36 protein-coding genes and 1 pseudogene (2 of these 37 cut by a window edge) are annotated in these 57671 nt (G+C 59.8%); 14 read left to right on the plus strand and 23 right to left on the minus strand.

Annotated features, from left to right (window positions below; translation table 11 throughout):
• Positions 1-45, minus strand: the 5' end (the start) of a protein-coding gene (locus HY011_27485; GenBank protein ID MBI3426689.1) for a tetratricopeptide repeat protein. It extends 1152 nt beyond the left edge of the window; only the first 45 of its 1197 coding nucleotides appear in the window; its start codon is at positions 43-45; the stop codon falls past the left edge of the window.
• Positions 46-513: 468 nt separating this feature from the next.
• Here HY011_27485 and nagA point away from each other — a divergent pair, with 468 nt between their 5' ends.
• Positions 514-1707, plus strand: a complete 1194-nt coding sequence (nagA, locus tag HY011_27490) for an N-acetylglucosamine-6-phosphate deacetylase (GenBank protein ID MBI3426690.1) — start codon at positions 514-516, stop codon at positions 1705-1707.
• A 236-nt stretch (positions 1708-1943) separates the two neighbouring features.
• On the plus strand, positions 1944-2507 hold the full coding sequence (locus HY011_27495) for a lipid-binding SYLF domain-containing protein (protein ID MBI3426691.1): 564 nt from the start codon (positions 1944-1946) through the stop codon (positions 2505-2507).
• 211 nt (positions 2508-2718) lie between these two features.
• Here HY011_27495 and HY011_27500 read toward each other — a convergent pair whose 3' ends face one another.
• Positions 2719-3714: a hypothetical protein gene (locus HY011_27500; protein ID MBI3426692.1), complete on the minus strand. Its 996-nt coding sequence runs from the start codon at positions 3712-3714 to the stop codon at positions 2719-2721.
• Here HY011_27500 and HY011_27505 point away from each other — a divergent pair.
• Positions 3704-5119: a hypothetical protein gene (locus tag HY011_27505; protein MBI3426693.1), complete on the plus strand. Its 1416-nt coding sequence runs from the start codon at positions 3704-3706 to the stop codon at positions 5117-5119. The two genes, HY011_27500 and HY011_27505, sit on opposite strands and share 11 nt — an antisense overlap.
• A 194-nt stretch (positions 5120-5313) precedes the next feature.
• Here the strand turns inward: HY011_27505 and vanZ are convergent, their stop codons facing one another.
• From vanZ to HY011_27570, 13 genes and pseudogenes are all read right to left on the minus strand, one after another.
• Complete coding sequence (gene vanZ, locus HY011_27510; protein MBI3426694.1) at positions 5314-5796, minus strand: VanZ family protein; 483 nt, start codon at positions 5794-5796, stop codon at positions 5314-5316.
• Positions 5797-5883: 87 nt separating this feature from the next.
• Positions 5884-6768 (minus strand): ATP synthase F1 subunit gamma, encoded by an 885-nt coding sequence (gene atpG / locus HY011_27515; GenBank protein MBI3426695.1) that lies wholly within the window; start codon positions 6766-6768, stop codon positions 5884-5886.
• A gap of 108 nt (positions 6769-6876) precedes the next feature.
• A complete protein-coding gene (locus HY011_27520) occupies positions 6877-8412 on the minus strand; it encodes a F0F1 ATP synthase subunit alpha (GenBank protein MBI3426696.1) in 1536 nt (511 codons plus the stop codon).
• Between the two features lie 84 nt (positions 8413-8496).
• Positions 8497-9036 (minus strand): ATP synthase F1 subunit delta, encoded by a 540-nt coding sequence (gene atpH / locus HY011_27525; protein ID MBI3426697.1) that lies wholly within the window; start codon positions 9034-9036, stop codon positions 8497-8499.
• A gap of 52 nt (positions 9037-9088) precedes the next feature.
• Positions 9089-9640, minus strand: a complete 552-nt coding sequence (locus HY011_27530; protein ID MBI3426698.1) for an ATP synthase F0 subunit B — start codon at positions 9638-9640, stop codon at positions 9089-9091.
• Positions 9641-9675: 35 nt separating this feature from the next.
• Positions 9676-10140: an ATP synthase F0 subunit B gene (locus HY011_27535; protein ID MBI3426699.1), complete on the minus strand. Its 465-nt coding sequence runs from the start codon at positions 10138-10140 to the stop codon at positions 9676-9678.
• Positions 10141-10376: 236 nt separating this feature from the next.
• A complete protein-coding gene (locus HY011_27540; protein ID MBI3426700.1) occupies positions 10377-12803 on the minus strand; it encodes an Ig-like domain repeat protein in 2427 nt (808 codons plus the stop codon).
• Positions 12804-13341: 538 nt separating this feature from the next.
• Positions 13342-17325 carry a VCBS repeat-containing protein gene (locus HY011_27545; GenBank protein ID MBI3426701.1) on the minus strand — a complete coding sequence of 1328 codons (3984 nt, stop codon included), beginning with the start codon at positions 17323-17325 and terminating at the stop codon, positions 13342-13344.
• Positions 17326-17810: 485 nt separating this feature from the next.
• Complete coding sequence (locus HY011_27550) at positions 17811-18407, minus strand: putative Ig domain-containing protein (GenBank protein MBI3426702.1); 597 nt, start codon at positions 18405-18407, stop codon at positions 17811-17813.
• Positions 18408-18414: 7 nt separating this feature from the next.
• A complete protein-coding gene (locus HY011_27555; GenBank protein ID MBI3426703.1) occupies positions 18415-18666 on the minus strand; it encodes a hypothetical protein in 252 nt (83 codons plus the stop codon).
• Positions 18667-18687: 21 nt separating this feature from the next.
• The gene (locus HY011_27560) at positions 18688-19695 is read right to left on the minus strand and encodes an FG-GAP repeat protein (protein MBI3426704.1); all 1008 of its coding nucleotides are present in this window, start codon (positions 19693-19695) and stop codon (positions 18688-18690) included.
• A 551-nt stretch (positions 19696-20246) separates the two neighbouring features.
• Entirely contained in the window at positions 20247-22058 is a 1812-nt protein-coding gene (locus tag HY011_27565) for a hypothetical protein (GenBank protein MBI3426705.1), read from the minus strand.
• 900 nt (positions 22059-22958) lie between these two features.
• Positions 22959-23225, minus strand: a pseudogene (locus tag HY011_27570) (type II secretion system protein).
• Positions 23226-23455: 230 nt separating this feature from the next.
• Here HY011_27570 and HY011_27575 point away from each other — a divergent pair.
• From HY011_27575 to HY011_27585, 3 genes are all read left to right on the plus strand, one after another.
• On the plus strand, positions 23456-24046 hold the full coding sequence (locus tag HY011_27575; protein MBI3426706.1) for an RNA polymerase sigma factor: 591 nt from the start codon (positions 23456-23458) through the stop codon (positions 24044-24046).
• Entirely contained in the window at positions 24033-24959 is a 927-nt protein-coding gene (locus tag HY011_27580) for a hypothetical protein (GenBank protein ID MBI3426707.1), read from the plus strand. Before HY011_27575 ends, HY011_27580 begins: the two co-directional genes overlap by 14 nt.
• Positions 24960-25315: 356 nt before the next feature.
• Positions 25316-28591: a CHAT domain-containing protein gene (locus HY011_27585; protein MBI3426708.1), complete on the plus strand. Its 3276-nt coding sequence runs from the start codon at positions 25316-25318 to the stop codon at positions 28589-28591.
• Between the two features lie 294 nt (positions 28592-28885).
• Here the strand turns inward: HY011_27585 and HY011_27590 are convergent, their stop codons facing one another.
• From HY011_27590 to HY011_27605, 4 genes are all read right to left on the minus strand, one after another.
• Positions 28886-30742: a PQQ-dependent sugar dehydrogenase gene (locus tag HY011_27590; protein ID MBI3426709.1), complete on the minus strand. Its 1857-nt coding sequence runs from the start codon at positions 30740-30742 to the stop codon at positions 28886-28888.
• A 210-nt stretch (positions 30743-30952) separates the two neighbouring features.
• A complete protein-coding gene (locus HY011_27595; protein MBI3426710.1) occupies positions 30953-34771 on the minus strand; it encodes a putative Ig domain-containing protein in 3819 nt (1272 codons plus the stop codon).
• A gap of 236 nt (positions 34772-35007) precedes the next feature.
• Entirely contained in the window at positions 35008-36939 is a 1932-nt protein-coding gene (selB, locus tag HY011_27600; GenBank protein ID MBI3426711.1) for a selenocysteine-specific translation elongation factor, read from the minus strand.
• Positions 36940-36953: 14 nt separating this feature from the next.
• Positions 36954-37361, minus strand: a complete 408-nt coding sequence (locus tag HY011_27605; protein ID MBI3426712.1) for a hypothetical protein — start codon at positions 37359-37361, stop codon at positions 36954-36956.
• 390 nt (positions 37362-37751) lie between these two features.
• Here HY011_27605 and HY011_27610 point away from each other — a divergent pair, with 390 nt between their 5' ends.
• The 7 genes from HY011_27610 (at position 37752) to HY011_27640 (ending at position 47849) form a co-directional block, all read left to right on the plus strand.
• On the plus strand, positions 37752-44441 hold the full coding sequence (locus HY011_27610; GenBank protein MBI3426713.1) for a translocation/assembly module TamB domain-containing protein: 6690 nt from the start codon (positions 37752-37754) through the stop codon (positions 44439-44441).
• 38 nt (positions 44442-44479) lie between these two features.
• Entirely contained in the window at positions 44480-44830 is a 351-nt protein-coding gene (locus tag HY011_27615; GenBank protein ID MBI3426714.1) for a hypothetical protein, read from the plus strand.
• Entirely contained in the window at positions 44830-45267 is a 438-nt protein-coding gene (locus tag HY011_27620; protein ID MBI3426715.1) for a PIN domain-containing protein, read from the plus strand. The genes HY011_27615 and HY011_27620 overlap by 1 nt, the downstream gene beginning before the upstream one ends.
• A 59-nt stretch (positions 45268-45326) precedes the next feature.
• On the plus strand, positions 45327-45917 hold the full coding sequence (locus HY011_27625; protein MBI3426716.1) for a zinc-ribbon domain-containing protein: 591 nt from the start codon (positions 45327-45329) through the stop codon (positions 45915-45917).
• Between the two features lie 32 nt (positions 45918-45949).
• Entirely contained in the window at positions 45950-46444 is a 495-nt protein-coding gene (locus HY011_27630) for a hypothetical protein (GenBank protein MBI3426717.1), read from the plus strand.
• A gap of 149 nt (positions 46445-46593) precedes the next feature.
• Positions 46594-47562 carry a magnesium/cobalt transporter CorA gene (corA, locus tag HY011_27635; GenBank protein MBI3426718.1) on the plus strand — a complete coding sequence of 323 codons (969 nt, stop codon included), beginning with the start codon at positions 46594-46596 and terminating at the stop codon, positions 47560-47562.
• Positions 47553-47849, plus strand: a complete 297-nt coding sequence (locus HY011_27640; protein ID MBI3426719.1) for a hypothetical protein — start codon at positions 47553-47555, stop codon at positions 47847-47849. The genes corA and HY011_27640 overlap by 10 nt, the downstream gene beginning before the upstream one ends.
• A 338-nt stretch (positions 47850-48187) precedes the next feature.
• Here HY011_27640 and HY011_27645 read toward each other — a convergent pair whose 3' ends face one another.
• The 3 genes from HY011_27645 to HY011_27655 all read right to left on the minus strand — a co-directional run bounded on the left by HY011_27645 (position 48188) and on the right by HY011_27655 (position 54928).
• Positions 48188-50446: a PD40 domain-containing protein gene (locus HY011_27645; GenBank protein ID MBI3426720.1), complete on the minus strand. Its 2259-nt coding sequence runs from the start codon at positions 50444-50446 to the stop codon at positions 48188-48190.
• A gap of 346 nt (positions 50447-50792) precedes the next feature.
• Positions 50793-53612, minus strand: a complete 2820-nt coding sequence (locus HY011_27650; GenBank protein MBI3426721.1) for a hypothetical protein — start codon at positions 53610-53612, stop codon at positions 50793-50795.
• Between the two features lie 131 nt (positions 53613-53743).
• On the minus strand, positions 53744-54928 hold the full coding sequence (locus HY011_27655; GenBank protein MBI3426722.1) for a toll/interleukin-1 receptor domain-containing protein: 1185 nt from the start codon (positions 54926-54928) through the stop codon (positions 53744-53746).
• A 553-nt stretch (positions 54929-55481) separates the two neighbouring features.
• Between HY011_27655 and HY011_27660 the strand changes: the two genes are divergently transcribed.
• The gene (locus HY011_27660) at positions 55482-56783 is read left to right on the plus strand and encodes a Gfo/Idh/MocA family oxidoreductase (GenBank protein ID MBI3426723.1); all 1302 of its coding nucleotides are present in this window, start codon (positions 55482-55484) and stop codon (positions 56781-56783) included.
• A 343-nt stretch (positions 56784-57126) separates the two neighbouring features.
• On the opposite strand, the gene HY011_27665 is transcribed toward HY011_27660, so the two are convergent.
• A protein-coding gene (locus tag HY011_27665) for a sugar transferase (GenBank protein ID MBI3426724.1) crosses the window boundary here: on the minus strand, positions 57127-57671 show its end. Its footprint extends 1054 nt past the window's final position; the window shows 545 of its 1599 coding nt (coding positions 1055-1599); the start codon falls outside the window, past its right edge; it ends in the stop codon at positions 57127-57129.

The following is a 57671-nucleotide window of genomic DNA, read 5'->3' on the forward strand; positions in this document are numbered from 1 at the left end:
GGATAGCGCTAAGACAATGAAGAGTGACAAACGAATCGTAGGCATCGTTGAACTCCGCGTAGAGGTTGAAGCGATGGTGGATTGGCGCAACTTAGCACGGTCGTTTTTGGCTGTAAACGCACGCTCTCTTGACACAAAACTTTGACGGCTACCCTCTCTACTCTCCGTTCGACGAAGCTGGTCAGTTTCTGCGGCGGATTTATTGCAGTAGAATGCCCGCGTTTTCCGCGAATAATTCAGCACCACGCATTGCGGTGAGTGTAGAACTTTCCTGAGTAGTGGCTCAAGCAGGGGAGACAAACAAGCAGGGGAGACAAAAGAAAGATGGTAGTGGCTCAAAGAGGGGAGGTCTTGCCGCAGATGAACGCTGAAAAACGCAGAGTAAGCTGGTTAGCCAATGGAATTGATCTGCGTTGGTCGGCGTTGATCTGCGGCTTGGCTCTCTCCCCATTGATCCACTACTCTTTCCTGTAACCCAAAAACTAACGACTCAGATTCGCCCTCTCAACACCTATGAATAACCGTCTCGCCATCGTCAACGGCAGCGTCGTCACGCCGCAAGCTGTCATCAACCCTGGCCTTGTGCTTTGCGAAGCCGGGCGTATTCGTTACGTCGGCCCGGCACACGACGCCGAACCCGATGAAGGCTCGCGGCTCATTGACGCCAGCGGCTGTTACGTGCTGCCCGGCTTGATTGACACGCACTTTCACGGCAGCGGCGGCGATGACGTGATGGCCAACGGCGCGGCGGGTATTGGACGCATTGCGCGGACGCTCTTGCGCTACGGCACGACCGGCTTTCTGGCCACGACGATTGCTGCGCGGCACAGCGAATTGCTGCGCGCCGTCGCGGACACAATTGAAGCCGAAGCCGCGCCGGCAGAACCTGCGGCAGCCATCCTCGGCTTGCACATCGAAGGGCCATACATCAATTTGAAATTCAAAGGCGCCCAGCCTGAATGGGGCATCCGTGATCCCAACTTTGACGAATGTCGCGAGTTGCTCGCCGCCGCCGCTGGCCGCATCAAGATCATGACCCTTGCGCCCGAATTGCCGGGCGGACTGGAATTGATTCGCTGGCTCACGGCACACAATGTCATCGCCTCAGTCGGCCATTCCGACGCCGATTACGACACGGCGCTCGCCGCCATTGAGGCCGGGGCCAGGCGCGCGACGCACCTCTTCAATGCCATGTCCGGCGTGCATCATCGCCAACCGGGTTTGGCGGCGGCGGCGCTGAACGAGCCAGGCCTGTGCGCCGAATTGATCTGCGACGGGGTGCACGTGCATCCGCAAATGGCGCGGCTGGCCTGGCAGATGAAGGGACGCGCGGGTTTGGCCTTGGTGACAGACGCCACAGCGGCGCAGGGCGTCGGTGATGGCGTCTTCAGGCTGGGCGATTTTCAGATTCAAGTGCGCGACAATCTCTGCACGCTGCTCGACGGCGTGACAATTGCCGGTTCGGTGCTGACGATGAATGGCGCGGCCCGCAACGCACTGCAATTCACCGGCATGGATTTAATAGACCTGGCGCACACCGCCGCGCTGCTGCCCGCCCAAGCCTGTGGCGTGGCTGACCGCAAAGGCTCGCTCGCAGTTGGCAAGGATGCGGACATCGCTATCTTTCAGCCGGATTTCACGACGGCTTATACAATCTGCGCGGGGCAAGTGGCTTATCAAAAGGCAGCGGGCGAAATGGGCAGCTAATGGAGGTGTCTCTACCTTGCTTCATTCAACCAGCCTCTGCCAAAATGCGCGTGCAGTAGATTCCACCATCACGCATCATCAACAATTAACGGAGGAGATTTATGAATCGTCGAGCAGTTCCCCTATTTGTGTCCCTATGTCTGCTCAGTCTGACCGCCTTTGCGCAAGGCAGGCTTAGCGCGAATAGCGACACGGTCAAGCAAGCCAACAAGGCCGCGACCGTCTTCAAAGAAATCATGGATATTCCCGACAAGGCCATCCCTGAAACCATTCTCGAAAAGGCCAAGTGCGTCGCCGTCTTTCCCCAAGTCATCAAGGCCGGGTTCGTCATCGGCGGACGCGGCGGACGCGGCGTGGCGACCTGCCGCATCGCGAACGGTTGGAGCGCGCCCGCTTACTTCGACATGAAAGGCGGCAGCTTCGGCTTGCAGATCGGCGCGCAGGCGACCGATTTCGTGCTGATTTTTATGAACGAAAAAGGCTTGAGCAGTCTGTTGAAGAATAAATTCGAGGTGGGCGGCGATGCTTCGGTGGCCGCCGGGCCGGTGGGCCGTCAGGCGGGCGCTTCGACTGACTTGGCGCTGAATGCCGAGATTCTCTCTTACTCGCGCAGCAAAGGCTTGTTTGCGGGCCTCGAGCTCAAAGGCACCGTCATTTCAGTGGACAAAGATGATATGAATCAGGCTTATGGCGACGAGAACGCCGCCAGTGCTGTGTTGAAAGGGCAGAAACCCGCGGCGGAACTAACCAAAATCTTCCCCGACACGGTCGGAAAGTATGCGAAGGGTTCAGGCAAATAGAAATCGTTTGCTGACACTGCTTTTATGATGAAGAGGGCGGCAGAACATGTTCTGCCGCCCTCTTCATCATACATACCAGCCTGCAAGCCGCTGTTTCAACGTCCCAAAGTCATCACCGGCCGGTCACTACTTTGGCCCTGCGCCTTGATCAACGTCGTTTCGGTGGCCGAACATTTGACGTACCAACTTTGTTCCGCGCTCCGCCACACCGTCACATCCGCCTGGCCATCACCGTCGTAATCGCCCGCACCCGTTTGATCGCCCACGGTGCCCCATTGCACGAGGCGGTAATCATTCGTCGCGCTTTGCCAGAGGTACCACGTGCCATTGGTGCCGCGCCAAACCGCCAAGTCCGTCTTACCCTCGCCGTCGTGCCCGCCGTCATCGCTTGGTTGCTGTAACTGAGCAAGGGTGGCGTGTTTGTTGGTACGGTGACGGTCAGTGTGCCTGTGCCGGTCGTGGTTTGATTGTCCGTCACGACGAAGACGAAGGTGAACGGCGCATTCGGCGCCGCGCAGGTTGTCGCGATCTGCGCCGTGACTGCGCCCGCAGGTGTAATCGTAACGCCGCTGACGGTGACGCCGTTGCTGCTTGCGGTGGTTGGGTTGCCGTTGATGGTGATGCCCAAAGTATTGACCGATTGATCGGGATCAAGCGCCGTGGCGCTGGTGAAGCTAGCCGCATTGCCGCCCGCTTTGACCACGAGTGTATTGCTGCTAATAGTCGGCGGCGTATTGGTCAGCAGTGTCGCCGTCGCCGTATTGCCCGCGCCGCTATTGGCCGCCATCACGTTACCGCTGACGTTGTTGAAAGGCCCTGGCGCAACCGGCGTGACATTCACCCTGACGGTGCATGGCGCGCCGATAGCGACCGTTGCACCGCTCAGCCTGATGCCCGGAGCGCCTGCAACTAACAGGTCATTGCTGTCGTTGGTGAGCGCCGCGCCGCCACCACAATTCATGATGACGGGATTGGGCGGATTCGCTACCACCAGATTCAGCGCGTTTGGGAAAGTATCGGTAAATCCGACGCCCGTCAGCGCCACCGGGTTCGTCGCCGGATTGGTGATCGTGAAGGTCAGCGTCGTCATGCCGTTGACTGGTGTGGTGGACGGCGCGAAGACTTTGCCGATGACCGCTGGCAGGTTGCCGGTGGCAGGGATCAGGTGCTCAAGGCGCGCGCGCGCTGCCACCGAATTGCGCGGCAAACTGGGCGAGAGCCTGAGTTCGATTCAGAAATTCGACGTGCAATTTGAACGTACCACCTCTTCGCTCGAGGCGCTCCGGGAATATGCTCTGGGCCGAGCCGAAGTCAGCAAAGGGCAGTTCCGCCAAGCCATTGAGCACCAGTGGCGGGCCGTTGAAATAGACCCGAACTTCGCCTCGGCCTGGACAGCCTTGGCCACTATGTACAACGACACGAACGAGCCGGGGCTGGCGGCGGAGTGCGCGGCCAAAGCCTTCGCGTTGCGCGACCGTGTGAGCGAATACGAAAAGGCGCGCATCACCGTGTTCTATTACCTGTATGTCACTGGCGAGCTTGAGCAGATGATCGAGGCGCAGCAGGCGTTCATTCAAAACTACCCGCGCGATTATACCGGGCCGGGCAATCTCGCCGATTTCTATCACCGGACGGGTCAATTCAAACCGGCCGTCACCGCCGCGCGTGAAGCGCTACGCTTGAATCCGAACTCGGCGAACTTACACAAAAATCCGGCTGAATTTTTGCTGAATTTCAATCGCTTCGCGGAGGCCAAAGAAGTCTGCGCGGGGGCGCTGAGCCAGAACTTGGACAGTTTCGATATACGCGGCCTTCTCTATACCTTCGCCTTCGTCAGCGGCGACACGGCGGCGCAGCAAGAGCAACTCACGTGGGCCGGCGGCAAACCGGATGAATATCAGGCCGTGTACTGGCAAGCGCAGCAGGCAACCTTCTTAGGCGCGTGGCGCGAATCGCAGGAACTGGCGCGCCGCGCCACCGCACTGGCCGTCCGTCACGACGCGCCAGAGGCCGGGGCGCAGTACTTGGCAGATGCCGCTTTGCACGCGGCAGTGCTCGGACAAGCCGTGCAGGTCGCTGGCCTGGCGGACGCCGCGCTGAGACTCGTCCGCAACAAGTACGTGCTGGTGCGCGCCGCCTTGGCCCTCGCGCTCGCAGGCCAAGCAGTGCAGGCACAACTACTGGTGCGCGAACTGGAGCAGCAATACCCCAAAGACACATTCGTCACCCAGCTCTGGCTGCCGACGATCAACGCCACGTTCGCTTTGCAGAAAGGCGAAACGCAGACGGCCATTCAACTGTTGGCAGCGGCGCAACGTTATGAACTCGCCGGAGAATTCTGGCCGCAAACGATGCGCGCGCAGGCGTACCTGAAGCTCAAGCAAGGCGCGCAAGCCGCTGCCGCCTACCAACAGATACTCGACCAGCGCGGGCAGGCGCCGCTGTCGGCCCTCTATCCGCGCGCCACCCTCGGACTGGCGCGGGCAGCAGCGTTGCAAGGCGCTGCGGCAAAGAGTCGCCGGGCGTATCAGGATTTCCTGACACTGTGGAAAGAGGCGGATGCGGCTTTGCCCGTGCTGATTGAAGCGCAGCGAGAATTGGCGCAACGTTGAGCCAAGTGTTGGGGGTTAGATCGGTTTTCACTTCGGTGTATGGCAAAAGCCGCGTAAGCGGGACAGTACCGCGCGCGTGAGCAAGCGGCGCTTCGGCGTTGCGCCAGTCCAGCCGTGCTTGACGCGCCGCTTGCTCACGCGCGCGGTACTGTCCCGGCGCGGCGCGCCTACCGTACACGCAAATGAAAACCGATCTAGGTGTGCACACGTGGACGCCGCCACAGCCCCAGCGCGAGCAACGCCGTCAAGCCGCCGCTCATATCCAATAAACTGTCGTAAAGCGAACCTGTCCGATGGGCGGTGAAGGTCTGATGCCATTCGTCCAGCAATGCCCAGACCGCGATGATGACGAATGCCTGTGCGGCCCAGCGCCATTGCCACTTGAGAGGCGAACCCGCCCAAAAAGCCCGAAACCACAAGAGCGCGAGAAAGCCGTATTCAGTGAAATGCGCTGTCTTGCGCACGAGAAAATGAACCGTCTCGTATTGGCTGTCGGTAATGGCAGGGAAGACCAGGTGCAGCAACCAGGCGAGCCGCGAACCCGTGTTGTCAGCAGAGAAGGCGTCGGTCGAAAACCCGAACATCGCGGCCATCCAGAGCAGGGGCGGGAGCCAGTAAACGCTGGTGGCTGGGGGCTGGTGGCTGGGGGCTGCTGCTTTGGACTGTAGTTGGTTCATCGGTCGGTCTAAAAGGCGATTGCGGAATTTCACGAGCACTTAGGGTGCTGCAAAATTCCGCAATCCGCAATCCACAATCCGCAATCGTTACAGCGCTTCAGCGCCGCTGACCACTTCAATGATTTCGCGCGTGATGGCGGCCTGGCGCACGCGGTTCATGTTCAGCGTGAGCCGGTCAATCACTTCGCTGGCGTTCTTGGATGCCGAATCCATCGCGGTCATGCGCGAACCCATTTCAGAGGCTACTGATTCGAGCAACGCTTGGTAAATGCGATTCTCGATCAGTTTGGGCAGAAGCACTTCAAAAATCTCCGCCGGTTTCTGTTCGTAAAGGTAATCGCCACCGGCTTCCGTCGGTTCATTTTCTGGCAGTTGGCCGATGGGCAGTAACTGGACGAGTGAGGGTTTTTGCACGAGCGCCGATTTGAATTCGCCGAAGAGTAGATAAATTTTGTCTACCGGCTGCGCTTCGTTGGTGAAATCGGCGATGAGTTGCTGGCCGATGTTGATGGCGTCCGTCGCCGTGACTTTGCCGGAGCCGGTGATGCCGATGTGTGAGCGGCGAATCGTGACGTTGCGGCGATGGAAAAAATCATTGCCCTTGCGTCCGATCAAAACCAGTTCAACCTGATCGTGCGTATGCTGCCGCAGAAATTCGCTGGCCGCTTTGATGAGGTTGGTGTTGAAGCCGCCGCACAACCCTTTGTCCGCCGTCACCAACGCCAGAATGATGCGCTCGCTGGCGGGCGTCTCAGCATCGGGGTTGGCCAGCAACGGGTGCTTGAAATCGGAAGCGCGCCGGGCTAGATCACCCAGAATCTGCGTCATCTTCCTGGTGTAGGGGCGCGCCGCTTGCACGCGCTCCTGGGCGCGGCGCAAACGGGCCGCCGCGACCATCTTCATCGCCTTGGTGATCTGTTGGGTGCTTTTGACGGCGCGCAACCGGCGCCGCAGGTCTTGTATGCTAGGCATAGATTCAATTGATAGTTGACAGTTGATAATTGATAGTTGGTAACAAGTCACTGCACTCAATGCCAGCGCTTAACTGTCAACTGTCAATTATCAACTATCAATTAGGTTTCAGGCTTTCGCGCTTTTCGCTTGCGCGTTGAAGCGTTCTTTGAATTCTTTCAGCGCGGCGTTGAGTTGGCCTTTGAGGCTGTCGTCAATCGCTTTCTTGTCACGCAGTTCCTGCAAGAGCGAGCCTTTGCTGTTCTCGATGAACTTGATCAGCTCGGACTCGAACTTGCGGATGTCTTCGACCGCGACATCGTCAGCGTAGTTGTTCGAGGCCGCCCAAATCCCGATGACCTGCTTCTCTACGTCCATCGGCACGTATTGATCTTGCTTGAGCAATTCGGTCAAACGCTGGCCGCGCGCCAACTGTTTGCGCGAAGCTTCGTCAAGATCGGAGGCGAACATGGCGAACGCCGCGAGCGCGCGGTACTGCGCCAAATCCAGCCGCAGCGTGCCGGCGACGCTTTTCATCGCCTTGACCTGCGCGTTGCCACCCACGCGGCTCACCGAGTTGCCGACGTTGATCGCCGGACGAATGCCCGCGTTGAACAAGTCGGATTCGAGGAAGATTTGCCCGTCGGTGATCGAGATCACGTTGGTCGGGATGTAGGCCGAAATGTCGCCCGCTTGCGTTTCGATGACGGGCAGCGCCGTGATCGAGCCGCCGCCTTTGGCATCGCTGTACTTGGCCGCGCGTTCCAACAAGCGCGAGTGTAGGTAAAACACGTCGCCCGGATAGGCTTCGCGGCCCGGCGGACGGCGCAAGAGCAGGGAAATCTCGCGATAGGCCGCCGCGTGCTTCGACAAATCGTCGTAGACGCAAAGCACAGCCTTGCCACGATCCATAAAGTATTCGCCGATGGCGCAACCGGAGTAAGGCGCGATGTATTGCATGGCCGCCGGTTCCGATGCCGAAGCGACCACGATGATCGTGTAGCTCATCGCGTCATGCTTTTCGAGCGTGGCTTGCACCTGCGCGATGGTCGAAGCCTTTTGACCAATGGCGACGTAAATGCAAATCACGTCTTTGCCGCGCTGATTGATGATCGTGTCGAGCGCGACGGCGGTTTTGCCGGTCTGACGGTCGCCGATGATGAGTTCGCGCTGGCCGCGTCCGATGGGCACCATCGAGTCAATGGCCTTCAGGCCGGTTTGCATCGGCTCTTTCACGCCCTGGCGATCCACGATGCCGGGGGCGATGCGTTCGATGGGCATGAAATCGTTGGTCACGATCGGGCCTTTGCCGTCCATACCTTGACCGAGCGCGTTGACCACGCGGCCCAGCATGGCATCGCCAGCGGGCACTTCGATAATGCGCTTGGTGCGTTTGACGATGTCACCCTCTTTGATCTTTTGGAAATCGCCCAGCAACACCGCGCCGACCTTGTCTTCTTCCAGGTTCAACGCCAGCCCGAACGCGCCTTGCCCGAAGTCGAGCAGTTCGCCCGCCATGACCTGTTCCAGGCCATGAATTTCAGCGATCCCGTCGCCGACCTTGATGACTGTGCCGACTTCGGCCACGGTGACGCCAGTGTCGAAGTTCTCGATCTGCTGGCGAATAATCTTGCTGATCTCATCTGCCCTAATATCGTCTGCCATAATCACTCCGTGATTGGAATTAGTAGCTAGGGACTAGGGGCTAGGGCGACCTTATCAAGCCCCTCATCCCTAGTCTCTAGCCCCTTACTGCATGAGGCGCGCTTTCATTTGCGCCAACTGGTTCTTGATCGAACCGTCATAAATCTTGCTGCCGATGCGTGTGACGACGCCCCCGATGATGTCCGGGTCGGTCTTATAGTGCAGCCGCACGTCTTTGCCCGTGAGGGCCTTCAATTTGTCGTGCAAGAGCTTTTGTTCGTCGGCGTTGATGTTGCGCGCCGTGATGATTTCGGCGGTCACGACATTGGTGCGGGCGTCCAATTCTTTTTCGAGCGCTTGAACCATTGGCATCAGTTGATGCAGCCGATTGTTGGCCAACAGCAATTGCAGGAAGTTCTGCACGGTCTGGCGCGCTTTCAGCCGCGCGATCAGTTCGTTCAACACCGCGCGCTTGCGCTCCGGGGCAACGACCGGGCTGGCGAAAACCTCGCGCAATTGCGCGTGGCCTTCGATCATCGCGGCGAACTGTTTCAACTCGGCGGCGACTTCGGTGACCTCGCGCCGCTCGACGATGACATCGGCGAGGGCGCGGGCGTAGCGATTGGCGATGGTGGCAACACTCATAAAAAGTAGTCAGTAGTCAGTAGTCAGTAGTCAGTAGTCAGTAGTCGCTCTACTAGCTCACTTTGCTTAGCTCCTCGCTGACGCGCTGTAGGAGCCTGGCGTCGTCTTGGGGCGTCAATTCGCGGCGGATCATTTGTTCGGCGAGTTCGACGGCTTTATCGGCGGTGAATTCACGTAACTGGACGAGGGCGGCTTGTTTCGCGCCTTCGATTTCGCGGTTAGCGGTAGTGCGCAGCTTTTCGGCGTCAGCCCTGGCTTCGGCCTGCAAGCGTTCACGTTCGGCCAGTGCTTCACGTTCGGCTTGGGCGCGAATCTCGGTGACCTCTGCGTCCAACTTGCTGAGGCGCGCATTCAATTCGTTGAGTTTCGCGGTGGCTTCGGCCTTTTCGTTCGCGGCGCGGTCGAGCGTGGCACGCACGGTGGCGAGTCGCTCGGCAAAGAATTCGCGCGCTGGCTTGCGCACCAGCAGGTATAGCACAGTCAAAAAGACAGCGAGATTGACAGCTTTGGGAATGGCGGGATGCAGCCCTTCGGCCAGCAAAACCGGCGGTGCAAACAGGACGGGCGTGAAGATCAAGGAACGTAGTTGCGTGATGCTTTTCATTGCAGGCGTTAAGTCTCCTGTTCTCCTTTACAGGCTTACCCGACCGGGCGTTTTAGTATTTGGGAAGAAATCGTCGCGGCCATTGTGTGTGCTTCGTTTTCCAATGTCTGGCGCGCGCCAGCAACCTGTTGCGTGATGTCGTCTTTGGCGGCGTTGAATTGCGCGGCGGTTTCCTGCTTCACTTGATCCAACAATTGCTGGCGTGCGGTCAAGGCTTCCTTGCGTTGGCTTTCGAGTTCCTGATAAGCCGCGGCGCGCGCTTGCCGAATCTGTTGCTCGTAATGGTCGAGTTTTTCGTCGAATTGCCTGAGCAGTTGTTTGGCCTCGTTCAACCGTCCAGCCCCCAAACTCTCGCGCTCATCCAGCACCTGATTGAGCGGCACGAACAGCGTTCGGTTGAGAAGGAAAATCAACAGGAGAATGCTAATAAAGATAAACAGGAACGAGCCATCAATACTGATGACACTTCCTTCCAGCAGTAAGATTAATGCAGGGTACACCGCGTGACTCTCCTCAAGGATGATAAGTTCCACAGCACAGACACAAATAGCGCAAAATGCAGGTTAAAATTTAAGTCAGGATAAGTAGCACATGGTTTCACAAAGTGTCAACTTATGCCTCTGGGAAACTCATTGCGATAGCAAAGAAAGCTCTGGGACCGGCTCTTGTCAGCCCCTGCGCCGACTCGAAATACAACTGCACAAGAGAAGGGGCGCCGTTTACTGCCTTGCTCGTGTTAGCGAAAGCCGATCCGCACGATATTCGCTTGTTTGCCATCCACTGTCAGCACGACCTCCACCTCACCCCGCGCGGCCAGTTGCTGCGGCAGCAGCAAATTGGCCTGATCCAGTCCGGCCAGACTGCCTTGCGCGCCGGCAAAGTTAAGCGGCACGCTGATGCCTCCGACGGTGGCGGTGACGTTGTTGAGCGCCGCCCTGAAGCGAAAGCCTGTGCCATAGAGCAATAAGTAAAGCTGTTCGGCGGGCGGCCCGAATTCGAGTGGGATCGGCACAAAGCGCTGCGTCGCGGCATCCAGGCGCGCGACCGGTTCGAATTGAAACGCGCCGGAGGGCTGTATGCGCAACACCTGCGCCGCCGCCACGCCGCTGCCGTTCGCATTCGCCGTGAAAACACCCGGCGCCACCGTAGCGATTTGAATGACTTCCTGCGCGACGTTATTTGGGTTGCTGTCGTTCGCGATCTTTACCGTGGCAGGGCCGAGCGCCGTTCCGGCAGGCAGCAGATAATTGACTTGATTGGCGGACACGAAGAAAAGCTGGGCGAGACGTTCAACCCCCAGGCTGTCAGTGACGCGGACGGCCGTGCCCGCCAGCGTTGTCGGCAAAGGCAGGTTCGTTGCGGCCTGGCTCGTGGTTGCCAGATTGATTCCGAAGGCGGCCACGATTTCTTCGCGCGCGAACTGATCGTGCAGATAACTGGCCGCCGAAACGTTGGCGAGAGGCCGAGCGATCAGGATCGTGACTTCGGCTGAAGTGGACGACCCGTAGTTGGTATCGCCCGCGTATGCCGCCGTCAATTTGTGTGTGCCCGCCGTCAGTGTGGAAGTGGTGAAGGTCGCCACTCCGCTCGCATTCAAAGTGCCTTGGCCTAACGAGGTCGCGCCGTCCAGAAACATCACCGCGCCCGTAGGCGCGCCCGCGCCCGTGGCCGTGACCTTGGCGGCCAGCGTGATTGCCTGACCCACTAGATAAGGCTCCGCCGAGATCATCAGTTGCGTGGCGGAGTTGAGTTTGCCGACGGTCAGGTTAAAGGGCGAATTTGTGGAAGCGCCGCAATTGTCCGTCGCCGTAACCGTGACCACATACGCTCCACCCGGCGCGGCGTTATTGATCGAAACAACACCGGTGCTGGCGTTCACTGAAACCGTGCCGGTGAATCCAGCAGAGATAGCTGCCGTGACACTGGCGACGGTGTTGTTGTCAGCGGGCGCGGCGCTGGGCGTGATGGTGACGGATTGGCCTAAGTTGACGGTCGTCGTGGGATACGGGCCAAGTGTGGGCGCGGAGTTGGCCGTGACATTGATGGTCAAATTGGCCGTCGCCGTGCCGCCCGCCGCATCGGTTACGGTCAAGATCACTGTTTGCGCCCCGGCAGTAGCGTTGCAGCCCGCTGTCACCGTTGCGGTGATCGTGCCATTGGTATTATTGATGTTGCTAATTGCGAGGCCCGTCGGAACTGTCGTCGCCGTCACGCTTAAATTCGCTACAGGCGTTTCTAAATCATTGACGGTGGCAATGGTGGCAGCAGCGCCCGGGTTGCCTTGTTGGCGGGTGAGCGCCGCCCCCGCCGTAATCGTCGGCGGCGTATTTTGCACTGGGCATTTGCCCACGCTATCCGACTGGAAGATCGCCAGAATTTCCGCAGCGGTGAGCGCGCGGTTGTACAGGCTGACCTCGTCAATGCGCCCGTTAAAGCGTTCGTTCGGCAAGCGGCTGAGCACGTCTTCAGAACGCGAGCCGATTTTCAGCGGGCCAGCCGACGGCGTGATGTCGCCGCTCAAACCCGCCACGCTGCGCGTCAGCACGCCGTTGATATAAGCGTTGGCCACCGCGCCGTCATACGTGACAGCCACATGCGTCCAGGTATTCAAGGGCACCGCCCCGCCGCCATTCACCCAGAAAGAATAATCGTTGGGCAAGCCGTTCACGCCGCGCAACGCGAAGGCAAAGTTGCCGATGGGAATTGAGCCGGCGGGCAGGCTCGGCCCGCGAATGCCGATTTCGTATTGGTATCCGTCATAGGGTTCGGAATCTTTATTGACGATGATGTCTACGGAACCATCCACCAGCGTCGGGTAAACCCAGGTTTCAATCGTCAGCCGCGCCGGATTCAAAGCCGGTGCGTTGGGAACGCTGACTTCGCCGGTGCCGTTGAAATCGAACGCCTGCATGACCTTGCCGGTGGTGAAGCCGACGCCGGTTTTTACCGTGCCGTGATTCGTGCCGATGGAATCCAGTCCATTGCCTTCGCCGCGATACCAGGCGACCAACCCATTGGGGCGCGGCGCGCAATTCGTTTGAACGACAGGTTGACTGGCGGCGGCCAACCAGGTGTAGGCCATGAGCAAGGCGGGACAGAGCAGCACGAAAACGAGGCGAACGCCGGAGACAAACCGAAAGGGATTGCGTGTGCGAGTGTGCATAACGGTACGACCTCCAAGAAACTTCGCTTGCCAAGCATTGGCAGGGACAACGAAAGTTTTTGTGAGCCGCCAACGCTACGGGCGGCGGGTTTTTGTTCCAGGACGAAAATGCTGTCTGGGTGAAACGTCTCGGCTGTCGGGAAAGCGGGCAGCCGCATGGAGATAAAAACTTGGCCAAGACGGCCAACTTTCGCTCATTGCGGCCTGGGGAAAGAACGATTCGGCGACGACGGATACTACTGAGCAGTGTCTGGGCTGTCAATTAACAACATCGCCCCGTGCAAAAGCGCCAGGGCTTATGCAAAGTCGCCAGCGCGAGCGCTCGAACGGTTTGACTGACTCCCGATTCCCGGTTCCTGATGCCTGGCAAACTGAAAATACCGGCTGATTTTTAATTTGTCAGGCAGCAGGAGTCAGGAATCGGGAGTCAGTCAAAGGTCTTTGGCGGATGTTTTGAGGACTTTGTAAAAGCCCTAGACGAAATAGGCCGAAACAATCACCAAAAACTTTCCCTGTGTTCTGACTGTTCTGAAACTCTTCACTTGAGTTGTATACGCACCGGATTCACCGCCTTGCCATCCACATTCAAATTGACCTCGCTTTCGCCCGCTCCCGCCAACGTGCGCGGGAGGCGCAGGTTAGCTTGATCCACGCCAATCTGCCCGGGTGCTGCGCCGACAAAAACGACTTCGGCAATCGCGCTGCCGATGGATGCCGCCGCCGGGATGTCGGGGTTGCGACCGCGCCAGCCCGTGCCGAACAGAATCAGGAAGACCTGTTCATTCGCCGCGCCCACATCAATCGGCACGGCGACGAATTTGCTGGTGGCCGTATCGAAGCGCACCGCCGCTTCGAAGCGTTGTGTGCCATCCGCCAGCACGCGCAAGACCTGTGCGGCAGGCAAGCCGCGCCCGCTGCTATCGGCGGTGAAGAGGCCCGGATTGGTTGGCGCAATTTGCACACGCGCCAGCGAAGTGACGCCATCGCCGCCAATGATCGTGATCGTTGCCTGACCGGCGGCCAAGCCGCGCGGCAAGACGTAATTGACTTGCGCTGGCGAAACGAAAAAGAGCGGCGCGAGGCTTTCAACGCCCGCGCTGTCGCGGACGCGCACCAGCGTGCCGCCCAATACCGTGGGCAGCGGCAAGGTCAATGCTTCGGCGCGCGTCGTCGCCAACCGTGTGCCAAACGCGGCCACGATCTGTTCAGGCGCGAGCGTGGCGCCGCGATAGCTGGCCGCCGAAACATTGGTCACGGCATAAGCAATGCTTAAGCCCAGCGGCGCGGCCTGCGCGCCTAGAAAGAGATTGTCGCCGCTGTATGTCGCCGTCAGCGTGTGCGTGCCGCCTTCGCCGAAGGTCACGCGCAAGTGCGCCGCGCCCGTGCTATCCGCCGCCACCGTGCCCAAGGTGGTTGTCCCGTCAAAGAACGTCACCTGTCCGCTGGGCGGCGTCGCCAGCGGTGTGTTGGCCGTAATCGTCGCGCTCAAATCAACGGCTTGCCCCTGCACATAGGGCGCGCCGCTTGCCGTGAGTGTGACCACGGTGGCCAAGCGGTTCACGGTGAAATTGAAACTGGTCGTCGTCGTCGCGCCGCAATTATCCGTCGCCGTCAGCGTCGCCGTGTAGCTGCCTGCGGGCCGTGCGTTGCTGAGCGTGACGATACCGGTGGCGGGATTGACGCTGACCGAACCAGTGTATGCGCCCGGCACCAGCGCGACGACGCTGGCGAGCGCGCCATTGTCCATCGGCGCCGCCGTGGGGGTGACTTCCGCCGAACCGCCCGCCAGCAAAGGCGGCGGCGCAACATACGCGCCCAACACGGGCGGCGTGTTCGCGGTGACGTTGACGCTGAAAGTCGCCGTGCTGCTCAATTCGCCATCGCTGACGCGCAGCGTGACCTGATTCGCGCCCAGTGCTACATCGCAAGCCACCGCGACCGTGCCGGTGATCGTGCCGTTCGTGTTCGTCAGTTTGCTGAAGCTCAAGCCTTCGGGCGCATTGGCCACCGTCACGGTCAAATCGCCCGCGGCTGATTCGGTGTCAGTCACAGTCCCCAGCAGCGCGAGCACGCCGCTCGTGCCGCGTTGTTGCGTCAGCGCCGCGCCCGGCGTCAGCGTCGGATTTGTGTTGACGAACATGGGGCATTTGCCCGCCGTGCCCGAGTTGTAAATCGCCAGCAGTTCCTGTTCGCTCAACGCGCGGTTGTACAAACTGAGTTCGTCAATCAGCCCGTTGAAACGATTGACGGGCAATTGACTGATCAACGTGTCTGAACGCGAACCCAGCTTCAGCGGCCCCGTCGAAGTGATCAGGTTGCCGCTCAAGCCCGGCAAGGTGCGCGCCACACGGCCATTCAAATAACTCTTGATTGTTGCGCCATCGAAGCTGAGCGCCACGTGCGTCCAGGCATTCAGCGGCACCGTACCGCCGCCGTTGATGAAGCCGCCGAATTCATTAGGCAGGCCGTTGAGGCCGTTCAGCGCAAAGACCAGCGTGCCCGCCGGAATCGTGCCGCCCGTGCCCGCGATGCCCCATTCGTAATGATAGGTCGTGTAAGGCTGGTCTTCTTTGTTCAGGATGAATTCGACCGCGCCATCCAGCAGCGTCGGATAGACCCAGCCTTCAAAGGTGAATTGCTGGAAGTTCAAGGCGGGCGAATGCGGGACGACCAGTTCGCTGCTGCCGTTAAAGCTGAGCGCCTGTCCGACGCGCCCGGGGGCAAAGGCGAGGCCGTTCACGCCCGCGCCGTTGTTGGCGTTTTGATTGTCGGCGGCGTTGTTTTCGCCGCGATACCAACTGACCAGGCCGGGCCGCGTATTCACACAGGCCGGGGCATTCACCGTCAGCGTGAAGCTTTGCGTCACCGCCGCGTTGCAATTGTCGCGTGCCGTCACGGTGATCGTATGCGCGCCAACCGGCGCCGCATTCGTGATCGTCACTGCGCCCGTCACCGGATTGGTGTTGAGCGTGCCTGTGAAACCCGCCGAAGCCGTCGCCGTGACGGCGCTGATGGCCGTGTTGTCGCTGGGCGGTTGCGCCGGCAAGACGACCGTGCCCGCGCCCGTCGTCGCCGTCGCGTTGGGATAGGCGCCCAGCGCCGGCGGCGTGTTGGCCGTCACATTGATCGTCACACTGGCCGTGGCCGACAGTCCGCCGGGATCGGTCACCAACAACATCGCCGTTAATGGACTCGCCGCCGCATTGCACGCCGCTCCAACCGAAGCGCTAAGCGTGCCGCGACTATTGGTCAAATTCGTGATGTTCAATCCGGCGGCGGCATTCAGCAGAAAGACTTGCAAATTGCTGTTGGCCGTTTGCGCATCGCTGACCGTCGCCAGCACATCGTTGCTGGCGGGCGCGCCCTGTTGCCGCGTCAACGCGCTGCTCGGCGTAATCGTGGGCGGCGTATTGAGCGGCGGCGCGCTGCACGTGTTGCGCAAAAACGCGACGTTGCTTTCGGCGGCATTGGCCGTCACGACATCGGGCCGTCCGTCGCCGCTCACATCCGCGCTGCTGATAGCAACGGCGCGTCCGCCCAGGCCGAAGCGCGTCTCATTGCCGAATTGCGCGGCATCATTGCCGAGGCGGATTTCGGCTTCGAGGTTGGCCGTGCCGATGACCAGGTCAGTCTTGCCGTCGCTGTTGAAATCGCCCGTCGCCACGCTCAAGGGGCTGGCCGTCGCGCCGAAGTTTTGCGCTTGCAGGAAGACGCCCGCGCCGCTGTTGAGTTGCACCGACACGCGGTTGTTGTTGCTGTTCGTGATGACCAGATCGAGCGCGCCATCGCTGTTGAAATCGCCCCCGGCCATGTCCGTCCCGCTGTCTACGCCGACGGTGTAACTCACCGGCGCGGCGAACGCGCCCGTGCCCGTATTGAGCAACACCGCAAAGCCCTCGTTGCCCTGATTCAACACCGCCAGATCGGTTTTGCCGTCGCCGTTGAGATCGCCGCTGACCAGCGCCACGATGCGCGTGCCCACGGTATAGGTCGCGGGTGTGCCGAAGCCGCCGCCGCCATTGCCGAACGTCACCGAAACCACACCCGCATTTGTATTCGTGCCCGCTGCCACGTCCAGCCTGCCATCGCCATTGAAATCGCCTGTGACAATCACCGGAGCCGCGCCCGCCGCCGCCACGGGCAGGGCTGACGAAAAACTACCTCCACCGTTATTCAAAAACAGCAGCGGCACACCGGCTTCGCTGCCCACGACCAAATCCAGCCGTTGATCGCCGTTGAAATCGCCCGCCGCCAAATCGGTCAGCGTCCCGCTCGCCGTGAAATTGCCTGCACTGAAGCCGCCTTGGCCATCATTGAAAAGCAAGGTGACGCGGCTGTCGCGATTGGCGACCGCCACATCCAACCGGCCATCCAGATTGAAATCACCCGCGACCACGGCTTGCGGATTTGCGCCGCCATTCAACGGCGCCACGGCGGCAAAGCTCGGCGCAGCGCATCCGCTTTGCACAGCGTGCGTCGCGCGCGCGCGCGTGAAGGCGCCCAGCAAAGCGATTGACAACAAGCAAACTGATAAACCGAAACGGTGAGGCAGGCACTTTGGGGATCGGGATGGATTCATCATGTGAGTCATTTGCTCCGCTGCGTCGCCTCTGAAATCGGCCACGCAGCAACGCGCCAAGGCCGCGCGTGGAATGTCTTGCAACAGGGAAGCCCCGCGAAAAGAAATGCTATTTGTGGGGTGTAAAACCGCTGCCTGGTTGGGCGGAAGGGATACTAATGAGGGCGGCACAGGCTGTCAATTACGAGACATCTGAACGAACCTCGGCAGCGCAAATTGAGCAGCCGGAGAACCGTAACGGAGCCTGCTGTCAGGACACTTTTGCCAAAAGGCCACTTTTGGCACGAAAGGCGTAGCGCAACCTGCCGAGGTTGCGTGGTTTCATCAGTATTGCAATGCGGAAGCGGCGCAACCTCGGCAGGTTGCGCTACGCAGGCCTCGCAGTTCAGGTCTGCCAAACAAACGTTTTTGAGAAGTGCTCTACTCTGCTAACGCACGCCTTGCGCGGGCACCGGCACATCACCGCTTTGGCCCTGGTTTTGGATTAGGAACGAGCCATTCGAACTGCGCTTGACGAACCACGTACCGCTCCGCCGCCAGACCGCAATATCCGCCTTGCCATCGCCGTCATATCTGAGCGTCAATGTATACGCCCGCGCGCCCTGACAGCCATTCGCGTCAGTCGCCCGCACATTGAAAGTGAATGTTCCCAGCGCAAAGGCCGCGCCCGTCAACACGCCAGCCGGCGAAAGGCTCAGCCCGGCAGGCAAGGCGCCCGTGCTAATGGCGAAACTGTATGGCCCCGTGCCGCCCGTGGCGCTGAAATTCTGGGTGTATGGCAACCCGAAATACCGGGGTGCGAGCGTGGCTGGATTGACGGTGACGGCGGGGCAAGTAATGGTCAACGTGTAGGCGCGCGCACCCGTGCAATTGTTGGCGTCGGTGGCCGTGACCGTAAAATTGAAATTGCCGGCCAGCGTGGGCAAGCCCGTCAACGCGCCGCTCGCCGCCAGCGTCAATCCGTTGGGCGCCGCGCCGCTCGTGACGGTGAATTGATAGGGCGCCGTGCCGCCCGTCGCGCTCAATGTCTGGCTATACGCCGTTCAGCAGCCCGCCTTGTGCCAGCGATATTTCAGGTGGAAGCGTGCCGCCAGACAAAGAGAATTGATACGGCCCGGTGCCGCCGCTGGCCGTGACGGTTTGATTGTAGGAAGTGCCAATCACTCCATTGGGCAAGGTGGCCGGCGTGAGCGTCACGGTGGGGCAGGCGGGACAAACGAAGACGTAGGCTGAGCCTTGATTCATGTTCGCGCCGATGTCGTCTTGCTCGGCGCCGACCACCACGGTATCGCCGCTGACAACGACTCAGACGCCGAAGAAATCAAAGGCCGCGCCATCGTTGGCCGTGAGTTTCTGTTGGAACATCCAGGCCGTGCCGCTGCGGGTGAAGACGTAGGCCGAACCTTGATCGGCATTCGCACTGATGTTGTCATCACTGGCCCCGGCGACGAAGGTGTTGCCGCTGAGCGCCACCGCGACGCCGAAATGATCGCCGGTCGCGCCGTCGCTGGCGGTGAGTTTCTGTTGTTGCGACCAGCTTGTGCCGCTGCGGGTGAAAACGTAAACCGAATCCTGATCAATGTCGTCGAAAGGCGCGCCAACGACCAACGTATCGCCGCTCAGCGCGAAGGCAAAGCCGAATTGATCGCTCGTCGCGCCGTCCACTGCCGCCAACTTGGCCTGAAACGTCCAGACCGTGTCGCTGCGCACAAACACATAGACCGAGGCTTGATTCGCGCCCGACCCATCGTCAAAGGGCGCGCCCACCACCGCCGTGTTGCCATCCAACGCCACCGAGTCTCCGAACGCATCATTCGCCGCCGCATCCGGCGCGCTCAGCTTGGCCTGCTGCGAAAAGATCGGATCAATCATCAGCGGATAGACCGCGCCGGCATCGTCCACCAGCAAAGCGAGGGTGTCGGCTTGCGCTTCGAGCCACGCTGGTAACGCGCGGCCTTGGGCGTCGTAGGCCGCGAGATGGTCATAGGCGAGCGACTGCCCGCTCGCCGCATGCGTGAAGCGCGCGGCTTGGCCGTCGGCGCGCATGCTGACTTGCCAGCCTGCGTTGACGGTCAGCGCCAGGCGAATTTGCGAGGACGAATTTGCACTTTGCGCGGGCGGCGGCGGCTGGTTGAGCGTGAAGCCGTGCTCAAGTCCCTCCGCGCCGTTGACGAACCATTCCGTGAACTGGCTGTCGCGCGTGATGGTCAGGGTTTGCAGGTCGCCGCTCACCACGCCCGCGCCGACCTGACGCGAGGCGTCGCCATAGCCGATGCCTCGCAAGCTCAGGCTGACCGGCGGCGCGTCTTTCACGGCCCCTTGGTTGAGTGAAATGCTCGCGCCTTCTTCGGTGACGTAAGCGTCATAACCCGCCGCCCGATTCGGTGCGTGCTAGGCCGCGCGGCCCAGCGGCGTGTGGTTGGCATAACTCACGCCGAGCCGGGCCTGCCGCATGGCCGCCTGCAATGATCCGTATTGGCCCGCCCGTTTCAATTGATCGAGCGCCGCCGTGCCCGTCAAGGTTGTGGTGGATAGATTAGACCTTATCGGGATTAAGCTGCGGACTAACCACGGGGAACATGGGGGGCACGGGGCAATCGAGCAAAATACGTGCGGAAGAAGAGTTACGATTTGCTGGTTCGTTTATGCTTTCCCCTCATCCCCGTGTTCCCCGTGGTTAATTTCTATTCCCGATAATGTCTATTGGTTGAGGCAATTGGTGGCGCAGGCCGCGCGGTGCGCAGCCACAGTCCACACCACAAGCACGCCGCAATCAGCGCAAAATGACGCAGGTGTTGATACGATTTCATGGCAGTTTCTCCTCGGTTGACGTGCTTGGTGGAAGTCAATCAGCGAAACCCGATTCAGCGCACATTGATGCGCACCGTATTCGTGGCGCGGCCATCCACCGTCAGCACGACATCTATTTCGCCACGCCCCGACAAGGAACGCGGCACACGCACGTTGACTTGATCCAACCCGGCTAAGCCTTCAACTGCGCCCGCGAAAAGGACTTCGTTGGCCGTGCCGCCGAGGCTGGCGCTGCTTGTGCGCTGCGCACGGATGCCTGTCCCGTAAAGCACCAAAAAGACCTGATCGCTGGCAGGGCCGAGATCAATCGGTACGGCGGCAAAACGTCCGTTTTCCAAGCGCGCGACCGCTTCGTAGCTTTGCGAACCATCGCCGCGCACGCGCAAGGCAACGGCGGCGGCTACGCCTTGCCCGTTGGCATTGGCGGCGAATAAACCCGGCGCGGTACTGGCGATTTCAATGACGCCTGAAGCGCCGCTGCTGACGGTGAGGTAAGTCGTGCCGGGCGCAGTGTTGGCGGGAAGGAGGAAATTGATTTGGTTGGGTGCGACAAAAAAGAGCGGCGCAGGGCGTTCAACACCAACGCTGTCCCGCACGCGCACACTGACACCGGCGAGTTCGGTTGGCAACGGCGTTGAAGAAGCCGCTTGCACGCTCGCCGCCAGGTTTGCGCCAAACGCTGCGACGATGGATTCAGGCGCACCGCCCACTGTGAAACTGGCTGCCGAGACGCTGGCGATGGTTGATGTGCCGCTGTCGAAGAGTTCTGCGCTGGCGAGGGGCGTGATTAACCCGCTGCCGGTGAAAAGACCGCCGCCCGCCACCAGCACTTTGCCGTTCGGCAACAGGGTCGCCGTGTGGTGGTCGCGCGCCTGATTGAGGTCTGCGCTGCCCGTCCAGCTTGCAGTGGCGGGGTCATAAAGCGCAGCGCTCTTGAGCGATATGTTGTTCGTGCCCTGGCCGCCGGCGATCAGCACCTTGCCGTTTGGCAACAAGGTCGCGGTATGCCAGCCGCGCGCCGTAGCGAGATTGCCGCTAACAGTCCATTGGCCGGTCGCGGGATCGTAAAGCTCCGTCTCAGCCACATCCGGCGGCCTACCGCCGCTGACCAGCACTTTGCCGTTCGGCAGCAAGGTCGCCGCGTGTGTCGTGCGGACTGCTGACAGCGCACCGGTGGGCGTCCAGGTATTGGTGGCCGGGTTGTAAAGCTCGCAGTTCCTGGTGGAGCCGCTGGTGTTGAGGCCCGCCACCAGCAGCGCCCTGCCATTGGGCAATAACGAAAGCGTGGCAAACCCGTGTTCATCGTTGAGCGTGCCAGCGGGACTCCATTGGCCTGTGGTGAGGTCATAAACTTCGGCGTTCCGGTTAAAGGTCGCGCCGGGCTGTGTGAGGCCCGCCGCCACCAGCACCTTCCCATTCTGCAAGAGCACGGCGAGCGGGTTTTGCCGCCCTGTGCTCATTTCACCGCTGAGCGACCACATTCCAGTTTGCGGATCGTAAAGTTCGGTGCTGGTTAATGAACGCACTGGACTCGTGGTGACCCCGCCCACCACGAGGACTTTTCCATTGAGCAGTTTGACGGCGGTGTGATCTGTGCGCGCAATGTTCAGATTGCCGGTCAGGCTCCAGGTTCCCGTAGCCGGATCATAAAGCTCCGCGCTGCCTGTGAGCGCTGCGCCGCTGACACTGCCGCCCACAACCAGCACCTTGCCATTGAGCAGGACGGTGGCTGTGTGCCGTGTACGCGCAGTGATGAGCGCGCCAGTTGCGCTCCACCCCGCCGTTTGTGCTGCCGTCGCCGCCGGTTGGCCCGGCGGCACTACCATACAAGCCAGCAAGAACAATGCACAGAATTTAGCTTTCATTGATTGTCCAACCTTTCTACTTGGAGTTTGGCGGGTGAGCGTGGTTTGGGCCACGGGTTGTTACAAGGTTCTCGAAAGCGTGCTCAGGGTGAGCGCGCGTTTGCGCGTGAGGGTCTTGCCCGCTTGTGCCTCCAATTCGTTGCGGTAGGCATTGAGCAGATTTTGTTGAGTCTGCGTGTCACCGCGCGCGGCGGCGGCTTCGGCGGCGCTGAGCTTAACGCATAAAGAATTCGCCACGCCGCCGCGCGTGCTGACATAGAGCTTGGTCAGATTGCACAAGCCACCATAGCTGAACAGCAGCGCCACCGGATCGCCCTGCAAGTCAGTCAACTCGACGCCGATACGGGCGTTCATCTGTGGGCTGAACTCATCGAATTTCATCTCCTGGGCGACGCCGTTAAGGAATGCGCCCAGCGGACTGGCAGGGTTTTGGTCGTAGTTGCGAATTTCGGCCAGCGTTACGGTTTGATCGTCCCCGGCGAGTTGATTGAAAAGTGTCGGGAGCGTCGCAGGCGAACTCGCGTAATTGCGGATGAGGCCCAGGCTCTCAACGTTCAAGTTCAGCAAGTCGCTGACGGCCTCAGCCCCGCGCGCGAGAATGTTGTCAAACATGCGTTTTCGGCCCGCCTCGGCGCCCGGCGTCTGCGCACTGGTAATCTGACCCGTTTGATCGAGCAGCAAGGTTTCCGCGCCGGTGATACCGGGGAAGGTTGGCTCGGCCTCGATACGCCATTGAGTCGCGTTCGCCACCAGTACGGCGTAGTTGTAGCCTTCGGTGTGGCCTGCGGCGAGCGCCGGATCAAGCGGGCAAGCATCGAAGGCGGTCGTACAAAAGGTGGCAAGCTGGCCCAAGCCCGGTGGAAAGCTGCCAGCAACCGCTCGATACGCCGCGCCGACTTGTCCCAGTTTTGCCAGATTATTGGCGGCCTGCGATCTAGCCGCCGCCTCGCGTACCTTCTGCACCGCCGGAAGCAGCATCCCGATGAGGACGGCGATGATGGCGATGACGACGAGCAATTCGATCAGGGTGAAACCCGACTCCCGCTGGCGCGTCCGCTCGACGGTGCGCTCTGTGGGTTGGTTAAAGACTGCGGGAGGCAGAACGTAACCACGCTTCGCTGCGTTCTGGTCTGTTGCCACTTGGCTGCGATGCTGCTGCTTGTTCATCAGATTCCTCCTAAATTTTCCTTTTCGCTTTCCACAGGTTGCCTAGGCACACGTGTCCCACGGCCAACGCCTTGCTCCGCCCAGCTTGCGCTTTTGTTGATCTTCGGTTACTGACTGCGTGTCAGTCGTGACATCTCCCCTACACAACGATAAGACGACGTGGGCGGGCGCTTCCTCTCACGTTCAAATCAAGATTTTGTGTAGGGGATTTTGCGTAGGGGATTTTGCGTATGGAACTGAAAGCGGCGCCTTCCGCGGAAAAGCGGTTCGAGCAGATCGTGCGTGACTATGGCCGTTTTCTGCGGCAGACGATCATCCGCGTTTGCCCGAAGGATGTGGGGCTGCAATACGATGAAATCGAACAGGAGGCGCGCTTGCGGCTGTGGCGCGCGCTCGAAAGTGAGAGGGAAATCCACGACCTGTCGTCTTATCTTTATCGCATCGCGGTGACGACGACGCTGGACGCCATTAAAAGCGTCAAGCGCAAACGCGAAGAACAGATGGTGCTGGCGGAAGACGACAACGAGAATGGCCGCAAAGAGAGCAACAGTGTCCCGCACGTGTTGTTGGCCGATTCCAAACAAGCGCCCGATCAGGCCGTCGAGCGCCAACAATTGGTCAACAAGGTCAAAGAAGCCCTGAACCAACTGCCGGACAATCGCCGCACGGCGGTCGGGCTGCATCTGGAAGGGCTAACCACGCAGGAAATCGCCGACCTGCTCGGCTGGAGCGAACCCAAAGCACGCAACCTGGTCTATCGCGGACTCGGCGACGTGCGCGCGTACTTGCAGGAAGCAGGAGTCGAATATGCAACTCAGTGATGAGGCTCTGAAAAACCTCTGGCAAACCGAAACCGCGCGTGGGACGAACCGCCGCGAGTGCCTCTCGTCTGAAACGTTGCTGCGCGCGGGGGCGCATGAATTGCGCGCGCCTGAAGCCGAACGTATCGCTGCGCATCTGGCTGCTTGCGCCGATTGCGCCGAGGAATACCGAATCGCGCTCGCCGTTCACGACTGGGCCGCTGAAACCGCCACGCGGCACACCGCGCCCGCCGTTCACCTGAAGGCGCCACCGTCGTGGTGGGGCCGTCTCTTGGCGCTGTTCAATCCGCTGACGGCGACACTGACGGCGGTGTTGTTGCTCGTCAGTCTGGTGCTCGGCGCGGCTTGGCTGTCATTTCGCCGCCAGAACCAAACCCTTACCGCGCAAGTTCAACAGCAACGCGAAGAATTGACTGAAGCCGCCGCGCTCAAGGCGCAACTCGCCGAATTGCAACGCCAGCAGGCCGAACGCCCTGCCACCACTGAGCAGGCAGGCGGGCAGGCAACCTTACAAGCCGAACTCGCGCGGCTGAAGCAGGAACTTGCCCAGGGCGCGCAGCCGCAACTGGACGTGCCGCAATTCGATCTCGATCCCGCCCCCGCCACGCGCGGCGCTGGCGGCGGTAACGCCACCAGCGCCACGCTTACTGTGCCCGCCGCCGCCACAGTCTTCACGCTCAACTTGCCGGGCGCGGGCAGCCAGCCTTTCCCGCAGTACCTGATCGAATTGCAAAACGCGCAAACCAGCCAGGTCGTGTGGAGCACGCGGCGCAACCGCGATGGCGAGACTACGTTTACCTTGACGCTCGCGAAACGCGGCTTGGCCGCCGGGCGCTATCGCATCCGCGTTTACGGCGTGCAGGGCCGGCAAAAGACGCGCGTGCAAGAGTACGCCGTGCAGGTGAAGTACTGATGCGATGCCGGCGGAAACGCCGGGAAGCTAGCGCGGTTTTCAGTTCAATGCCGGAGGAAGCGCCGCCGTGGGTGGGACAAGCTGGCATCCCAAATCCACGGTTAAGCAGTTGAAATCACAGTTTCGACCAATAGCAGCGGGCTTTTTTGTCAGCCTGGCTATTCACCCAGGGAGTGAAATTGCGCCGCCGTACAGCAGACTGCCAGTCTGCTGTAGACGCGGCCAGTGGGCTATTCGCCGAGACTACAGCAGACTGGCAGTCTGCTGTACGGTTTTAGCCGTGGATTCAGGATGGCATCTTGTCCCACGCTCAATCCTCCACGCATTTGCGGCAAGCCAATGAAAGGAAGAAGTGTATGAACAAGCCCCGCGCCAATCCATTGCTACTGGCCGGCTGGATGTTTTGCCTGTGCGCCGCCGCTGTCGGGCAACAACAAGACAATACGCTCCTCTTGCCAGCGTCGCCGGTCGAACGCGAAATCGCGGGCGGACAAGCTCATCACTATCAAATCACGCTGCTGACCGGGCAAAGCCTGAAGCTCAAAGCCGAACAACAGGGCAGCGATGTTATCCTGACGCTGTTCAGCCCGGAAGGGCAGCAGCTTGCCGAAGCAAACCTGCCGAATGGAACCAGGGGGTTGGAATGGCTGCTCTGGTTGCCGCAACGCAATGGCGCTTACCAACTCAAAGTCACGTCAAACGACAAAGGCGCAACGGCGGGCCGTTATGTCCTCAGCGCCGAAGTCGCGCCAGCCGATGAAAAAAACGTGCTGGCGATTCAAAAATTTAACGAGGGGATGCAGTTGCGCAAAACCGGTCAGCGTGAATCATTCCCGCAGGCGTTGCGCAGCTTCGCCGAAGCCCTGACGGCTTGGCGCGCCGCCGGTGATCGTGGGCTGGAGGCCAGTACCTTGCAGCAACTCGGCGGGGTCAGCGGACGCGCCGGCAATCATCAACAAGCCCTCGACTATTACCAACAGGCCCTGGCGCTTTTCCGCGCGCTGGAACTGAAACCGGAACAGGCGGAGGTGCTGAGTAACATCGCCGACAGATATGCAGCGTTGGCGGAGCTGCCGAGCGCGCTGGAATACTACCAACGGGCGCTGGCGCTCCGGGAATTTCTCGCGCCGCTCAATGTGGGCATTCTGTTGGATAACCTCGGCCAGGTGTATGCCAATCAGGGCGATTATCGAAAGGCGCTGGCCGCGCATCAACAGGCGCTGGCGCTGTTTCAGGAACTGGGCGCGCGGAAAGACGAACTGGTGACGTTGCCGCGGATTGCCAGAGTGCAACGGCTGTTGGGAGACTATGCCCAGGCGCTGGCTTGGCTGAATCGGGGGCTGGCACTCAGCCGGGAACTGAAAGCGCCGGTCGAGGAATCATTCAACTTGCAACAGCTCGGACAGCTTTACGCCGTCTCCGGCGACCAAGCGCGCGGGGTCGAATATCTGGAACGCGCGGCAGCGGTTTGCCGCGCCGAAAAAAGCCGCTCGTGCGAGATGAATGCGGTGAATCAGTTGGGGCAGCTTTACAAAGACCAGGGCGCGTCTGACAAAGCGCTGACCGCGTTCAATGAAGTGCTCGCTTACTTTGGCGAGCTTGGCAGCCGGGTTTCTGAAGCCGTCACCAAAGGACACCTCGGCGACATTTTGGCAGCGCAAGGCGAGTACCCACAGGCGTTGTCCTATCAGAACCAGGCCCTCGCTACTTTACGAACTGTTGGGGCGCGCCAGGCGCTGGTCGTGCGGCTCATTCGGACGGCGGAAACTTACCGGAACGCCGGGCAGCCCGAAAAGGCCAAAGAGTTACTGACAGAAGCGGCCACCGCTAATCAGGACATTGGGAGCCGGAGTGATGAGGCGCAGATTTTCCGCGCGCTGTCTGCACTCGCGCGCGATGAAGGCCAACTGCAACCGGCGCGCGAACTGATCGAAAAATCGTTGCTGGCGATTGAGCGCCAGCGGACCGGCGCGCTTACGCCAGCGTTGCGCGCCACCTTCGGCGTGTTCCTGCACCGTTACTATCAGGACTACGTCGAAATTTTGATGGCTTTGCACGCGCAGTCGCCAACAGCAGGCTATGCCGCGCTGGCGCTGGGCGCGCATGAACGTGTCCGGGCGCGCAGTCTGCTGGATTTGCTGAGCGAAGCGCGCGTGGAGTTGCGGACGGGCGTTGAGCCGGCGTTGCTGGAAAAAGAACGCTTGTTGCAGGAACAGGTGAACGCCCGCGAAACGTTGCGCCGCCAGTTGTTGGAAAATCAACGGACTGCCGCACGCGCCAAGGCGTATGAGCCGGAAATCAGCGACCTGCTCACTCAACTCCAAACCGTCGAAACGCAAATTCGCGCGGCAAGCCCGCGCTTTGCCGCGCTGACGCAACCCGCCCCGCTCACGCCCGCCGCTCTTCAGCAGCGCGTGCTGGATGACGACACGTTGCTGCTCGAATACGCGCTCAGCCCCCAACGCAGTTATTTGTGGGCGGTGACGACGCAGGAACTGCACAGTTTCGTTTTGCCCGACGTGGGCGTGATCGAAGCCGCCGCGCGCCGCTGGCTCGACCTCTTGCCGAAAGGCACGCAGCGCAAATATCAGCGCGAAACCGAACTCGCCGCCGCCGAACTGAGCCGCTTGATCCTCGCGCCCGCCGCCGCGCATTTGCATAAAAAACGGCTGGTGATCGTGGCGGATGGGCTGTTGCAATACGTGCCGTTCGCCGCCTTGCCGGTTGTCGGTAGTCAGTTGCCGGTTGTCGGTAAAAACTTAGTTCCTAACCGACAACCGACAACCGCTAACCGGCAAACCTTGCTTGCCCGCCACGAACTCGTCAGCTTGCCCTCGGCTTCGGCGCTGGCGGTGTTGCGCAACGAAATCAACGGGCGTCCGGCGGCCGCCAAACAACTCGCCGTCTTTGCCGATCCCGTTTTTCAAGCCGGCGATGCGCGCGTGCAACTGGCCAAGACCACGGCGCCCGGCACCACAAAGATGACGGAAAGCGCAAAAGATTTGGCCGCGCAAGCGCTGACGCGCGCCGCCGCCGAGGCGGGCCTGACAAGCTTCGCGCGGCTGCCTTTCGCGCGTCAGGAGGCTGAAACCATCGCCAAGTTGCTGCCGCCGGCGCAGCAGTTGAAAGCGCTGGATTTCACGGCCAGCCGCCAAACCGCGCTGACCGGCCAACTCAATCAATACCGCCGCCTGCATTTCGCCACGCACGGCCTGCTCAACAGCCAGCATCCGGAATTGTCGGGCATCGTGCTCTCGCTGGTGGATGAGGCGGGTCAGGCACAGGACGGGTTTTTGCGCCTGAGCGATTTGTACAACCTCAAGCTCAATGCCGACCTGGTCGTGCTCTCGGCCTGCCAAACGGCGCTGGGCAAAGACGTGCGCGGCGAAGGCCTGGTTGGGCTGACGCGCGGCTTTATGTTCGCCGGCGCGGCGCGCGTCGTGGCGAGTTTGTGGAACGTCAACGATGCCGCGACCGCCGCACTGATGCAGCATTTTTACCGCGCCATGCTGATCGAAAAGCTGACCCCCGCCGCCGCCTTGCGCGCCGCCCAACTGGCGCTGGCGCGCGACCCGCGCTGGGCCGCGCCGTATTACTGGTCGGGCTTCGTGTTGCAGGGGGAATGGAAATGACGTGACTATAGAGAACAGGACTTACGCAGAAATTTGCCACAGAGGCACAGAGGCACTGAGCAAGACCAGGAATTTCTCCCATAAACGAAAAAGCTCTGTGACTCCGTGCCTCTGTGGCAAATTTGGTTCATGGTACGGAACCGGGAGCGTGAGCGACCGGGTGCTGCTGCGCCGGTCTTACGCGGAGTAACCCAGTCGCTCACGCTCCCGGTTCCGTGCCAGCGTATTCGCCAGCAGCCATTCGCGATCAATCATTGTTCGACAAACGGAGCGGCCTCTTTTCCACCACCTTGATTACCTGATATTGACCCGCACCGTATTCGCTACCTGTCCATCAACCGTCAACACCACGTCAACATCGCCGCGCCCGATCAATGAACGCGGGATGCTGAGATTGGCTTGATCCACGCCGATCAATGAGCCTTGCGCGCCCGCGAAAGTGACGGGCGCATTCGTGCCGCCGATGGTGGCCGTGGCGCTGGATAGCGCGCCGCTGAAACGGAAGCCCGTGCCAAAGACCACGAGAAAAACCGGCTCTGAGCCTAATCCGACATCAATCGGAATGGCTTCGTACTGATTGGTCGCCGGATTGAAGCGCGCAATCGGCTCGACGGTTTGCCCGCGCAACACGACCGCGGCGGGTAGGCCGCGCCCGCTAGCGTTGAGCGCAAAGATGGCGGGCGAGACTTTGGCGATGGTGATGTCTTGCGCCGACACCACGCCCTGGCCGCTGGTGATTGTCACGCGCGCCTGACCCAAAGCGGTGCCGGCGGGAATTTGATAGTTGACCTGCGTGGGCGAAACGAAAAACTGCGGCGCGAGGCGTTCAACGCCTGTGGCATCGCGCACGCTGACGCGCGTTTCCAGCATCGCCGTCGGCAGTGGTGTGGTGGCCGCTGATTGCGTGCCCGTCGCCAGCCCCGTGCCAAACGCCGCCACGATGGATTCGGGCGCGAGGCTCGCGCCGCGATAACTGGCGGCGGAAACATTGACCAGCGCGCGCGGCGCGGCATTGACCAGCCGGTAAATCGTGCCCGCGCCCGCCACAACATACAGTTCGCCCGCTTCGTCTTCGCCAAACGAAGTGATGCCCAGGTTGGTGTCGAACAGCGTCCGCACCGCGCCGTTCTCGCGCAGGTAGAGCGTGCCGAAACAATAGTCGCCGAAAAGATAGGCACCCGGCGTCAAGGTGAGCGCCGCCCCGCGATAAACATAGCCGCCCGTCACCGAACCCGCGCAGTTCGAACCGACGTGCGGGTAGTCATAAAGCGGCGGCGTGAATTTCGCATCCGTGCAGGAACCCGGCCCCAGATTCGTGCAGCGCGTGCCTTCCAACACCCGCCAGCCGTAGTTGCCGCCCAGCTTGATGAGGTCTATCTCTTCGCGCGCATCCTGCCCGACATCGCCCGCATACAGTTCGCCCGTCAACCGGTCGAACGAAAAGCGCCAGGGATTGCGCATACCCACGGCATAGATTTCATCGCGGCCCGGCGTCGGGCCGAAAAAGGGATTGCTGGAGGGCGACGAATAAGGCGTCGCGCCGTTGGGCGTATTCACATCAATGCGCAAAATTTTGCCGAGCAGTTCTTCGACGTTTTGCGCGCGATTGCCGGGGTCGTTGGCGCTGCCGCCATCACCCATGCCGATGTACAAAAAACCATCCGGGCCGAAATCCAGCATGCCGCCGTTGTGGTTTTGGAAGGGTTGCGGAATGGTCAGCAGAATCGTCTCCGCCGTGTCGGCCATGTTCGGATTGCTGGCCGACGCCTTGTATTCGGCGATCACTGTCGCACCGTCAGTTTGCCGCGTGTAATTGACGAAAAAACGGCGGTTGCTGCTGAACTGCGGATGAAAGGCCAAGCCCAGCAAACCGCGTTCGCCGCCGGAAAGGACTTTGGCCGTGATGTCCAAAAAGACCGCCGCTGTCGTCGCGCCCGGTTGCCGCACGCGAATGCGTCCGGCTTGTTCGAGAATAAAGAGCCGGTTCGTCTGGTCATGCGCGCTGGTGATGAAAACCGGCGCGGCCAAGCCCGTTAAAAACGGTTCGAGTTGCAGCACACTGTTGGTTTGGGCGCGGCTGCGCTCAATGGGCCAATAGCACAGGACAAGGCAACACAGTAGCAATCCGATTCGGTTTAACAACGTGGTCATTCCACCCTCCTGAGAAAAAGACTTTGTAGCAATAAATTGAGGGAGGTGATCTATGAGGAGAGAGAGGTTACGGAACAGACGGAATGAACGGAACAGACGGAAGTGATTCAACACAGGCAGTTTCGTCTGTTCCGTTATTTCTGTTTATTCCGTAATCTCGCCTTATCTCACTTCTTTGAGCTACTCCCAAAGACCTTAGTTGGGGGATGCTCACTTGATATGCACGCGCACGGGATTGGCTGTCCGGCCATCCACGGTCAAGACAACATCGCTTTCCCCCTGTCCCGCCAAAGTACGCGGCAACCGCAAATTGACTTGATCCAGGCCAGCCAGACTGCCTTGATTCCCTGCAAAAACAACTTCCAGCGGCGCGCCGCCTAATGTTGCGGTGACCGCCGCCAGCGCGCTGCGTCCGCGCATGCCGCTGCCGTATAGCACCAGGAAAACCTCTTCGCCCGCTTGGGAGAACTCAAAGGGCACGGCGACGAATTGACCGGTCGCCGTGTCGAAGCGGGCCGCCGGTTCAAAGCGTTGCGTGTCGTTGAGCACACGCAGGAATTGTGCCGCCGCCAGCCCGCGCCCATTCGCCGCCGCCGCAAAGAGGCCCGGGGCGACGGCATTGACGCGCAGCAAGCCGCTAATCGTCGTGCCCGCACTGCTGCGAATGCTGACGGTCGCCGCGCCGGCGGCCACACCAGCGGGCAACAGGAAATTGATTTGCGTCGGCGAAACGAAAAAGAGCGGCGCACTGTGTTGCACGTTTGTGCGGTCGGTGATGGTCACGGTTGTGCCGCCCAATGAAACCGGCAACGGCACGCTCGTCGCGGTGGCGTTCGCGCTCGCCAAGGCTGTGCCAAACGCGGCCACGACGGAATTGGGCGCGAGCGTCGCGCCGCCGCTGAAACTGGCGGCGGAAAGAAACGCGGGCGCTGTGCCGCCCAGCGTGCCGGTGTGGTTGACGGTCGTCAGCGCCTGCTGTGTCAGTGCAAAAAAGCTGTCAATGGTCACCGTGGCACGCACGGCTAATTCGTCAGAGAACGTGAACGCCAGCGTCTCGCTGTCCGCGCCGCCGTGCGGCACAAAGCGCAAATTCAAAAGCGTATTCGCGCCGCCCGGCATACGCTGGCCTGCCGCGAGCATGAACACGACGCCCAGCTTGCCCGGCTGCGTGTCGTTGCCGAAGACTTCGGCGTTGCCGAAGACGTCCGCCTTGACCGCCTCCAGAAAGGTCAAGCGCGCGCTGTCGTAATGGAGCGTGAAGCTGAGCGCCGTCTCAAGGCCGCCCGCGTTGAGATTCACCGTCAAGGCGCCGATTTGGCCGCGCGTGAAAGCGCCGCCGCTGAGGGTGAGCGGGCCGCTGGGTTGCGTTTGCCATTCTGCGCTTGCGCTCTCTTCATTCTCGCTTGGCGTTGCGGTGGGGCCGCCTGCTTCAGCCAAAACGCCGATGCCGTTGGCGTAATGCTGGGCTTGCACGACGTCAGTTAGGTCGAAACGTCCATCGCCACGCGTCTGGCTGGGCGCGCAATCGGCGCGTTGGAATTCCGCGCCTGTCAGCGCATCCAGCTTCAAGGCAAAGCGCGCCATCTGCCGCACGTCGCTGGCTTCAACAGCGCCGTCGCCGCCGAGGCGCGGCCAGACATCGCCCTCGAAGCGCGTGGCGCTGGGATAGATGGTGAAGGGAAACACTTGCGAAGGGCTGCCCAATGGCGGCGGGTTGTTGACGGTCAGCAGAATCATTTTTGCTTGCGCAACATCAGCAGCGCTGATTTCCGCGCGCAATTGGGTTGAATTCACGTATGACACCGGCCGCTCCACGCCATTCCACGTCAGCGTGGCGTTGCTCAGCATGTTGCCGCCGTTGATCGTCAGCGTGAATGCGCCGCGCCCCGCCACGACTGCGCTCGGAATCAAATTGTTGATGGTGGGACGCAGCGTCAAATCCAGCACGTAATTGTTCGTGCCGTTGCAACCGTTGGCGTCGGTTGCTTTGATCGTGAAGGGAAAAACGCCGCCAGAGATGGGAAAGCCTCCGAGTTGCCCATCGCTGCTAAAGGTCATGCCATAGGGCAACATCCCCAGTAAGCTGAAAGTATAAGGCGCTACGCCGCCGCTCGCCGTAAACCTCCCGCCTGTCGGTACGTTGCCCCCGTTTGGATTGACCGTGATCGTGGGACAGCCGACCACGTATCGTTGCGTGCCATCGCAACCATTCACGGCCACGGCTTTGATGGTGAAGGGATATGTGCCGCCTTGCGTTGGCGTGCCCGCGAGTAAACCGGCGCTTGACAAGCTCAGGCCCGGCGGCAGCGTGCCGCTCGCCACGCTGAACAGGTATGGCGTCGTGCTGCCGCTGGCGCTGAGTTGCTGGCTGTACGCCGTGCCCACGACCGGTTCGCGCAAGGTTTCCGGTTTGAGCGTGACTGTGCCGCATTCGATTTTGACCGCGTAACTATGCGTCACCGCGCAACCATTCGCATCGGTCACTTTGACCGCGAACGTATAGCTGCCGAGTTGCGTGGGTGTGCCGGACAAGTAACCGGGACTCTCGGTCGAAAAACTCAAACCCGGCGGCAATGCGCCGCTTTGCAGCGTGAAGGTGTAAGGCCAAAGCCCGCCGCGCGCTTCGAGACTTTGCCCGTAAAACTGGCCTTCGCGTCCGTCAATCAAATTAGGCGGATTGAGCGTAAGCGCCTTACAACTTTGATCGAGCGTGTATGCGCGCGCGCCGACGCAACCGGCGAGGTCGGTGGCTTTGACGGTGAAGGTGAACGTGCCGTTCGCAGTCGGCGTGCCTGAAAGATAACCGTCTTCGCTCAAGGTCAAGCCGGGCGGCAACGTGCCGCTCGCCACACTGAATTTGACCGGAAATACCGCATTCTCGGCGCGCAGCAATTCACCATACGCTGAACCTCTATAAGCATTGGCGAGCAGCGCGGGCAGGATGTTGAGCGTCGCGCACACCACGTTGATTGTGAACGTCGTGCTGGTTGTCGCGCCGCAATCATCCGTCGCCGTCACGCGAATCGGGTAGCTGCCCAGGGGATATGCCGTGGTCACAAAGATCACGCCTGTGTTGGGATTGATGCTGAGTGGGTATTCGAGTTGCACGCTACCAATCAAGTTGGCGGTCATACTGACAATGGCGCTGTCGTCGCGTGGTGGTTGCGAAGGAACAATTCCGGTATTGCGCGCAACCTGGATCGTCGTGTTTGGATACGCCCCCAACACCGGCGGCGTATTGGCATTGACCTGCACCGTCACGGGCGCAGACGTGCTGCCGTTGAAATCGGCGTTGCCCGCATAAGTCGCCGTCAATGTGTGCGCGCCTGCTGCGGGCACGTTCAATTTGCAACTGCCGGTCGAACTGCTCAACGTGCTCGTGCAACTGTTCATGCCATCCGTCACCACCACTGTGCCCGTGCGCGGCGCGCCGCCCAGGCCCGCGTTGTTGACGGCGAAGCTGATCATCACCGGCGCGCAATTCAACGCCGGATTTGGGCTGACGCTGGTAATCACCGTTTGCGTATTCTGTTTGAGCACCGTTGTTGCATCGCTCGCCACATTGTTGCTCGTGTTCGTTTCACCCGGCGTGCCGACGTTCGCAATGTTCGTGATGCTGTTCGTTCCGGCGGGTGTGCTGAGGCCGACGGTGACGCTCAATTGCAACATTGGCAAACTCGCGCCCGCCGCCAGCGGCCCGGCGTGCGTGCACGTCACGCTAGTCGCGCCCGCGCACGTCCAGCCCGCGCCGAAGCCGTTCGACAAGCCCAGATTGAAGGGCAAGTTATCCGTCACCGTGATCGGCCCCGTCGCCGGCCCGGCATTCGCCGCGTTGCTGACGGTGATGTCGTAGCGGCCCATGAAGCCGATGGGGAAATCGCTCGCGTGCGTTTTGCGGATGGTCAGATCGGGGGGCGGTTGCGGTTGGGCGAAACCGGGGCTCAGGTTGAAGAGCAGTAGCAATGCAAGCACGGCGCTCAGGGCCACGGCAGGCCAGAGATGGAAAGCGTTTTGTCGCAGATGCCACATGGAATTTCCTTGGGGGAAGATTTATTCGTTGGGGGCAGGGGCAAAGAGCGAACTTTGCTGTCTGAGTAGTGCAACCCGCCGAGGTTGTGTGGCTTCATTAACTACAACCCTGATTCAATGTGCAACCAAGGCTCGATTGATGAAGCAGCGCAACCTCGGCGGGTTGCGCTACGCCATCCGCGCAATTCAGCAATAGCGAACGGGCACTTCTCAACCTGTCCAAAGAGCCGCCGCAATCAAAGAATCTCGCGCGCCTCGCCGACGCGCCGCGTCACGCGCAACCGGTCGAGGTGTTCGAGTAACGGGATCGCGTATTTGCGTGAGATACCGGTCAGGTCTTTGAACGCGCCGACTTCCAGTTTGGGGCCGTGTTGGGCTTTGTGTTGTTGCAGCAGCGGGCGCAATCCTTCGAGCGCTGTGCGGTGAAAGAGCAGATCGCTGACGCGCACCAGTTCGCCGCTGTTGATCAGCATCTGGGCGAAACGTTGCGCGCGGGCGTTGTCAATGCCGTGTTGCGGCCCCAGTGCTGACAACGCCTGCGCAATGGCTTGTTCCAGCGCGAGCGGTTGCAGCGCGGCGTCGGCGTAAAGTTTGGCGAGGTGATCTTTGGCGGCTTGCTCTTCGGCTGTGAGCGCGACCTTGTGCGAGGCGAGGCGCAGCAAGTCTTTTTCGGCGGCGACCTCGTTGCGTTCGGCCAGTTGGGTGATGACGGCGCGGAAGATGTCGGCGTGCGTATGGGCGAAGAGCTTTTCGCGCAACTCTTCGCGGCCCATCCCGGCGGCGAGCGGCGTCTTTTGGTGGAACTCTTTCAGCGTCGCGCGCACCTGTTTCGCCAACTCTTCAAACGGCGTTTTGGCAAGCAGGCGCAATGGCGTGCTGGCGATGGTGAGCAGGCGTTTGCTCTTCGTCCATTTGTCCGCTGCTTGTTTGATGACCGCATCAGGCGCGCCTGAACGCGCGGCTAGCTCGGCGTAATCAAGCCCGGCTTCGCCCGCCAGTTCGACCAACAACGCCAGCCGTTCAGGCGCATCGGCAATCGTCAACGCCGCGAGTTGTGCGACGACTTTGGCTTTGGCGCGCGCGCGATGTTTGTGGGGCAGCGCGTCAACGACCGTGCCGCCGCCGATGGTGACGGTGGGCGAATAGCTGCGCGCGATGAAATGATCGGTGGGCAGCGCGAGCACCGGCGCTTCCAAACGCAATTGGGCAAAGCCCGCCGCGCCGGGGGCGAGTTCGGTGGCTTCGAGCAACACGACGCGCGCCAACGCTTCGGCTGTGCCGATGTGCAGGTGTATGCGCGCGCGCGAACGCAACGGGCGCGGCGCGGTTTTGAGCAGTTGCAAACGCACATCCAGCAATTGCGTGGCGCGCAAACGGCCCGCGGGCGCGAGCGTTTGGCCGCGCGCGACGGCGTCGAGGTCAATGCCTTGCAGATTGATGGCCGTGCGTTCGCCGGCGAAAGCTTCGTGCGTGCCTTTGCCGTGCACTTGTAAGCCGCGAGTCTTGGCGCGCAGCGTATTCGATGGATAAACCTCCAACTCATCGCCCGTCTTGATCTGTCCGGCGACGAGCGTGCCAGTGACGACGGTGCCGAAGCCTTTGATCGTAAAGACGCGGTCAATCGGCAAACGCGCCACTGCGGCCTTGTCGCGTTCGGTAACTTGTTTCGCCAGCTCGGCCAGCGTCTTTTTCAACTGCTCAATGCCCGCGCCGGTTTTGGAACTGACGCGCAGGATGGGCGCATCGGCGAGAAACGAGTCGGCGACATATTCGCTGACTTCGGCCTCGACCAGTTCGGCGAATTCATCATCCACCATGTCGCACTTGGTGATGACGATCAGGCCGGCTTTGATTTCGAGCAGGCGGCAGATGTCGAAATGTTCGCGCGTTTGCGGCATCAGACTCTCGTCTGCCGCGACGACCAGCATCACCAAATCGAGACCGTGCGCCCCCGCGAGCATGTTTTTGACGAAGCGTTCGTGACCCGGCACGTCTACAAAACCGAAGTGCACATCGCCCACGGTCAGGTCGGCAAAGCCAATATCAATCGTGATGCCGCGCTCTTTTTCCTCTTTGAGACGGTCGGCATCCACGCCCGTCAGGGCTTTGACGAGCGCGGTCTTGCCGTGGTCGATGTGTCCGGCGGTGCCGACGATGATACGTTTCATTTGGGATCTAATGGTTACTGTGTTTGGGGTTTATCAGATTGTTGCATCACTTGCTTGAGCATTTCTGAAGTGCTTTTTATTTTTTCACCTTTGGCAATATATCGCTCCCAAAATGGAGGAATGTGATAACGATACTTTTCCAAAGACTTTTGAATCTTATATAGGTTTTTTCCATTTGCTATGAGTGGTTTTGTGTATTGGCAAGGATTGGTCGTGACGCTTTTCTCTTCATTGTTTGTTATTGGTGACTGAATGTTGGCTTTGGCGACTATCTTTTCGTCTCTTTGAATGCTGCGCAGTTTGTAATGCTTGCCGGGTGTTGGTTCAGATTGATTGGCGCGATGCACTGGTTGCTGCGTGGGAATTCCCATCGCTGAGCACATCGCTAGTGCAATGGCTAATGTGATGTGCAGGGTGGTCATAGTTCACCTCGTTTGGCTTAGATCGGTTTTCACTTCGGTGTAGGGTAAAAGCCGCGCAACAGGACGGTACCGCGCGCGTCAGCAAGCGGCGCGTCAAGTCTGGCGGACTGGAGTAGTGGCGCAGGCTCCGCTTGCTGACACGCGCGGTACTGTCCCGGCGTTACGCGCCCTTACCGTACACGCAATTGAAATCCGACCTAGGTTTGAAAAAGATTCAGTTGAATTGCCATTAACATCGCGTTGGAAAGATGTTTGTTTACAAAGTCACGCTACACGCTGCCCAAAATCTTTTCAAGCCGCTTGAAGATCAATCGGGCATCGTCAACAATACGGCATCCCCTATAAGGCAAAACATACTGATTCGATTCTCAACGAGTTGAGCAACGACGAATGGAATTGCAATCCGGGATGAACACACCAACAGAATCGAACAAGAAAAAATGGCCCCGGCGTTTGCTGGGTTTGAGTTTGGGATTGCTGCTGTTAGTAGGCGCGCTCGGCATTGCCGCCTGGTATTACCTGCGTTCCGACAGGTTTAATCGTTATGTCGCCGACAAGATCGAACAGGGCGCGCGTGATTACGGCTTGCGCGTCAAAGTCGGCGGCTTTGATTACACCTGGTCGGTCAAGACGGCGCGGTTGCGCGACCTCGAAATCGTCAATCAACAAACGGGGCAGCGCATCGCCACGATCAAACAGGCCGTGCTCGGCACCGAAATCCCCGACCTCTTTGCGCTGACCTTGCAACGCAATGTCATTCTGAAAGACCTGCAACTCAGCGGCGTTGAACTGCACGTTGACATTGACGCGCAAGGCCGCCACAACTTTGAAGGTGTGCGCCAGCCGGAAACGAGGTCCGAGAACATCAAAGTGGATTCGTCGCAGTTGCGCATTGCGCTGCGCGACAGCCAGTTCAGCTACAACGACCAGAAACACCTGTACACCACCACGCTTGAGGGATTGCAGGCGCGCGTTGAGCCTGTTGCCACAACACCCAATCTCCAATCTCCAATCTCAAATTTCAAAGCGCAGATCACTTCCAACGGCGGCAGCATTAGTTATGAAGCGCGCGCGGCCAGGCTAAATGAATTGACCGCAACGGCGACGCTCAACGCCTCTGGCGCGCAAATCGAAAGCCTGCAAGTCAACTCGCAACTCGGCGCAGTGAAAGCCAGCGGCAAGCTCGAAGAGTGGAAGGACTTGCGCTATGCCTTTGATGTCGAAACGCGCGCCGATTTGCACGAGGCGTTGCGTGTCTTTGCGCCTGCGGTTGATTGGAAAGGCGCGGTCAATGCCAAGGGCCAGATCGCAGGCACGACCGGCGACGCGGCGCGCTTTGCGTTCAAGGGCAATGCCGACATGCCCGACTTGCTGGTCGCGCCCGCCCGCTTGCGCAATGTGACGGCGAGTGGCGTCAACCTCAGCGTGCAAAACAGCGCGGCGCATTACACCGCCGACCGCGTGCGTGCCGAAACCGTCCTGGCCGATGTGGTCAAACTCGGCAACATGGCGACGACCGGCGTCAAAGGCGAATTCAAAGACAAACGCACGGCGCTGACCGCGCAAACCGCCACTGCCGCGCGCCTCGAATGGCCCGACGGAGAGGCGCATGACGGCGTGTTGCGCAACGTCAATTTCAATCTCAAAGAGCGCCGCTTCACCGTGGACGGCGCGGCCAGCATCGCGGGTGGCCGCGCCCACAGCATCGAATTCGGCCCCGCGACGGCGCAGGCCGAAGCCGACAACGACATCGTGACGCTCAATAACATCAACGCCAGCGCGTTGGGCGGCACGGCGACAGCGGAAGCGACCGTTGCCTTAACCCGTAACGGCCTGACGCGCATCAAGGGCAATTTCGCCGGTCTGCCGACGAGCAATTTGCTGGCGCTCTCAACCGTCAAAGCCGAGCAGGTGCCCGTCAGCGGCACGGTCAAGGGCGACGCCGACATCAGTTTCGTCAACAGCGCGCCGCAAAAATTGAGTGGCACAATTCGCGCCAACTTCGACGGCAAAGGCGCCGCGAGCATGGACGCGCTGGCTGTCAACGGCACTGTGCTGGTGCAAGCCGACAATGGCGTCTTCAACCTGCAACAGGCGCAATTCAACACCGATGTGACCAAACTGAATGCCAGCGGGCGCCTGGCTGTGGAGAGCAACTCCGATTTGGCGGTGGCGGTCACCACGACTGATGCCAGTCAATTGTTGACGATTGCCAAAGCCTTTCCTGACGCCGCGCAATTCATCAAAGACTATGAACCGCTATTGACCGGCGACCTGCAATTCAACGGGCGCATTACGGGCAAGCTGGATGCGTCTGTCATCGAAGGCGATCTCAACGCCAGCAGCGTCGGCATGCGCGATGCCTTGCTGGGCGTGCTGACCGGCAAGCTGTATCTGGGGCCAAACGAATTGCGCTTCCAAAACGGCTTGCTCAGCGCGTCGAATGGCGGTTCGCTGAAATTCGATTTGGCGACACCCTTGGATGCGCTGGGCAATAACAACAGCGGCAAACTCGACGCGGTCATTGACAAGCTTGAACTCGAAGCCATTTTGGCCGCCGTGGGCGCGCCCTCGGCCATGCAATTCGTCGCGGGCAATGTCAGCGGCGAGGCGCATCTGACCGGCTTGCCCAAAGCGATGCAGGGTAGCGGGCACATCAATCTGATTGACGGCAAGATTGGCAATCAAGCGGCGGAACTGGCCCAGGTTGATTTCAAGCTCGACGGCCAAAAGGTCTTGCTTGAAAAACTGGAAGCGCGCCTGTTGCAAAGCGGCCTCGTGGCGCGCGGCGAACTCGACCTGGAAAAGAAAACCTACCAACTCAGCGGCGCGGCCAAACAGATTGCGCTCGACCGGCTGGCCGAAGCCTTTGAATTGACCCAGGCGGAAGTCAAAGGCGCGGCGGACGCCACCTTCAACGTCAGCGGCTCATTCGACCGCGTCGAAGATTTGCGCGTTGAACTCAGCGCGCAGGCCGCCAACGTCAACGTCAATGGGCGCGACAGCGGCGAATTGAAGCTGACCGCGCGCACTGATCCCAGTGGACGCATTGACGCCGAATTGATGACGGGCTTGTTTGTCGCGGCGGGCGGCCAGCCGCAACTGGTCAAAGCCAGCTTCGACGTGCGCAAGGATGGTCGCCCCGTCGTGATCGAGAGCGCTGTGCGCGACCTAGACCTGGTGGCGGTGCTCAACACTTTTGCGCCCGATCTGGCTTCGTCATTCAAGGGCAAATTCAACGGCAAGCTGCGCATCGCCGGGCCGACGGTCAACGCCAGCGGCGAAGCGACCGCCGATCTGTTGCGCGGCGGCGTGACCTTTGACGCGATTGAGTTGCAGGTGCAGGGCAATCCGGTCACGGTGCAAACGCCGCTGGTCGTCGCGCTGGAAGGGCCGCAACTGCGCATCACGCCGACCAAACTGACCGGGCAGGGCATTGACCTGAGCCTCGGCGGCGAACTCGGCTTGCAGGACACGGGCCGCATGGCCTTCGCCTTGAACGGGCAGGTGACGCTGGCGAATCTGCCGCCGGTCAGCCCTGAGTTGCGCTTGGATGGCGTGGTGACGATCAACAACGCGCGTATCAGCGGCACCTTTGCCGAGCCGAGTTTGAGTGGCGAAATCCTGCTCGACCGCATCGGCATCTTTTCGCCTGACGCCCCGGCTGCTGTCGAGGAAGGGCGTGGGCGCATTGTGCTTAGCGGCGATAAAGCGACGCTCGAAAGTTTCAAGGCGCGCATCAACGAGGGCGCGCTCGATGTCAACGGCGCGCTGACCTTCGCCCAACTGCGGCCCAAAGAATGGAATTACACGCTCAAGGCCACCAACGTTGACATCATTTATGCCGAAGTGCGCGCGACCGTGAACGGCACGCTCAATCTGGCGGGCACGCCCGAAGGCCAATTGCTGAGCGGGCGCGCCGATGTGAGCGATGCCGAATACACCGGCCAGATTGATCTGGATGGCTTGGTCGCCGGGCGCAACATCGCGCCGGGCTTGAGCCGTTTTAGCGCGCCGGGCATCGGGCGGCGCAACCCTGGCTTGCCGCCGATCAATTTGAATGTGCGCGTCGAAGCGCGCGATTCGGTCGTCATCCGCGACAAAGAGATCAATACCGTCGGTTCGGCGCTGCTGACCTTGAGCGGGCCGCTGACCGATCCTTCGATGGCGGGGCGCGTTTCCGCCGATGGCGGGACGGTGCGCTTTCGCGGCCAGCGTTACGAAGTCACGACGGCGACGCTTGATCTGTTGGGCGGCGGCGCGACGCCCGTGCTCAACCTGCGCGCCGAAGGCACGACCAGCGGTTATCGCGTGACCATCGGTTTTGTCGGGCCGGTGGATCAGCTCGATCTGACGCTGGCGTCTGAACCCACGCTGACGCGCGATGAAATCCTGACGCTGATTGCGACGGGACGCACGGAAAATCGTTCGATTGCAGGCGGCGGCAGCGGCAGTCTGCTTTATAGCGGCGTGGATGCGGCGGCGTCGTTGTTCTCCTCCGGCTTGACCAAAGATTTAGAACGGCAACTGGGCATCATTGGCATCAACCGTTTCCAGATTGATCCGGTCTTCCGGCCCAACACCAACCCGGCGGCGCGCGCGACCATCGGCGGCCAGTTGGCGCGCAGCCTCTATTACAGCTTCGCCACCGATCTCGCCTCCGAAGGCGACCGCACGGCGCTGGTCGAATACACGTTCTCAAATACGTTCTCGACGATTGCGACTTATACGCAGGGCGGCACGGCGTCACGTGGCATTAATGCCAACAACGATTTCGCCCTGGAAATTCGCGGGCGCAAACGCTTCTCGCTGGGGTTCAAGCCCGATACGCCGACGCTGGCGAATACCGACCCGAACGCCAATGCCAACGCGACCCCGCCACCTGCTGTACGGCCCAAATTGCCGCTGGCCAATGTCGCCGTGACGCCGCTGACCGGCGTGTCGCTGAGCCAGCGCACCTTGCGCGAATTGCTGCCGGTGATGACGCAGGGTTTCAGCCGTTCGCTGGCGCGCCTGGGCGAACGGCGCTTGCTGAATTACCTGCAAGAGAAGGGCTACTTTTTTGCCGACGTCAAAGCGCGTTGTGAACCTGTCAGTTGCGGCGGCGATGGCTTGCAACTGTTTTACGATGTCGAGGCGGGCGAACGTTACCGGCTCAGCGATGTGCGGTTTGAAGGCGTGACGGCTTCAAAGGTGGACGACATCGCCGCCGAATTGCAGTCGCAACCGGCCAATCTGTTGGCGAGCGTGCCGTTCGTCCGCAACCTGCCGCTGGTGGGCAGCTTGAAACGCGGCCTGACCAGCAATGAATTGATCCGTGGCGATGTCGAGACGCTCCGGCGCGTCTTGCTGGATCGCGGCTTCCGCGACGCGCGCGTCACGTCGCGTTACGCCGTCACCGAAGAGAATGGTTTGGTGCTGGTCTTCAACGTCGAAGAAGGCCCGCAATCGCGCGTGGCCGATGTGATCATCAAAGGCAACACGCTGATGACCGACGGCGATGTGCTTTTCACGGTGCCCATTGGCACGGACGACATCTTCTCGTTGACGCAGGCGGCGGCGGGCACGCAGCGCATCAAACAGCTTTACGCCCAGCAGGGCTATCTGGAAGCGAACGCCGAACTGGAAGTGATCGAACTGGCCCCGGATCGCGTGCGGCTGCAATACAACGTCACCGAAGGCACGCAGGCGCTCGTCTCCGAAGTTGAAGTCACCGGCACGACCAAAACCAAACTCAACTGGGTGCGCCGCTACTACGATTTCAAAACCGGCCAGGTGCTGACGCCGCAGCAGATTCGCAACACACAACGCGATCTTTACGCCACGGGCGCGTTCCGCGAAGTCGGCTTGCGCAGCGAATTGCTCGACCCCGTCACGGGCGCGCACCGCATCACACTGAATCTGACCGAAGCCAAACCGCTGCTGTTTGTTTATGGCGCGGGTTATTCGACCGACGACGGCGCGCGCGGCCTGATCGAACTGACCAACAACAACATCGCCGGCACGATGGATGCGCTGACCTTGCGGTTGCGCGCCAGCCGCCGCGAACAATTCTCGCAATTGCTCTTTACCGATCTGCGGCCCTTCGGCATGAAGCTGCCGACGACGGTTTCGGTCTTTTACAATCGCAACGGCGACTTGCGCCCATCCACCCGGCGGCGCGAGCAACTGGCCGATGGCACGGTGCAGGATGTGCCGGATGTTGCTTCGTTCGGCCTGCAACGTTTTGCTTTTTTTGTGCAAACCGAGCGCCGGCTGAATCAGCGAACTTCGCTGCGCTTCCGCTATAACTTCGAGCGCGCCAACCTGTTCAACTTCGAGCAGAACTTCCCTGAGACGGAAGTGACGCGCAATGAACGCGCGGTGCGCTTGGGCATCGCGTCCGTCGGCATTACGCGCGACACCCGCGACAATTTGTTGTTGCCGACCAAGGGCCAACTGTTCAGCGCCGATCACCAACTGGCCACGACGTTGCTAGGCGGCAACGAATCGTACAACAAGTTTTTCATCAATTATCAACGCTTCCACACGCTCGCGCGCGAGACGCCCGTGCTCAAGGATTCGACGCTGGCGGTGGCGGCGCGTCTGGGCGTGGCGTCAGTGTTCAAAGCTGCCGACCGCAACGGCGACGGTGTCATCAGTCTGTCAGAGCAACGCTTGCCGATCAGCGAGCGGTTCTTTTCGGGCGGCGCGACGACCTTGCGCGGGTTCAAATTCGAGACCGCCGGGCCGCAAGGCATTTTGGAACCGCGTCCGGGCACGCGTGATTTGCCAACGCTGGTGCCGTTGGGCGGCGATGCCGAAGTGCTCTTCAATTTTGAACTGCGCTACCCGTTGACGCAGCGGCTGCGGCTGGTGCCGTTTTATGATGTCGGCAACGTGTTCTATCAGGTCAAGGATATAAACTGGGCGCGCATGACAAACACGATAGGCGTCGGGTTGCATTTCAATACGCCGCTGGGGCCGATTGGGGTGGATTACGGCTTCCTGCTTGACCCGCCATCGTTCGTCACGGCGTCCGGTGCTATACTGCGGCAACCACGCGGAGCAATCCATATTCGATTCGGACAAACATTCTAGCGCTCCGGCTTGGCTCCGACTTGGAGGAGGTAGGAAAGATGGATGTGATGTTTTCTCCCGAAATAGAGAAAAAAGTCATGGCGACAGCGGCCCGGCAAGGCCTCGCCCCAGATGCCTATGTGCGTGAAGTAGTGCAAAAAGAATTGGCTGCTGTAAGCGTACCAACAGACCATGACGATGACTATGATCCGCAAGCGTTGATGCGGGCCGTCGCCGCCCTCAGCCAGCGCACGCCCGCGCAACTCGAAGCTGCGCAGGCCAGAGCCATCCGCGAGTTCAAGCCAAAAATTGAATTGCCCGCAGATGTTTCCCCGCTCGAAGTGCTGCCAGTCATTCGCGGCAACGAAACCGACGCGGAGGTCTGGCAAGCGTTGCGGGAGTTGAGTTGATGGCGACGCTCTTTTTGTTCGACACGAACCTGCTGGTACATCTGGTGCGCGGCGATGCGATGGGTGAAGAAATCAAAGCCGAGTACGCGCCTTTTACACGCGACCCCAAGCCGCTGATTTGCGTGGTGACGGATGGGGAATTGCGCTCCCTGGCATTACAATTTGGTTGGGGCGCACCCAAGCTGAACCAAATGGAATTTGTGCTGGGCTGTTTTGGCCGTGTTCCCATCGAACTGAGAGACGTTTTGGAAACCTATGCCGCGCTGGATGCCCATTCGAAATCGCAGGGCATCAAGATGGGCAAAAATGATTTATGGATTGCGGCGGCGGCCTACATCACCGGCACCAGGCTGGTAACGACGGATGATGATTTTGACCATCTCAATCCGACGCTGTTGTTGGTTGAACGGCGGCTGTATCGCCAAGTCAAATCATAGCTGCGGCCCCTGGTGTATACCGGGTGAGCGTCCATTCCAATTAACGATAGGAGAGCGTAATGACTAAGTTTTGCAATCAATGCGGAGCCGAGGTCGCCGAAGCGCAGAAGTTTTGCAATAAGTGCGGCACCCGGTTGTTGCCGACGACGCCCACCGAACCGCCGCCGGGGTATCAAGCCCAGGGCAGTGCGCCGCCGCAGTCGTCGCCACAGGCTACGTATCAATCGCCCCCGCCGCCCGCTTCTGCGGCCCAAATGCCATATCAAGCCGGTTATATGTCGCCTGCGCAACAGCAGTACGGCAATCCGGCAGGTGGCTTAGGGCTGACCTCGAATATCATCGGCGCGTTGTGTTATTTGGTCTCGCCCATCACGGCGATCATCTTCCTGGTCATTGATCCGTACAACAAAGACCGGTTCGTGCGCTTTCATGCGTGGCAATCCATCTTTTATGCCGTAGCCTGGGTGGCGTTAAAAATTGCGCTCGGCATCCTCTATTTCATCCTGCCGAATTTTCTGGTGGGCATGATGAGCGGCATCGTCGGGCTGGGCTTTTTCATCGGCTGGATTTGGCTGATGATTCAGGCCTATCAAAACAAACGCGAGAAATTGCCGGTCATCGGCGATCTGGCCGAACAACAGGCGCGCTGAGGTTGGCAGGCGCGGTTTCAAAGTTGGTTGTTATGTGGCGGAAAGCTGTAATCCTGAGTTGGTTGATGCTCTTGGCGCCGCTGGCGGTGTGGCCGCAAAGCGACGCGCCCAAATTACCGGAGGCGCTGAGCGAAACCGAGAGCCGCACGATCCTGAAAGAGCAGGGCGTCAAGGCGCACGTCGAAGCCGCGTTGCGGCTGGCGGAAAGCAAACTGGCCGAGGCGCAAAAGATCGTGCAGGCCGGCGGGTATGAACTCGCCGTCAAAAACTTGAATTTGTATGCCGCGCTGGTGAGTTACGGCGATGCTTACGCGCGCCGCCTGCCCGACCCCGAAATCAAAGAGCGCAACAAATGTTTGAAGGTGATCGAACAAAGCATCTTCAAACAACAACGCCCCTTTGAAGCCACGCGCCGCGAGTTGCCGTTCAACCTGCGCGAAGAGACCGACCCGCTGGTCGAAACGCTCAAACGCATCCGCCTGCGGGCGATTGACGATGTGTTGGGCGGTGGGAAGATGATTAAGTAGGGGCTGGAGACTAGGGACTAGGGACTAGGGACTAGGGACTAGCGCTTTGTCTAAAGATTTGGTGTTTCCTGTGCTCTCAACTTACGCACATCGAAAATGATATGTGTTGACGCTAGCCCCCTAGCCCCTAGCCCTTAACCCCTTCTCCCATGCTCAAAACCCTCGTTCTCAATCGCCGCACCAAAGTCATCCAGCCCGTCAGCGACCCCGAGGAAATCAGTGATCTGTGCGCCGAACACGAGAACGTTCTTTGGGTGGACGTGAGCGACCCGACCGGCAGTGATTTCGACGACCTTGCCAAAGAATTCGGCTTTCACCCGCTGGCCATTGAGGATTGCCGCTTTCCGCATCAGCGCCCCAAAGTCGAAGAGTATCCCGGTTATTACTTCGTCGTGTTGTATGAAGCCGAGTTGAATGAAAGCGGCCAGCTCGAGTTGCGCGAATTGAATTTGTTCCTGGGCGCCAACTATCTCGTGACCGTGCACAGTCAGCCCGTGCGCGCCATCGCGCAGGCTGAAAAACTCTGGCGGCACTGGCTGGACATCGCCGAGCAGGGCACTGGCTTGCTGACCTATTTGCTGCTGGACGCCATCGTGGACGAATACATGGCCTTGCTCGACCAGCAGGCCGACCGCATCGAGGACATCGAAGAGACGATCTTCGGCGAATTCCAGCCCGAGGCTTTGCAGGAAATTTTCCGGCTCAAAAAACAGTTGCTCTATCTGCGGCGCAGCGTGGCCCCGTTGCGCGAGGTGTTCAATACGCTGCTACGGCGTGAACAGGCGCTCTTTGCGCGCGAGACGCTGGTTTACTTTCAGGATGTCTTTGATCATCTGGTGCGCGTGACTGAAATGATTGATACGTTGCGCGACACGCTGAGCGCGGCGGTCGAGGCGTATCTGTCGGTGTCGGGCCATCGCATGAATATGATCATGAAACGGCTGACTTCGATCTCGACGATTCTGATGTCGGTCACGCTGATCGCCGGTATATACGGGATGAATTTTTCGTTTATGCCTGAGTTGGGCTGGCGTTATGGCTACGTCGGCGCGCTGGCGGTCATGCTGTTGCTGGCGCTGGTGCTGTACGTTTACTTCCGCAAAATCAAATGGCTGTGAAAAAAGGCGGCGCAAAAAACAAACGGCGGTTGGCGCCTGCGGTGCGTGCCAAGACCCAGCGGCTACGTGCACAGCGCGCCGCTTCACCGCAGGCGCCGCACGCTGATCCCGCAACGGCGGGGCCGCGCAAGCCAGGCTCTGCTTTCCCCTTTGCCGACGAGGTGGTCGCTGACACGGCCGGTGAGCAACAGAGCAAATTGCCTTCGGTGATGTTGGTGATCACGATCTTGGCCGTGCTCTACCTTGGGTTTCTGACTTGGCAGGTCGCGCAGATGCCAGCGCGCTAAGGCTTGGTTCAAAAACTAGATCGGTTCTCACTTCAGTTGACGGGAAAAGAGCCGCGCCGCGAGACGGTACCGCGCGCGTGAGCAAGCGGAGCCTGTGCGATTCGGCCAAGGGCGTCAGCTTGACGCGCCGCTTGCGCACGCGCGCGGTACCGTCCCGGTGTTCCGTAAACGCAACTGCAAGCCGCTTTAAGTTGTTCATTGTTCATTGCCCGACAGCGACTTCCGCAATGACAAATGAACAATGCGACCCAGGCCGCTTGTCAAAACGGCGTGTTGCAAGCGGCGCTGGTTTGTCGGTGTGCCCCAAAGTCAACCCGTCAAATCAACCTGAGGTTGTGCTAGCGAAATGGCTCCACCCGCATAATGTCGCTATTGGAAGGATTCATGCGCACGACGAGCAGATGCCTTAAATCAGGCGCGAGCGAGAACGGCCCGCTGCCCACCGGGGCGAGCGGTTCGGGATATTTGATGATGAGGCGGTCGGCTTCGCCCGGCGGCGCGTTGAAGCGGTGAAAGTAAATGGCCTGCGCGTCAAAGGAAGTTTTGTCACTGCCGAGGTAGTAAATGCCTGCGGGCGTCAGCGCCCAACAACTCGTGCAGGCGGGCAGAATGCCATCCACCGCGCGCGCCAATTCACCGGTGTCAGTGCGCGCTTGCCAGAGCACGGTGTCGTTCACATCGCGCATGAAATAGAGCAGCTTGCCGTCTTGCGCTAAACCGAGTGAGAAACCGCCGGTCTTGACGACTTCGATAGGCGTGCCGCCCGTGACCGGCAGTTTGAAAATCTGTTTGGTCGTCCCGGCATAAAGCCACGCGCCATCGGGAGCAAAGACTGGATGTACCCCGTTGATACCGAGCGGATGTGTTTCCCAACGTCCCGGTGTCAGTTCGCGTGTCAGGTAAAGTTCGCCCGACTTGGAATTGTGAAACGCGATTTGGCGGCCATCGGGCGACCAATGGCCGACGGACGGGTAAACCGCGCTTTGAGTAATCTGCATGGCGTTGTTGCCGTCCGCGTCGCTAACCCATAAATGTTCTTCGCCGTTGCGGTCAGAGCGAAAGCAGATGCGCTGGCCGTCCGGCGCATATTGCGGCGAGGCATCCTGCGCCGAAGACGCCAGCAAACGTTGCCAGCTTTTTTCCTGCAAATCCAAGCGCCAGATATTGCGATCCTGCTGTTGCACCGAATAGGCCAGGCGCGGCGCTTTGCGGGCCAGCGAAAGTTCAATCGGGAAGGCACCGAAAATCTCGATGCGCTCCGGGTCTGTGTTGGCTGTCCCGGCCTTGATATGCAACCGCCAGAGCCGGAATTCGCCGCTGCGATCCGACGCGAAGACGAGGCCACTGCCATCACCCAGCCAGGCATGGCTGCTGATTTGTTTATTGGCCGCCGTGAGCGGGCGCGCTTCGCCGCCAGTCACGGGGATCAGGTAAAGTTCCTGATGCGCCCGTTGCATGTGCCGTATGAAGGTGATGGCCTGGCCGTCGGGCGCGAAGCGCGGATCCAAATCGCCGCCGACCATTTCCGTGGGATTGGTCAAGCGCTTCCGTTCGCCCGTCGCCAGGTTGACCAGAAACAGGCCATTCGGTTTATCGGTCGAGGCCGCATGCGAAACGACCAGCCATTGCCCATCGGGCGACCAATCCAACAGGCGGAATGGCGACCCGTAATTGGGCGGCGTGAATTGCGTGACCAGGCGTACTGTGGCGACTTCCGCCGCGCTGCGCAAATTCGTGACGAGCACTTCGGTGGCGGCTTTGCCGATGCGCAAATAGGCCAGCGCCTGGCCGTCGGGCGACCAGACCGGGCTGCTGTAATGGCCGGCGGCTTTGGCGATGGGCAACGCCGTACTGATGCCATCCGTTTGCACCAACAACTCCGGCGTCTGGCCGTCTTCCTGCTCCCACAAAAACGCGACTTGCTTGCCGTCGGGTGAAAGCGCGGGCTGTGACTCTTTGCCGGGCAAACTGGTCAGCGATGTCACGCGAAAGACTGCGGCGGCTTCGCGCGGTTGACGCGGCCAGAAATACCAGGCGAGCAGGAACAAAGCGAAAGGCAGCAACAGCCAGATGCCGCGCAATACCAAGGCACGATTTCTTTTGGGAGTTGCAAGCAGGTTGACGGGCGCCGCCGCCAGGGCGGGCGTTCCATTGGCGGGTTGCTCAAGCGCCGTTGCGGGTAAGAGCGCTTCCCCCGCCACAGGCCCCGCCACAGACTCCGCCACAAACATGGATTTGGCAAAGCTGTGCCCATTGCCAGCGGCTGGCTGTGTTTCATCCAGTTCAACCGGGCCGACCAAACGATAGCCGCGCCCGGGAAAGGTTTCGATATACGCGGCTGTCCCGCGTTCGGCGGCCAGGGCGCGGCGCACCATCGCAATGTTCTGGGTCAGGTTGGCTTCTTCGACGACGCGGTCAGGCCAGATCGCTTTTAACAACTCTTCTTTGGACACGACCTGGCCGGCATTTTCGGTCAACACCAACAAGGTCTCGACGGCTTTGCGGGTGATGGTCACGGGCTGACCGTCGCGCAACAACACTTTGGCTGTGGCATCAAGACAAAAGGCGTCAAATCTGTAAAGTCGGTGTGGATTCAAGAGCTTACTCTGCGATTTTAGATTTCTTTGGGAAAGATTTCAGACGCGACTTACGGCTAAAATTCAGCGTCAGCATACTAATGCCAGCCTGCCAACCCGGCAAGACGGATAGGCAATACCGGATTGTCTGCCAAAAAAGGCGCGGCCAGATGCACGGCTATAGATTTCAAGAAAATGTTTCTTGCTGTAAATAATTCGAGGCTGGAAAGGGAACCAACGTTCAGAGCTCACGCTTCAGCGTGCCTGCTGGTTGCCATTCACACGCTGAAGCGTGAACTCTGAACTCCAGATGTGTATCGGATGTCTGTCAGGCGCCGCTCCCGTAGTGTCACAGTGAGGCTGCGCTTCAATTTGCTTTTGGGCCTTTTGAGCCAGGCCGGGCGGGTGTCTTTTGAGAAGGCGCATTTTGTTCGTAGGGCATCTGCTTCAATTCAAGCTGGGGTTCGTAAGCCGCCAGGGTGGGAATCCAAACCTCGAATTTGCCGCGCGCTTCGTTGGCGTAACGCTCGCCGAGAAAGATCGGTTGCAGGGCCAGCTTGATGCGGTTCTTGAGCAGGACGCGCTGGATTTGCATGCGGATGGTGTCGGCGGTCTTTTGATCTTCGACATAAAAATAGCGCACATCGCCGACGGTGCGGGCATTCGGGATGGTTTGCACTTTTTCGATCACGAAGCGTTTGCCCAGGGCTGCGGTAATCGGGGGCGTGAAGCGTTTGGCGTCCTCATCGTTTTGAAAATGTAGGAAGACGCGATTGGTCACAACTGGCGTGACTTCCACCGCACCCAGGCGGCGCAATTCCTGCTTGGCAATCTGGCTCTTGTTGGGGTCGAGTGGCAATTCGGCGGACTTGCGGTAATCGGCAACGGCGCGCGCACGGTCGCTGCGCAATTGGGCGAGTTGGGCGCTGTTGAAATAGGCCTCGCCGTAATCAACTTTGAGTTGAACGGCGCGGTCGAAATCGTTTTGCGCCTGATCGAATTGTTTGAGTTGCACCCGCGCGCTGCCCCGGCTGTTATACGCCTCGGCCAAGCGCGCATCGCTTTCGATGGCTTTGTTATAACTGGCCTGCGCCGCCTCAAATTGTTTGAGCGCGACCTGGGCATTGCCCAGGCTGAGATAGACCTGGGCCTGAGCCGAAGCCGTACCCGCACCTTTCGCCAAAGCTTGTTGATAATCGCGGATGGCAGCTTCGTAATTGCCCAGTCCTTGCTCGGCGTTCGCGCGCGTGAAATAGGCGGCGGCGAGTTGCGGCGTGGCGTCCAGGGCTTTGCTGGCGAAATCAATGGCCGCTTTGTAATCTTCGAGCGCCGCTTTGGCGTCACTGTTTTTCTTGCCGTTTTCGTAATAGCCCTGCGCTTTGAGTTGATTGGACTTGGCCTCTTCCTCTTTCGTATGGGGCTGCACGGTAGTGCCTGAGTTCGGATCAACAGGCGATGCGGTGCGGGTGCGCAGCAGACTGTAAACGCCGATGAAGCCGAGCAGCACCACCGCCGCCAATACCAGCAGGCCCCAGCCGATACGGCGCTTGCTAACTGTTTCTGCATACGCCTGCGAGGTGCGCAGTTGGGCTTGCATCTGCTGTTGCTGCTGCATCTGGGCGGCGCTGATTTGAATGTAATCGCTCTCGGCCTGATTCAGATCGGCGGCGCGTTTGGTTTGCCAGCTTTGCGCAACCTCCAGCAACGCGCCGCTCAACAGCGCGCCCTGATCGCGTTGCGTGCGTTCCCAGGCGGCCATGCTGGTACGCAGGAATTGCCGCCAGAACAAAAAGTCGTAATCGTCTTTGAGCCATTGGCCCAGCCGCGTCCAACCCTTCACGGCTTTTTCGTCGGCGAGTTGCACAGTCGCGTCGTTGCTGCGGGCTTCGCCCGTGATATTGACGATGCGGGCGGCAGCCAGCTTCTCGATGATTTGCCGCTCGTCGCCGAATTCATCCAGGCGCAACCGATTGCGTGTGTATTCGCCTTCCTGATTGGGCGGGGTCAACCGCACCAGGCGTTTCAACACGCGCGCGGCCAGGTCTTGCTCGCTCGGCGCAAAGACGCTGAACGCGATTTCCATGCGATTGTCTACTTCCACCAACGGCAAGCGGTCGCCGAAGAGCTTGGCCATCTCCGGTTCCAGTTTGTGCCAGATGGCCTGATTGCTTTCGCCGCGCGCGAGCAGGCCCAGATGCAGCGAAATCTTTTTATAGGCATCTTCCAACTCTTCGGCGCGGTCAGTCCGGGATTCTTTGGTTTGATTGGCGCTCTTGATGGCGAGCTTTTCGGCGTAGGCATATTTGGGCACGTAGGGGATGCGCAATTCCCAAAAATTCGTTTCCAGATTGTGAAAGGGCGCGGGCGTAAACGGATCGAGGTGTTGGCGGAAAAGCTGCTCGAAGGCATTGCGGTCGGCCAGTTCGCTGATGTCTATGCGCGTCGGCACGATCACCATATCGAGCGGGCGCTGGCGATGCTTGATGATTTCGGGCCGGGTAAAGGAGCGCGTCATCTCTTCGACGCCGCGCAGGTTTTGCGCATTGGGCACGCAGAACGACACTACGACATCGGCCATCTGCCGCGTGCAGACGCCGCCCATTTCGGTGACGCCCGTGCGGCTGTCAATCAACACAATGTCAATCCGGTTTTGCGTCAGCAACTGGCGGCGTAACCAATCGAAATAAAGTTCGCCTTGAAAGTCGGCATAAAAATCCGACCAGTCGAAAGTTTGCACGGCCTGGGCGTAAGCGGAAAACCGATCCTTGGCGCGCAAGCCGGCGGGCAACAGCCACAAGGCTCCCGCGCGCCCATCCGCAGCACTGCCGAGCGGGTGAATCGGATAGAGCGCCGTTGTGAGCGGCGTTAGATTTTCTTCGAGCATTTGCAGCGCTGCCACTTGCTCGGCGGACGTATACGCGCCGCTTTCCGCTTTCGGCCAGGGCAGGCGGGAGAACTGGCGTTTATAGGCGACCAGCAGATCAATCAGTCCCAGTTGTGACTGAATCAGTTCCAGGTTCGCGGCGTCTTCCGTCCGGCTGTAGAAATAGTTTTCCAGCCCCGGCGCTTCCAAATCCCAATCAATCATCACCACGCGCAGCCCCTGCAAATAAAACCATTCGGCCACGTTGGCAAGCGCCATCGAACGCCCGACGCCGCCTTTGTATGAATAGAAGGTGAAGATCATTGTTGTTGCCTTGGGTATGTGTCAGTAGCCCGCGCGTGAGCAAGGGCTCGACTGGCGCAGAAAAGCCCTTGCTCACGCGCGGCCTACTGACACCTTTCACGCTGCCGCAAACACAAACATTGTGATGCGAGTCATTGCTGCAAAAACGGACTGCGCGCCTGCGGTTGTTGCGCCTGGAGCCGGCTGACAAACTGGCCCAGGTTCAAACAGAACAGGCGTTTGATATTTTGATCGTCGCTCAGATTCAACCCCAAATTTGAATACGAACCGGACGGGAAAATCGGCGGATCGTAGTATTCGTTGATAAATTCCAGCGAGAAGCTTTGCAGCGTGCGGCACATCTCATCCAACAGCTCAGGGGTTTTGAAAGGTGCCAGCATCATCACGACCACTTTTTCGTTTTTGAAGCACTCGTCCAGATCGCGCAAGCGTTTGCTGACCAGATTGTGGTAGAGCGACAGCGGATCAATGACCAGTACTGACGGTGTATCCGTCGCCAGCAATTTGGCGCGTTCCTGATTGACGATATTGCGATCCGTCCAAAACGCGGGATCGAGTGGTTCCAGCCGAAACTGGCGCGGCGTCTGTTTCTGGCGCGCGGCCACGTCCGCCAGCCGTTGATTGATGGCGTCACACTGGCGGTTCAGAATGTTCTCAATGGATTCCGATCCGCGAAACGGTTTCCAATCCAGGCGGCGCGGGCCATAAAACTGCCGCAACTCATTGCGATCAGCAATGCCGATCTTGGTTAGCAACTGGCTCAAGGAAGGCAAGTCAGGCAAGTCCTCTTGCAACTTGTCTATTTCGTCGGCAGTCACGGCCAGCACCGCCAGCGTGATCGGAATCGCCGGGTCGTCCTTTTTGACGCCCACGGCGATTTCATTGACGATCTTTTGCCACAAGTCTTTGTTCACGTTTTCAACGCCCGCGCGATAGGCATCGGCGTCTTTCAACTCGGTGATCGCCTGCAAGCCGGTCAACGCCTTGTTTTGCCCTTCCAGCGTGAGCGAGATCAAGCGGCGTTGCTCGGATTGATCGGGCGGCGCCGAGAGCAGATAGGTGTTGAAGGTCGCGATTTCGAGCGAGACCCAATCTGAACCTTTCGCGTTTTCAGACCAGAGCACAACCAGATGCCGCGCCTCGCGCAAGGCCATCGCCAACTGCCTGTCCCAGGGTTTGCCCGCCTCTAGATCGCGGTCATCAAAAAAGGTCTTGATGCCTTTGGCCTGCAACGACTGGTTGAGCTTCGCCGCCCAGGGCCGATCCAGGCTGCTGTACGAAATAAATATGTCACGCTGAAAATTCGGGTTCGCCATATTCAAATCCCTTTCCAATTTTTCGTGAGGGAGCTACGGTAGGGCCTGTATTACTGCCTTGGGGCCAATGGCTGGTAAGCTTAAAAACAACTGGCATTATCTCACCAATGGTCGCGAATGATCGCTGATGGCCTGAATGCAGCGCGAACTTAGCGGAAAAGAGCATTCTTTGCAATGCTTCAATAGACGGGGTGCGCGTCAAAGTCTTTGCACATTGGCAAGCCGGGCGGCTGTGGTGCGCGTGGCGCAACCTGCCGAGGTTGCGCGGCTTCACCAGTTGCGCATTGAAGGCACGTGGAGCAATGAATCGCTCTGCTGATAAAGCTGCGCTGCCGAGGTTGCACGGTGTCGCAGCCACGGCCAAGGCTTTACTTGCGACACGGCGCAACCTCGGCAGGTTGCGCCACGCGCGCTGAAACGTTCGGTTCCGCCCGCGCAAAACTTTGACGCATACCTGGCAGAAGCGAAATTGGGGTCATCATTCGTCGCGTGTTGCGCTAGAATGCGCGCACCGCTTTCAACCCGACAAACATCAACGTCAACAGGAGCAACCATGATCGAACGACGAACCATTCTCAAAGGCGCCGGGGCGGCGCTCACCACTTCGCTTTTTACCGGGCGCGTCAAAGGCGCGAACGACCGCCTCGCCACTGGGCATATCGGCATCGGCGCGATGGGTTCCAGCAATCTGGGCTTCGCGCTGCGCTTGCCGGATGTCGAACCGACCGCGGTTTGCGATGTGTATCAACCGCATCTGGACAGAGCCGTCGCCGCCGCCACCAAAGCAGGCAAGACGGTCAAACCCATCAAAGACTTTCGCGAAATCCTGGCCGACAAATCCATTGATGCCGTCTGCATTTCGACGCCCGATCACTGGCACGCTTACATGGCCGTCGAAGCCTGCAAGGCGGGCAAAGATGTTTATGTCGAAAAACCGGCTTCGGTCTATGTCGAAGAAGGGCGCAAGATGGTGCAGGCCGCGCGCAAATATAACCGTGTCGTGCAGGCAGGCACGATGCAACGTTCCGGCGGCTATTTCCAAAAAGCGGCTGAACTCGTCAAGAGCGGCATGCTCGGCGACGTGACGTTCGTTCACACGTGGCAAAGCGGAGCCGTCAAAAAACAAGGCTGGGGCAGACCTGCTGACGGGCCAGTGCCTGCGGGTTTGGATTGGGAGATGTGGCTGGGCCCCGCGCCCAAAGTGCCGTTCAACCTCAACCGCTGGGGCGTAGGCGTCACGACCTTCCCGACCTTCCGTTATTTTTGGGATTACGCGGGCGGCGCGATGACCGATTGGGGCGTACACCTGATTGACCCCGTGCATCAATGCTTTGGCGAAGCGATGCCGACGACGATTTCGACACAGGGCGGCAAGTTTTATGTAGACGACAACACCGACACGCCTGACACGATGGTGGCGACATTCACCTATCCGAAATTCATGCTGACCTATGAAAGCCGCACGGCGAATCCGATGCCGATGTTCGGCGGTCAAGGCGCGGGCACTTCCATTCACGGGACGGAAGCCACCGTCATCGTCACGCGCGGCGGTTGTTGGCTGGTGCCGAATCGAGGCTCAAAAGTCGAAGCGCAAACTTATGAGAACGACAATGTGATGCGCGACCTGAACATTCCGCACTGGAAGAACTTCATCGCCTGCATCAAGTCGCGCGAGAAACCGACCAGCGACATCGAAACCTGTGTGCGCTCTTCAACAACCTGCCTGCTCGCCAACCTCTCGATGCGCCATAAGACCATGCTCGAATGGGACGAAACGAACTGGACGGTCAAGCAGGGTAACGTCAGGCCTTTCCTGAAAGCGAAGTATCGTTCGCCGTGGAAGCTGGAAGTTTAAGAGCGCGTATGAAAAGCCCTGAAGGGGCTTAATTCAATCGCCGTGGGCAACGCCCCCGATAGCGACAGCATTTTTCTCAACCCTGAAAGGGTTGCACGATGAGGGCCGGTACGACCCCTTACAGGGTCGAAATTGGTTCAGTCGCCTATTGAATTAAGCCCTTTCAGGGCTTCCTGCGGCACTTTTCAGAAATGCTTTGAAGACGGCGAACTCGGCCCGTTCGCTTTGTTGTTTTTTGCGCCTCTGGCGCAAAGAGAAAAGTTTTGGGTAATGACAAGGTTTTTTAGCGCGACCAAACGGGCTGGCAGGAACTCTGAATGGAAGCTCGGCGCGGCTGTCAGCGTCAAACCCGCTCGCGCATCCACATGGCAGGCAGCGTCTTCAAGATGATTTTGAGGTCGAGCCAGGGCGACCAGTTTTCAATGTAGAAAATATCCAGTTGCACCATTTGTTCGAACGATAATTGATAGCGCCCGCTGACTTGCCACAGCCCGGTTAGACCTGGTTTGACGTCCAAGCGTTTGCGATGCCACGGCTCATAACATTCCACCTCGTATTGCAGCGGCGGACGCGGCCCCACCAGTGACATTTCGCCTCTGAAGACATTGAGGAATTGCGGCAACTCGTCCAGGCTCGTCCAGCGCAACCAGCGCCCGCTGCGGGTGAGTCTGCCTTCACTGATAAACTTATAGTGCGGCTTTTCGCCCGTGCCCAGATTGGCTTCGCCCTGCTTTTTGATCAGCCGGAACATGTATTCACGATGTTCCGCGTCGGGCTGTTGCGCCTCGTTCATCGAACGGAATTTGTAGAGCAAAAAGATGTGCCCATCCATTCCCACGCGCTCTTGCCGGTAGAGCAGCGAGCCGTGCGAGTCCAGTTTGATCGCCA

This window comes from Acidobacteriota bacterium (genome assembly GCA_016196035.1).
Taxonomy (GTDB): Bacteria; Acidobacteriota; Blastocatellia; order RBC074; family RBC074; genus JACPYM01.

Coding starts and splice junctions, on each gene's coding strand:
- HY011_27630 (MBI3426717.1), top strand. CDS start 45,950: ATGTGGCGGAAAGCTGTAATCCTGAGTTGGTTGATGCTCTTGGCGCCG.
- HY011_27520 (MBI3426696.1), bottom strand. CDS start 8,412: ATGGCAGACGATATTAGGGCAGATGAGATCAGCAAGATTATTCGCCAG.
- HY011_27615 (MBI3426714.1), top strand. CDS start 44,480: ATGGATGTGATGTTTTCTCCCGAAATAGAGAAAAAAGTCATGGCGACA.
- HY011_27595 (MBI3426710.1), bottom strand. CDS start 34,771: ATGTGGCATCTGCGACAAAACGCTTTCCATCTCTGGCCTGCCGTGGCC.
- HY011_27585 (MBI3426708.1), top strand. CDS start 25,316: ATGAACAAGCCCCGCGCCAATCCATTGCTACTGGCCGGCTGGATGTTT.
- HY011_27575 (MBI3426706.1), top strand. CDS start 23,456: ATGGAACTGAAAGCGGCGCCTTCCGCGGAAAAGCGGTTCGAGCAGATC.
- HY011_27625 (MBI3426716.1), top strand. CDS start 45,327: ATGACTAAGTTTTGCAATCAATGCGGAGCCGAGGTCGCCGAAGCGCAG.
- HY011_27530 (MBI3426698.1), bottom strand. CDS start 9,640: ATGAAAAGCATCACGCAACTACGTTCCTTGATCTTCACGCCCGTCCTG.
- selB (MBI3426711.1), bottom strand. CDS start 36,939: ATGAAACGTATCATCGTCGGCACCGCCGGACACATCGACCACGGCAAG.
- HY011_27660 (MBI3426723.1), top strand. CDS start 55,482: ATGATCGAACGACGAACCATTCTCAAAGGCGCCGGGGCGGCGCTCACC.
- HY011_27580 (MBI3426707.1), top strand. CDS start 24,033: ATGCAACTCAGTGATGAGGCTCTGAAAAACCTCTGGCAAACCGAAACC.
- HY011_27650 (MBI3426721.1), bottom strand. CDS start 53,612: ATGATCTTCACCTTCTATTCATACAAAGGCGGCGTCGGGCGTTCGATG.
- HY011_27610 (MBI3426713.1), top strand. CDS start 37,752: ATGGAATTGCAATCCGGGATGAACACACCAACAGAATCGAACAAGAAA.
- HY011_27655 (MBI3426722.1), bottom strand. CDS start 54,928: ATGGCGAACCCGAATTTTCAGCGTGACATATTTATTTCGTACAGCAGC.
- HY011_27590 (MBI3426709.1), bottom strand. CDS start 30,742: ATGACCACGTTGTTAAACCGAATCGGATTGCTACTGTGTTGCCTTGTC.
- atpG (MBI3426695.1), bottom strand. CDS start 6,768: ATGCCTAGCATACAAGACCTGCGGCGCCGGTTGCGCGCCGTCAAAAGC.
- HY011_27605 (MBI3426712.1), bottom strand. CDS start 37,361: ATGACCACCCTGCACATCACATTAGCCATTGCACTAGCGATGTGCTCA.
- corA (MBI3426718.1), top strand. CDS start 46,594: ATGCTCAAAACCCTCGTTCTCAATCGCCGCACCAAAGTCATCCAGCCC.
- vanZ (MBI3426694.1), bottom strand. CDS start 5,796: ATGAACCAACTACAGTCCAAAGCAGCAGCCCCCAGCCACCAGCCCCCA.
- HY011_27640 (MBI3426719.1), top strand. CDS start 47,553: ATGGCTGTGAAAAAAGGCGGCGCAAAAAACAAACGGCGGTTGGCGCCT.
- HY011_27495 (MBI3426691.1), top strand. CDS start 1,944: ATGGATATTCCCGACAAGGCCATCCCTGAAACCATTCTCGAAAAGGCC.
- atpH (MBI3426697.1), bottom strand. CDS start 9,036: ATGAGTGTTGCCACCATCGCCAATCGCTACGCCCGCGCCCTCGCCGAT.
- nagA (MBI3426690.1), top strand. CDS start 514: ATGAATAACCGTCTCGCCATCGTCAACGGCAGCGTCGTCACGCCGCAA.
- HY011_27540 (MBI3426700.1), bottom strand. CDS start 12,803: ATGCACACTCGCACACGCAATCCCTTTCGGTTTGTCTCCGGCGTTCGC.
- HY011_27620 (MBI3426715.1), top strand. CDS start 44,830: ATGGCGACGCTCTTTTTGTTCGACACGAACCTGCTGGTACATCTGGTG.
- HY011_27565 (MBI3426705.1), bottom strand. CDS start 22,058: ATGAAAGCTAAATTCTGTGCATTGTTCTTGCTGGCTTGTATGGTAGTG.